This window comes from Methylobacterium sp. WL120 (assembly GCF_008039465.1).
In the GTDB taxonomy this organism is placed as follows: Bacteria; Pseudomonadota; Alphaproteobacteria; order Rhizobiales; family Beijerinckiaceae; genus Methylobacterium; species Methylobacterium cerastii.
In genome coordinates, this window is the sequence record NZ_VRUT01000010.1 from 1 (window position 1) to 55,904 (window position 55,904).

Below are 55,904 nucleotides of genomic sequence, written 5' to 3' on the forward strand. Positions count from 1 at the left end.
GGCGCGGGCCGGCGCGGCGGCCGACGGCGCGTCGAGCCGCCCGGTCAGGCGCTCCAGGGCCGTCTGCACGCCTTCGAGCGTCGTGGCGAGGCGCTGGTCGGAGGCCGCCTGCAGGGCCTGCATGTCGGCGAGGCCGGCGCGGAGCAGTCCGAACTCGCTCGTCTCGGCGGTCCCGCGCGTAGCACCGATGGAGTCGGCGACGGCGCTGCGGGTGGCGCGCGCCACGGCGGCCTCGATCGGCGCCTCGTCGCGCAAAGCGGAGACCTGCTCGAGCAGGTCGCCCATGGTCCGTTCCAGGCTCGCCAGCGACGGGTCGCCGCTGCGGGCGTCGAGCCGGTCGGCCAGCGACACGACCTGCTTCTCCAGGGCGTCGAGGCCGTCGTCGCCGGTGCGGGCGCCGACGCGGTCGACCTTGTCGGCGAGGTTGCGCAGCATCGCGTGGATCGATGCGACGTCGCCGCCCGGCATCGCCGGCTGGCGCAGGGATTCGCCCAGGCTTTCGCCGAGTCCTTCGAGCCGCCCGATCAGGTCGCCCACCGGTTGGGCGCTGACGCGGTCGACCTTGTCGGCGAGCGCGTCGATCCGCCCGAGGATCGCCTTCGAGCTGGCTGCGTCGGCGCCGCGCGCGCCGGCCTGCATCGCGTCGAGCTTCGAGGCGATCGCATCGATCTGGTTGACGAGGGCCGGCGAGGTGGGAGCGCTGGCGTTGAGCCCGCTGCGGATCTCCTCGAGGAGCGGACGCAGGGCGGTGTCGCTGCCTGCGCTCGCGGCCTTCTGAAGCTGGACGATCTGCGCGCTGATCGCCTGCACGCCGGCGGCGAGGCTCTGGATCCGCTCCGGCCCGGCGAGCGCCGCGATCAGGCGGCGGATCTCCTCCAGCTCGCCGAACAGGTTCTTCAGCGCGTCGTCGTCGACCGAGCTGCCGCGCCCGGCGGCGGCCGCGTCGAGGCGGGTCGCCAAGCGCTCGACCTCGCCGGCCACGCGGGTGTGGACGTTCTCGCTCACGTCGTCGGCGAGGCGCTCGACCTGCAGGCGTATCATCTCCATCGGCTCGGCGATGGCGGCCAAGTCGGCCGGCGCCCCGACGCGCTCGACGCCGCTGGCCAGCGAGATCACCGCCTGCTCCAGGGCGCCGAGGTCGCGGCGCGTGGCCAGATGGCCGATCGATTCGCGCAGGCGATGGGTCTCGCGCCGAAGCTCGGAGACCGCGGTCTCGGTCGCCGCGTGATCCTCGACGGTGGCGTCGAGGCGGCGGGCGAGGTCCTCGCGCATGGCGGCGACGACGCTGGCACCGGAGCCCGAGCCGGAAACGGAGCCTTCGCCGAGCTCGCGCTGGCGCAGGCGGATGTCCTGGACGGCGTCCTGGATCTCGGCCGCAGCCGGGCGGCCGCGCCGGCCCGGGGGCCGGGTGGCGGCAAGCTGCTCGCCCAGCGCCGACATGCGGCGCTCGATGTCGCCCAGGCGTTCGGCGACCTGCTGGACCGGGGCCGTGCTGGCGCCGATCGCCGCGCCGATGCGCGACTCGATGTCGGCGATCCGGCGCTGGGCCGCGTCCTCCACCGACAGGCGCTCCTCCGCCAGGGTGCGGTCGAGGCCGTCGATGCGGGCGAGCAGCGTCTGGATGGTCGCGCCGAAGGCGCCGTCCGAGGCGATTTCGGGGATGGCCCTGGCCGCAGGCTCGGCCCAAGCTGCCGCAGGCTCGGCCCAAGCTGCCGCAGGCTCTGTCCAAGCTGTTTCAGGCTTGCTCGAAGCGGGCGAGGCCGGTGCGGCCGGCTCGGACCGCGCGAGGTCGGCGGGGGCGTGGCGCGGAGCCTTCGCGGAGGATTTCGCCTTGGCGGCACCGGGCTTGGCCCCGGGCCGGCCCTTGTCCGGGACGACGGAGGCGATCCACGTCTCCAGCGGCACGCCGGCGCGGCGCGCCACGTCTCGGGCAGCGTCGAGCACGTCGGGATCGAAGGTGTCGAAGCTCGGCGTCGCGGTTCGGGTCATCATCGGGCCTGCGTTCGGCGGCATTCGGCACCGGTTCCGGACGACATGCGCGGACGCTTGTGACGTGTCCGGAACGTGGGCCTCGGATCGGTTGTCGTGGACCATTAACTTTCTTGGTAAACACCCGGTTAAGACGGAGGCCGCGTGTCGCTATGGTTGAAAGCTCCGCATCATACGGTGCCCCCTTGCCCTCGCGCGGCCGGATAGTTTATATGTGAACTATCGAGGGACCCACCGATCCGCGAGCGATCGGGCAGGGCCTCCGCCCAGCTGGAGGATGAAGAGATGCCGAGCTATCGCGCCCCGGTCGAGGACACCCTTTTCCTCCTCAACGACGTGCTCGGCTTCCACAACCACGCGAACCTCGCGGGCTTCGCGGACGCCACCCCGGACATGGTCGAGGCGGTGCTGAACGAGGGCGCCAAGCTCGCCGACACGGTGCTCGCCCCGCTCAACCGGGTCGGCGACCTCGAAGGCTGCACCCGCCAGGCGGACGGCTCGGTGACGACGCCGAAGGGCTTCAAGGCGGCCTACGACGCCTACGCCCAGGGCGGCTGGATGGGCCTGTCGGTGCCCGAGGAATACGGCGGCCAGGGCTTGCCGCACACGCTGAACACCGCGATCCAGGAATTCGCCTCCGGTGCCAACCTCGCCCTCGGGATGTATCCGGGCCTGACGCAGGGCGCGATGGCGGCGCTCCTGGTGCACGGCTCGGACGAGCAGAAGGCCACCTACCTGTCGAAGATGGTCGAGGGCGCCTGGACCGGCACCATGAACCTGACCGAGCCGCATTGCGGCACCGATCTCGGCCTCCTGAAGACCAAGGCCGTGCCGAACGGCGACGGCTCCTACGCGCTCACCGGCACCAAGATCTTCATCTCGGCGGGCGAGCACGACCTCTCGGAGAACATCGTCCACCTCGTCATCGCCCGGATCGAGGGCGCGCCGGCCGGCACCAAGGGCATCTCGCTCTTCGTGGTGCCGAAGTTCCTGGTGAACGCCGACGGCTCGGTCGGCGCGCGCAACGGCGTGTCCTGCGGCTCGATCGAGCACAAGATGGGCATCCACGGCAATTCTACCTGCGTGATGAACTACGACGGCGCCACCGGCTGGCTCGTCGGCCAGGAGAACCGCGGCCTCAACGCGATGTTCGTCATGATGAACGAGGCGCGCCTCGCCGTCGGCGTGCAGGGCCTCGGCCAGTCCGAGGTCGCCTACCAGAACGCGGTCGCCTACGCGAAGGATCGGATCCAGGGCCGCTCGCTCACCGGTGCGAAGGCGCCCGAGAAGGCCGCCGACCCGATCATCGTCCACCCGGACGTGCGCCGCACGCTGATGGGCATCCGCGCCTTCAACGAGTCGGCCCGCGCGCTGATGCTCTGGACCGCGCTGCAGTCGGACGTCTCGCACCGCTCCGAGGACGCGAAGGAGCGTCAGACCGCCGACGACCTGCTCGGCCTGCTCACCCCGGTGGTCAAGGGCGTGCTCACTGACCGGGGCTTCGCCAACGCGGTCGAAGCCCAGCAGATGTTCGGCGGCCACGGCTACATCGAGGAATGGGGCATGTCGCAGTTCGTGCGCGATGCCCGCATCGCGATGATCTACGAAGGGGCCAACGGCATCCAGGCGATGGACCTGATCGGCCGCAAGCTGCCCAAGGACGGCGGCCGCGCGATGATGGCCTTCCTCGGCGAGGTCCAGGCCTTCATCAAGGACAACGACGAGGACGAGGCGCTGAAGGCCTATACCGGGCCGCTCCAAGCCGGGCTGAACGACCTGCAGGGCGCCACCATGTGGTTCATGCAGAACGCGTTCTCGAAGCCGGACAACGCCGGCGCCGGCGCCACCGACTACATGCACCTCCTCGGCCTCGTCGCAATGGGCTACATGTGGGGCAGGATCGCCAAGGCGGCGAACGCGAAGCTGGCCGAGCTGCCGGCGCGCATGGACGCCAAGCTCGCCACCGGCCGCTTCTACATGGAGCGGGTGCTGCCCGAGACCGCGATGCGCCTGGTGCGCATCAAGGCCGGCGCGGACTCGACCATGGCGGTGCCGGCCGAGGCGTTCTAAGGCGCAAGCCCTCCCTCTCCACCCTCTCGCGCAGGCGGGATGGGGGTACGCGGTGCGGCTGCGCAAGTCGGAAAGATCAAGGGAAACGCCATGACCGAGGCCTTCATCTACGACCACGTCCGCACCCCCCGCGGCCGCGGCAAGCCGGACGGGTCGCTGCACGAGGTCACGGCCTTGCGGCTGGCCGAGACGGCGCTGCGCGCGCTCAAGGATCGCAACGGGCTCGACACCAGCCGCGTCGACGACGTGGTGCTCGGCTGCGTCGACCCGGTCGGCGAGGCCGGCGGTGACATCGCCCGCGCCGCCGCGCTCGTCGCCGACTACGGCACCCACGTGCCGGGCGTGCAGATCAACCGCTTCTGCGCCTCGGGCCTCGACGCGATCAACTTCGCCGCCGCCCAGGTGATGGCCGGTCAGCAGGACATGACGGTCGGCGGCGGCGTCGAATCGATGAGCCGCGTCGGCTTGGGCGCCTCGGGCGGCGCCTGGCCGGTCGACCCGGCGATCGCGATCAAGTCCTACTTCATGCCCCAGGGCGTCTCAGCCGACCTGATCGCCACCAAGTACGGGTTCAGCCGCGACGATTGCGACGCCTACGCGGTGCAGTCGCAGAAACGCTCGGGCAAGTCGTGGGCCGAGGGCCTGTTCAAGGGCTCGGTCGTGCCGGTGCGCGACGTGAACGGCATCACGCTGCTCGACCGCGACGAGCACATGCGGCCCGCGACCGACATGCAGTCGCTCGGCCAGCTGAAGGCCTCGTTCGTCCAGATGGGCCAGATGGGCGGGTTCGACGCGGTGGCGGTGGACGCACACCCGGACGTCGAGGCGGTGGACCACGTCCACCATGCCGGCAACTCGTCGGGCATCGTCGACGGCGCCGCCGCGGTGCTGATCGGCTCGCGGGAGGCCGGGCAGGGCGCGGGCCTGAAGCCGCGAGCCAGAATCCGCGCCTTCGCCAACATCGGCTCCGACCCGGCGCTGATGCTGACCGGCCCTGTCGACGTGACCAAGAAGGTGCTGGCACGCGCCGGCATGCAGCTGTCCGACATCGACCTGTTCGAGGTCAACGAGGCCTTCGCCGCGGTCGTGCTGCGCTTCCAGCAGGCGTTCGACCTCGATCCGGCCAAGGTCAACGTCAACGGCGGCGCCATCGCCATGGGCCATCCGCTCGGTGCCACCGGCGCGATGATCCTCGGCACCGTGCTCGACGAGCTGGAGCGCACCGGCAAGGAGCGCGCCCTGGTGACCCTGTGCATCGGCGCCGGCATGGGCACGGCGACCATCATCGAGCGGGTCTGACCCCGGGGGCCGGAACGGCCGGCGCGTTCCCTATTCCGGGCGAACGCTGCTAGAGCCGGCCCCGACCCGTGCCGGGAAACGGCAGGGACGACACGAACCTTTGGGAGAAACGATGACCCGCCTGCTCGCCACCCTGTGCCTGACGACCGCGCTCGCCCTTCCCATCGCCGCCCGCGCGGACGAGGCGGCCGACAAGGTCGCGGAAGCCAAGACGCTCGTCAGCAAGACGCTGATCAAGAACCTGAAGACCGGCTTCGACGCCGCGCTGGAGAAGACCGTCGCCGCGATGCCCGACGACAAGTCGGAGCCGGTCCGCAAGGAGCTGATGGCCGAGTTCGACAAGCAGAGCGGCATCATGATCGATGGCCTGTCGAAGGAATACGCGACGAAGTTCACGCTGCCGGAACTCAAGCACCTCAACGAGATCTACGAGGACAAGACCTACCTCAAGTTCCAGACCATCAACGCAGACCCGTCCTCGTCGGTGACGGCGATCTCGCAGGCCTCCGTCACCAAGCTGCTCAACATGCTGGCGATCGCGGCGGCGGGCGACAACACGCCGAAGCCCGGCGCGCCGATGCCGATGCCGACGCCGACGCCCGCCCCGGCCCCGACCCCGGCGCGCTGAGCCGGCGGCGGAGCGATCCGGGCATGTCCCTTCAAGCTGGCATGTGCCTTCACGCTGGCATGTCTCCTCAGCCCAGCTCAGGCGGCGCGCACGGATCGCTCCGACCCGGGAAAGCCCGCCACCTCCGGCAGACCTTCGAACAGGGGCTTGGCGAAGTGGTAGCCCTGGAACAACGTGATGCCGAGGTCGCGCAGGGCGTCGAGCTCGCCCTGCGTCTCGACGCCCTCGGCCAGAACCGAGACGCCGAGCGCGCGGGCGATGGCGACGAGGCCCGCCACGATGGCGCCGCGCCCGGCGTCGACGTCGATGCCGCGCAGCAGGTCCATGTCGATCTTGATCAGGTCGGGACGGAAGTTCGCCAGGAGGCTCAGCCCGGCATAGCCGGCGCCGAAATCGTCGAGCGCGGTGAGGAAGCCCTGACGCCGGTACTCGGCGACGATGCGCTTCACATGGGGGACGTCGCGGAAGCGCTCGTTCTCGGTGAACTCGAACATGATCCGGCGATGCTCGAAGCCGACCCGGCGCGCGGCCTCGAGCGAGGCGCGGATGCAGGCCGCCGGCTCGTAGACGGCGTTGGGCATGAAGTTGATCGACAGGCGCGTCGCGTCGTCCTTCGGGAACAGGCGGCCGGCGAGCTCGATCGCCTTGACCCGCGCGGCCTGGTCGAAACGGTAGCGCGTCTCGTCCGTCACCCGGTCGAGGATGGAGGCGGCCGACTGCCCCCCCGGCCCGCGGACCAGGGCCTCGTAGCCCCAGACCCGACCCTCGGTCGTGTCGACGATCGGCTGGAACGCCATGGTGAAGGCGAAATCGAGGGCCTCGCCGTCGCGGCAGGCCCGGCACTTGGCCTCCGCGGCCTTGGCACCCGTCGTCTTGCCGTCCACGACCTGGGCATCGCTTAACATGGGTTACTTCCCGTTACTTGAACCCCGCACTCCTTCTGAAGCGCAACACTCTCCACACTGTTAACGCGCCGAACTTAAGTCCTTCAGCCACCCGAGGATCAGCGATGAATCTCCAGAACTTCCGCTTCGAGACCGATGCCGACGGCGTGGCGTTGGCGACCTGGGACTGCCCCGGCCGCTCGATGAACGTCATCACCCAAGCGGTGATCGACGAGATCGAGGCCATCGTCGACGCGGTCGTCGCCGACCCGGCCGTGAAGGGCTGCGTCATCACCTCGGGCAAGGACAACTTCTCGGGCGGCGCCGACCTGACGATGCTGCAGGGGCTCGGGCTCGAATACGAGAAGCTCAAGCGCGAGCAGGGCGAGGAGCCCGCCATGCGCCACTTCTTCGAGGCCTCGCGCCGGCTCTCGCTGGTGTTCCGCAAGCTCGAGACCTGCGGCAAGCCCTTCGCGGCGGCGGTGAGCGGCATCTGCCTCGGCGGCGCGTTCGAGCTGGCCCTGTCGTGCCATCACCGCGTGGTCTCGGACGACCCGAAGACCCGCGTCGGCCTGCCCGAGATCAAGGTCGGCCTGTTTCCCGGCGGCGGCGGCACGCAGCGCGTCGCGCGGCTGATGCAGACGGGCGACGCACTGCAGATGCTGTTCAAGGGCGAGCAGATCCGCCCGGCCATGGCCAAGAGCATGGGCCTCGTCCACGAGGTCGCGGGCAAGGACGAGATCGTGGCCAAGGCCAAGGCCTGGATTCTGGCCGGCGGCTCGGCGGTGGCGCCCTGGGACGTGCCGAAGTTCAAGGCGCCCTCGGGCAAGGTCTACTCGGCCGCAGGCATGATGATCTGGCCGCCGGCGAACGCGATCTACCGGCGCGAGACCCACGACAACTACCCGGCGGCGAAGGCCATCCTGGCCTCGGTCTACGAGGGCCTCCAGCTGCCGATGGATCTCGGACTGAAGGTCGAGAGCCGCTACTTCGCGATGATCCTGCGCACCAAGGAGGCGGCGGCGATGATCCGCACGCTGTTCATCTCGATGGGCGAGCTGAACAAGGGCGCGCGCCGCCCGAAGGACGTCCCCGCCACGAGCATCAAGAAGGTCGGCGTGGTCGGCGCCGGCTTCATGGGCGCCGGCGTCGCCTACGTCACGGCCAACGCCGGTCTCGACGTGGTGCTCGTCGACCAGTCGAGCGAGGCGGCCGAGAAGGGCAAGGCCTACGCCCACGCGCTGATCACCGGGCAGATCAACAAGGGCCGCGCCAAGACCGCGGACCGCGACGCGCTGCTCGCCCGCATCACGGCGTCCGCCGACTACGCGGACCTGGCCGACTGCGACCTCGTCATCGAGGCGGTGTTCGAGGACCCGCGGGTGAAGGCCGAGGTGATCGCCAAGGTCGAGGCGGTGATCGGCCCCGACACGATCTTCGCCTCCAACACCTCGACGCTGCCGATCTCCGGCCTCGCCAAGGCGTCGTCCCGCCCCGAGCAGTTCGTCGGCATCCACTTCTTCTCGCCGGTCGAGAAGATGATGCTCGTCGAGATCATCAAGGGCGAGGCCACCGGCGACCGGGCGCTCGCCACGGCGCTCGACTACGTCCGCACCGTGAAGAAGACCCCGATCGTCGTGAACGACGCCCGCGGCTTCTTCGCCAACCGCTGCGTCGGCGCCTACATCCTCGAGGGGCACAAGATGCTCAACGAGGGCGTGCCGCCCGCGATGATCGAGAACGCCGGCAAGATGGCCGGCATGCCGGTCGGGCCCCTCTCGCTCAACGACGAGGTCGCCCTCGACCTCGGCCTCAAGATCGCCAAGGCGACGGAGGCGCAGCTCGGGCCCGACGCGGTCGACCCGGCGCAGAAGGCGCTGCTCGTCGAACTCGTCGAGACCCAGGGCCGCCTCGGGCGCAAGAACAAGAAGGGCTTCTACGACTACCCGGAGGGCGCGCCCAAGCGCCTGTGGCCCGGCCTCAAGGACCTGCAGCCCACCCACCTCGACCCCGACACCCTCGACATCGCCGAGCTGAAGCACCGCCTTCTGGTGGTCCAGGCGCTGGAGGCCGCGCGCACGGTGGGCGAGGGCGTCATCACCGACCCGCGCGAGGCCGACGTCGGCTCGATCCTCGGCTTCGGCTTCGCGCCCTTCACCGGCGGCGCGCTGTCCTACATCGACTTCATGGGCGCGAAGGACTTCGTGGCGCTCGCCGAGGGCCTGGAAGCCAAGCACGGCCCGCGCTTCGCCGTGCCGGACAACCTGCGCGCCCTGGCCGAGACCGGCGGCACGTTCTACGGCGAGGCGGCGAAGAAGGCGGCGTGAGGCGAGCCTCGCTCCTCGCTCCCCGGGAGGAGCGACGCGTCCGCTTCTCCCCCGTCATCCCGGGGCGCCGAAGGCGAGCCCGGGATCCCGAGCCCCCGCGCATGCCGTTGGGGGCGGAACGCATCCGCTCCTTCGCCCACGGACGGCGGTTCTGGATTCCGGACTCTGCTTCGCAGCCCCGGAATGACGGCTCCTGTTTCGGATAGGGGGCGGACATCCCGCCTCACCCCACCGCGGCGAGCCGCCGCCGCAGAACCTCGACGTCGGCGTGGTTGTTCGACAGCAGATCGGTGATGTCGCCGACGACGAGGGCCTTCACGTGGCGGCAGCGCACCCCGTGGCGGCCGGCCATGCAGGTGCAGCGCAGCATCAACCCGCTCGTGCGGTCCTCCAGCGAGACCTCGTAGCGGTTGCCGGTGCTGCCGCGCATCGCGAAGCGCAGGGCGTCGGGCTCCGCGGGCTTCAGGACGCGCAGGATGCGGCCGCTGATGGCGCCCGCGCCCGCCCGCGGCACCGCGGCGCTGCCGTCGATCCGCGTCGCCGGCAGCGACAGCACCCGCGACAGGTCGGGCACGTCCGCGGCCTCCGTCTGCCGGACGGCGGCGAGCGCGATCTCGGCGCAGGCGTAGGCGTCCTCGCCGGCGTCGTGGTGCTCGAAGCGGATGCCGAGGCGCCTTGCGACCTTGCCGAGCCCGCAGCCCTCCGGGTCCGGGAACACGCGCCGGGCGACCTGGACCGTGCAGAGGTAGCGCAAGGGAGGCGCCGGCAGCCCGCAGGCCTGGAGCGAGGCCCGCAGCACGCCGATGTCGAAGCTCGCGTTGTGGGCGAGGATCAGCCCGCCGGCGAGGTCGGGCAGGAACTCGGCGACCGCCTCGCCGAAGCCGGGCTTGTCGCGCACGTCGGCCGGGACGATCCCGTGGACGCGGATGTTGCCGGGCGCGAACCGCAGCTCCGGCGGCCGGATCAGCCGGGACGCGCGCCGGACCACGCGGCCCCCCTCGATCCAGGCGAGCCCTATCGCGCAGGCGCTGTCGCGCCGCTCGTTGGCGGTCTCGAAGTCGAGGGCGACGACGGTCATGAGCCCAGGGACGGCCGCGAGGATGTCATGCCCCAGGTCTATGACCCGGCGACTCGCGCTTCAAGCGGCTGCGACCATCGCGAGCCATTCGTCTTCCGAGACGACGCGCACCCCGTGCTTCTCGGCATCCTTCAGCTTCGAGCCGGCGCCGGGGCCGGCGACGACGAGGTCGGTCTTGGCCGAGACCGAGCCCGAGACCTTGGCGCCGAGGCGCTCGGCGGTGGCCTTGGCCTCGTTGCGGGTCATCTTCTCCAGAGTCCCGGTGAAGACCACCGTCTTGCCGGAGAACGCCGCGGTGCTCGCGGACGCCTCCATCGGGGCGACCTGGACCTCCTTGAGCAGCGCCGACACGGCGGCGTCGTTGTGCGGCTCGGAGAAGAACGCGATCAGCGAGTCGGTCGCCACCGGGCCGATCTCGCCGTCGTCGGCGAAGACCCGGTAGGCGTCGCCGGGGCGCTGCTCGGCGGCCCGCGCGATCGCCGCGCGCACCGCGTCCAGGCTGCCGTAATGCGCGAGCAGGCTCGCGCGCTGGCTGGTGCTGAACCGGATCTTGCCGGCCTCCGTCGGCGCGGCCTCGCCCTCGTCGGTATCGCCCGCCTCCGCCGGAAGGCCGGCCTCGAGCAGCCGGTCGCGGGTGGTCGGCCCGATGCGCGGCACCGCGGAGAATTCGATCCAGTCCGGCCCGGCCTGCGCGTCGGCTGCGGCCCGCAACGCCTGCTTCAGGGCGGAAAAATCCGAGAACCGCTTGGCCAGCGCCTTGGCGGTCGACTCGCCGATGTCGGGGATGCCCAGCGCGAACAGGAAGCGGTTCATCGGCAGGCGGCGGCGCTCGGTGACCGCGCCGAGCAGGTTGTGGATCGCCTTGTCCTCCTCCTCGCCCTTCTTCTTCGTCGGCTTCTTCGGCGCCAGCGCCCCCTCCGCCCGGCGCTCCGCCGACAGGGCCTCGCGGCGCGCGACGATCGCCGCCTTCAGCGGCTCGAACTCCAGGGTGAACAGGTCGGCGGGCTGGCGCACGAGGCCGGCCTCGAACAGCACCTCGATGTAGGTCTGTCCGAATCCTTCGAGGTCGAAGCCGTTGCGCGAGACAAAGTGCTTCAGGCGCTCGACGCCTTGCGCCGGGCAGATCAGCCCGCCGGTGCAGCGCCGCACCGCGTCGGGCTTGCCGGTGCGCGGGTTGATCTCGCGGACCGCCCTGCTGCCGCAGGCCGGGCAGGTCTCGGGGAAGACGAAGGGCCGGGCGTCGGCCGGGCGCTTGTCGAGTACCACGTCCATCACCTTGGGGATCACGTCGCCGGCCCGCAGCACCACAACGGTGTCGCCGACGCGGATGTCGCGGCCGTCGCGGATCGGCTCGCCGTCCCCGCCGACCCCCTTCACGTAGCCCTCGTTGTGCAGCGTCGCGTTCGAGACCACGACGCCACCCACCGTCACTGGGCGCAGCCGCGCGAGCGGGTTGAGCGAGCCGGTGCGGCCGACGTTGATGTCGATGCCCTCGACCACGGTGAACGCCTCCTGCGCGGCGAACTTGTGGGCCAGCGCCCAGCGCGGGCTGCGCGAGACGAAGCCGAGCCGCTTCTGCAGGGCGAGGTCGTCGACCTTGTAGACGACGCCGTCGATGTCGTAGCCGAGCGTCGGCCGGTCCGCCTCGATCGTCCGGTAATGCGCGATCATCCCGGCGGCGTCGGCAAAGGTGACGGTCAGCGGGTTCACCGGCAGGCCCCAGGCGCGAAACAGCGCCATTACCCCCGATTGCGTCCCCTCGAAGGGCGGCACCACCTCGCCCCAGGCGTAGGCGAAGAACTTGAGCGGTCGTGAGGCGGTGATCGACGGGTCGAGCTGGCGCAGGGAGCCGGCGGCGGCGTTGCGCGGGTTGGCGAAGAGCGGCTTTCCCGCAGCCTCCTGGCGGGCGTTGATCGCGGCGAAATCCGCGTGCGAGAGGTAGACCTCGCCGCGCACCTCGCAGATTGCCGGCCAGCCGCTGCCGGCGAGCGCCTGCGGGATGTCCTCGACCGTGCGGGCGTTGGCCGTGACGTTCTCGCCGGTCTCGCCGTCGCCGCGGGTGGCGGCGGTGACGAGGCGCCCGTCCTCGTAGCGCAGGGACAGCGACAGCCCGTCGATCTTCGGCTCGGCGGTGAAGGCGAGCGGCGCCTCCGGCCGGTTCAGGAACCGGCGCACGCGGGCCACGAACTCCTCGACCTCCTCGTCGGCGAAGGCGTTGCCGAGGGAGAGCATCGGGACGGCATGGCGCACCTTGGCGAATTTTTCGGACGGCTTCGCGCCGACCGCCGTGCTCGCCAACCCGGTGCCGGCGAGATCGGGAACTTGCGCTTCCAGCGTCTCCAGCTCCCGGCGCAGGGCATCGTAGGCGGCATCCGAGATCTCGGGCGCATCCTCCTGGTGGTAGAGCCGGTCGGCCTCGGCGATCTCCGCGGAGAGGGCGGCGTGGCGCGCCCGCGCCGCGTCCGCGGTGAGCGTCGGGCTCGGCGCATTGGATTTTCGCGCGTCGAACTTCTCGGCGTCGGACTTCTCAGCGTCGGACTTGGTCGTGGCGGAGTTGGGCTTCGGCATCGGGCTCAGGACTTCCGCATTGGGCGATCGGGCTTCTAACCGATTTCCCCCCGGCCGAGATCACTTCCCGATCGAGCCGAAGCGTCGCGATGCACAGGGATCGCGCGTGGCTCGCGCGGCCGGGGCAGGATCAGCTCCGGGCGCCGCACCAGCGCCGCGGCCCCGAGCAGGACCAGCCCGGCGAGGATCGCGACCAGCGACAGGGGCAGCACCGGCATCAGCGCGCCGGAGGCCGCGCCGCCGGCGACGGAGCCGAGGTTCATCACCGCCATGAATACCTCGAACTGCGTCGCCGCGCCGGCGCGTCCGCGGCTCGCCTGCATCAGCGCCGGCACCAGGGCGACGATCAGCAGGCCGGGCAGGACGTTGGTGAAGCCGAGGATCAGCGGCCCGGCCGACCCGGCCAGGCCCGCCGCGATCAGGGCGGCGGTGGCGAGGAACGCGGCGGCGCTCGCCAGGAACAGGGCGCGCAGCGCCGGCAGCGGCCCGGCGCGGTCGCACCACGACCCGATGGCCACGGCACCCACCGTCCCGCCCGCGAAGGCGAGGCCGGCCTGGAGCCGCGACAGGGCGGCGGCATCCCAGCCCTGCGCCTGCACGAGGTCGACGGAGAACGGCAGCTCGAACAGCGCGAGCGCGGCATCGACCGCGAAGCACAACGCGACGAGCCGCAGGGCGTGCGGCCGGCGCAGGCCAAGGCCCAGCCGGCGCAGGAACCGCCCGAACGGCACGTTCCGCCCGGCGTCGGCGCCGACGCGGCGCGCCGACGAGAGGAAGGCGTCGCCCGGCGCCTCGCGCACCAGCAGGATCGGCAGGCTGGCGAAAATCGCGGCCGCGAGCAGGCACAGGGCTCCGAACCGGAACCCGTAGGCCGCGAGCAGCCAGCCGAACAGGCCGGCGCCGAGGCTGGTGCCGGCGACGAACCCGGCCCGGGTGCAGGCGCTCATCCGCCCGAGCTCGCCCTGTGGGACATGGTCCATCACCATCCGGTCGCAGGCGGTGTCGAGCAGGGCGGCGAAGGTGCTGTGGGCGAGGAACACGAGGCCGAGCGCCCCGAGCGACCGTTCGCCGGGCACCAGCAGCAGCCCGGCCAGCGCCAGGTGGCAGCCGAGGATCGCGAGCACGCTCCAGGCGCGGCGCCGCCCCATCGCGAACCCGCTCGCGCGATCGACCAGCGGCCCCCACAGGATCGGCTGGACCGTCCAGGGCAGGCCGGCGACGGCGAAGTGGAGGCCGACCTCCGCGCTCGACACGCCCTGCGCCGCCAGATGGTTGGCGAGCGCGGTGAGGGAGAATCCGGCGACCAGGCCCTGGTAGAGATAGGTGGCGAAGAACACGCCGTAGCGCGCCCTGCGATCCTGCAGGGTCGGCAGCCGAACCGACGACCGACCTGACGACCACCGTGCGGCCGCACCGGCTTGCGGACCCGGCCGCACGGGCGGATCCTCGCCGCCGCTCATCGCCGAAGGTCTTTCATTGCACGCGCACCCGCTCCGCCCCGATCCTACGACGGAAGCCGGCCGAACGCGCGCGCCTTTCGCTCCCCCCGCAGAGAGGGGAGCGAACAGCAGGTTTCCGGCGAAGGCATCATGAGCGACGGTTGGATCGTCACCGGACCCGGCCCCACCGATACGATCCAGATCTGGAGCGTCGACCTCGCCCTGTCCACGGATCGGCTCGCGTGCTGCGATGCCTGGCTTTCGCCCGCGGAGGCCGCCCGCGCCGGCCGCTTCCTCCGGGCGGAGGATCGCGACCGGTCCCGCGTGAGCCACGCGGCGCTCCGCCTGATCCTCGCCCATGCGCTCGGCGTGGCGGCCGAGGCGCTCGCCTTCGCGCCGGGGCCGGCCGGCAAGCCGGAATTGGCCGGGGCACAGGCGGGCGCGCTGCACTTCAACCTGTCGCATTCGGGCACACGCGCCCTCGTCGGGGTCTCGCCCAAAGCCGCGATCGGGGTCGACGTCGAGGCGCTGCGCCCGGTTCCCGACGCGTTGCGCATCGCTCGTGCGCACTTCGCGCGCGCGGAAGCCGAGGCGCTGGCAGCCCTGCCGCCCGAAGAAGTCGATGCGGCCTTCACCGGATTGTGGACACGCAAGGAAGCGGTGGTGAAGGCGCTGGGGGCTGGCCTGTCCCTGCCGCTCGACCACCTCGCCCTGACCCTGCCGCCGGCGCCGCCGCGCCTCGTCGCGATCGTCGGCGACGACCCCGAGGCCTGGAGCCTCCACCACCTCGAACCCGGCCCCGGCACGGTCGGCACCGCAGCGATCCGGGCAGCCGGCGCCACCATCGCCCGCTGCGCGCTGCCGGAGGACTGGCCGGACCGCCACCCGCGCTGAGCGGGCGAAACGGCGACCCCGTGCGAGATGCCGCTTGCGGCCGACCCTGGCCCCGGTTATACCCCCGCTCGCTGGCGAAGCCGCCGGCCGTCGGAGTGTAGCGCAGTCTGGTAGCGCACCACGTTCGGGACGTGGGGGTCGCAGGTTCAAATCCTGCCACTCCGACCAAAGTTTCCTTTCGGAAACAGGTCTTCCCGGCTCAGAGAGCATCGGCACAGTCACAGGATTGCGCGAGAGTCGCGCAATCGGTTCGCCGCCGACCGGAAATGCCGGCACCTGTTCCACCTCAGCCTCTATCGCGAGATCGACACCGGCATCTCGATCGTCCGGAGGCGCGATGCGCTACGGGATCAAACGCCGCTCACCTGACCGGTATCTTTGGTCGAGCCGCGTGGAAGGCAATCGCGTGGCGGTCGTCATGGATTGACAGATCTCATATATTTAAAAATAAATATATTACGTCTTGGTTTTTGTATAATAAATCGACATTGAATTTATGTTTCGATTGATTTATTGATCAATTCGGATTTATTGATATAAAAAGTCAATGGATAGACGCGTGAAACGGCGAGATGCCGGTGCCAGATTAATGGCATCGACGTCTCGTTCGATCAGGCAAGCTGCAGCAACGGAAATCTTGACCCGCTAGTGCCGCGCCAGGCGGTGCAGAGCCTGGAGGAAGATGTCCACGTCCTCGCGGGTGTTGTAGAAGGCCAGCGAGGCGCGGATCGATTGGTCGACGCCGAAGCGTCGCAACGCCGGCAGGGCGCAGTGGTGGCCGGAACGCACGGCCACACCGTGGCGGTCGAGATGGTGGGCCACCGCCTCGTTCGCCTGGCCTTCGATCGTGAAGGACATCACGCTGGCCTTCTCGCGGGCGGTGCCGATCAGGCGCAGGCCCTTGATGTCGGCGAGACCCGCTTGCGCGTAGTCGAGCAGGTCGTGCTCGTAGGCGGCGATGGCCGGGAGGCCGACGCTCTCCAGGTAGTCGAGCGCCGCGCCGAGGCCGACGGCGCCGGCGATGTCGGGGGTGCCCGCCTCGAACTTCTCGGGCGCGCCCTTGTAGACCGTCCTGGTGAAGGTGACGTCCTCGATCATGTGGCCGCCGCCTTGCCACGGCGGCATCGCCTCGAGCAGGTGCTTTTTGCCGTAGAGGGCGCCGATGCCGGTCGGCCCGAAAACCTTGTGACCGGAGAACACCACGAAGTCGGCATCGAGCGACTGCACGTCGATCGGGATGTGTGGCGTCGACTGCGCGGCGTCCACGAGCACCGGCACGCCGTAGGCGTGGGCCAGCGCGATGATCTCGCGGACTGGGTTCACCGTGCCGAGCGCGTTGGCGACGTGGGTCACCGATACGATCTTGGTCCTCCCTGAGAGCAGGGCCGCGTATTGCTCGAAGATGATCTCGCCGCGATCGTTGACCGGGATCACGCGCAAGGTCGCGCCGGTGGCCTGGCTGAGCAGCTGCCAGGGCACGATGTTGGCATGATGCTCGATCGTCGAGACAATGATCTCGTCGCCCGGCCCGATGTTGGCACGTCCGTACGAGTTCGCCACGAGGTTGATCGCCTCGGTGGTGCCGCGCACGAAGACGATGTCGTCCTTCGATGAGGCGTTGAGGAAGCGGCGCACCTTCTCGCGGCCGCCCTCGAACAGGTCGGTGGAGCGGGCGGCCAGCGTGTGCGCCGCCCGGTGGATGTTCGAGTTGTGGCGGGCGTAGAACTCGGAGGTCGCGTCGATGACCGATTGCGGCTTGTGCGTGGTCGCCGCGTTGTCGAGCCAGACCAGCCGATGCCCGTTCACGCTCTGGTGAAGGGCCGGAAAGTCCTTGCGGACACGCTCGACGTCGAAGGGGGCGCCGACCAGGCTCGACGGGGTCGAGGTGACCCGCGGAACCGGGCCGTGATGCCGTGAAGGCTCGACGCGGGGCGCGGCCTGCGGCTTGGCGTGCGGCTTGGCGTTCCGCGGCGATCCCGTCAGGAAGTAATAGTCGCCCGACGTGAACGGCTGGTCGCCGCCATGCTCCACCGTCCGCACGGGGTCGCCGGAAGGGCGGCCCGTGCGTTGGAAGTTCTCCTGGGCGACGTCGACGCCGGCCTTCGACGGGTCGGCCGGCACGAGGCTCGGCGCGACGGCGCTGGCGAAGGCGTTCGCGCGCGGATGATCCGCCGCGACCCGCCGATGCAGGTCGGGTCCGCCGGGGAGGAAAGCGGCCACGTCCGGCAGGCTCGGCACGAAGAATTCCGGCAGGCCGTGCCGCGCGGATGGAACGCCGCGCTGCGACGCCAGCGGGTCCGCGAGCGGATGCACCGACGGGATCGTCGCCGTGTCGAGGAAGCCGGCGCCTGCGGGCGCGGGCGTCCCGCCGAACGGGTTCGCCGCGGAAGGCCCCGTCAGGCCCGGAATCCCGGCGGCAGGGCCGCCGACATTGCGCGCGCCGAGGCTGGCGGCGTCGGGCTGGAATCCTGATGCCGCCGAGGGGGGGCCGAGGCCGGCACCCGGCAGCGAGGGCTGTCCGGGGCCCTGGGGAAGGCTCTCCAGGCCCTGCGGCAGTTGCGGCGAGGCCGGCGGCGACGGGGCGGACGCCGCCTGCCCCTGGCCGTAGATCTCGCGGGCGAGGCGCCCGACGAGGTCGGCGTGGGCCAGGGACGCGGCGCTGTCGCCCGTGGGGATGCCGATGGCGGACGTGCTCAACGCGCCGGCCTCAGGCGTAGTCATGGTAGTTGCCGAGCAGCACGTTATCGAGGCGTGCGATCGCATCCTCGACCAGCACCGCGGCGGAGAAGTAGCGGGTCACAAGGTGCGAGGCGATGGAGTGGTCGTTGGTGCCCATGTAGCGCACCGACAGGCCCGGTTCGATCTCGCCGGTGACGCCGGACTTCTGCAGGCCGACGACGCCCTGCTCGCCTTCGCCGACGCGCAACAGCAGGATCGAGGTGGTCTGCGCGCCGGTGGCCGGGTCGACGTCGATCGGTAGCTTGTCGCTCGGCACCAGCGGCACGCCGCGCCAGGTGAGGAACGGGGCGCCGAACAGGTGCACCACGACCGGCGGCACGCCGCGGCGGGTGGCCTCGCGGCCGAAGGCGGCGATGGCGCGGGGGTGGGCGACGAAGAAGGCGGGCTTCTTCCAGACGAGGGTCAGCAACTCGTCGAGGTCGTCCGGGGTCGGCGGACCCGAGCGGGTCGGGATGCGCTGGCGCCCGCCCACCTCGTTGAGGAGGCCGAACTCGGAGTTGTTAAGCAGCTCCCACTCCTCGCGCTCCTTCACGGCATCCACCGTCAGGCGGATCTGCTCGCGGAGCTGGTCGATCTCGTTCGAGTAGAGATCGGTGACGCGGGTGTGGGTGTTGAGGATCGTCTGGATCGTCGAGAGATGGTACTCGCGCGGATCGATCTCGTAGTCGACGAAGGTCGTCGGCAGGCGCGGCGCGCCGGTGTGCACGGCCAGCAGCTCGATGCCCTGCTCGCCGTGGCTGTTGGTGTGGCCCTTCAGGCGGTCGCGCTCCTCGACATAGTGCGCGATGCGGTTCTTGACCGCGTCGTCGTCGAGCGCCGCGCGGTCGAGGGTCAGCAGCGTCACCGCCGAGAGCGCCTTGACGGCCGGTGCGGGCTGGCCGTCGCCGACGAGGGTTTCGTCGCCGAAGAAGTCGCCGCGGGTCGCCAGCCCCGAGCGCAGGCGGTTCTTGTACGGGCCCGACAGCGAGAGCTCGACGGTGCCGTCGGCGACGACGGTCAGGCTGCGGTCGCCGGCGCCGCCTTCCGAGATCGTCTCCCCGGCGTTGTGCCGGCTCTCGGTGAACTTGCCGGCGAGCGCGGACAGCTCGGCGTCGCCCAGGCGGCTGAACGCCGGCACGGCGCGGAGCGAGGCGGGACTGATCGTGCGGGCGTTGCCGTCCGTGGCGAGGTCGATGCGGCCGGGTTTGGCCAGCACCACGGCGCGCCGGTTCACGCGGTAGACGCCGCCGTCCACGTTGACGAAGGGCAGCAGCCGCAGGAGCCAGCGCGGGGTGTTCGCGAGGTTCTGGACCGAGGTGACGGTCGCGGTCGATAGATTGCGTGCTGCCGATGCGCCCACGCTCAGTCCTTGTCCGCTCATGTCCGGTCGTCCCCACTTTGTTTTTGAATTGTGTCGCGCCCTCTGAAGAACAGGCGCGATCGATCAGCCGCATTAACGCTGCGTTGAGAGCAAGCACGCTCGGCCAATAAATCGAATGATTTACATGCAGTTGCGAAACCTATGCAGCATCGTAATAGAATGACGGTCTAGCCTCGACTGCGACGCATCGTCAATAGAAGAATATTCCGAATTTGTGGAGCGCTGCAGTATCGCTTCCTGTCTATCGACCGTATGATGAGGACGATTTCTGGAAAAGGGCATCTCGAGAGAATGAAATTCTAGAAATTACGCTCCGAACGCGAGGTTCGACGGGAAATCCTCTTCAACGGCGTCCCGTGCGGCGGAGCCGGTCCGCGCGGCCTTGCGCCTCTTCCCGGGTCACGAGTGGCGTGGCCGGCCTTTGCGACCTTTGATTCCGCCGAGATCGGGCGGCAGCCTTCAACGGCGCCCAAGTCGAATCATCGTCGGGTCAGATCCCGTCTCCGAAGAACTGGTCCATGCTCTGCGCCGGCTCCTCGTTGCGCGGCAGCTTCGACACCACCCGGGCGGGCACGCCGGCGACGGTGGTGTGGGCCGGTACGTCGTGCAGCACGACCGCGGCGGCGGCGACCCGGGCGCCTTCGCCGACGCGGATGTTGCCGAGCACCTTGGCGCCGACGCTGAGCAGCACGCCGCGCTCGATCTTGGGATGGCGGTCGCCGCTTTCCTTGCCGTTGCCGCCGAGGGTCACGGATTGGAGGATCGAGACGTCGTCGGCGATCACCGTGGTCTCGCCGATCACCACGCCGGTGGCGTGATCGATGAACACGCCCGAACCGATCCGCGCCGCCGGATGGATGTCGGCGCCGAACACCTCCGAGATCCGGCTCTGCACGTGCAGCGCCAGCGTCGCCCGGCCCTGGTGCCAGAGCCAATGCGCGACGCGGTAGCCCTCCAGCGCCGCCAGCCCCTTGTAGAACAGGAACGGATCGAGATAGCGGCGGCAGGTCGGGTCGCGCTCGCGGATGGCGACGAGGTCGCGCACCGCGTGGGCGCCCGCATGCGGGTCGGCTTCGAATGCCGCCAGGCACAGGTCGCGCATCGCCAGCCGGGAGAGGTCGCCGTCGCCGAGCCGGTGCGCGAGCCGGTAGGCGAAGGCCTGCGCGATGCTGCGCTGGTCGAGTACCGTCGCCTGGATGATGCCGGCATAGAGCGGCTCCTCGACGAGCGCCGCCTCCGCCTCGCGACGGACCTCCTGCCAGACCGCGTCGACGGAGGTGCTGCGGCTCGTCGTCCGCAGCGGCGCCTGCGGCAGGGCGGAGCGCGCCTCCAAAATGGCGCCGAGACTCACGCGACGATCCTCGATTCGAAAGGCATCCTCACGCCGCCTGCTTCTTGAAGAGATCCGGCAGGTAGCGGTGCAGGGTCTCGTGGCCGTCGAACTTCACGTCCAGGGTGAGGCTCGCCGCCGGCGCCTCCGCATGCGTCTCGACTACGCGGCCCAGCGCATGGCGCCAGATGCCGAGCGCTTCCGCCACGTCGAGCCGTGCGAAGATGACCTGGTCGCCCTCGACGATGGAATCGGCCCGTTCGGTCCGATTCGCCGCCGGCCGGCGAGGCCGATCCGCGACCAAAGGGGCGGAAGAGTCCATGTCCTCCGTCGCGTCGAAATCGGAGAAGCTTTGCGTCGCGGAAGCCCTGTCCAGCAGCATGAATATTCCGTTAAGTGATTGTTTAGATTGAATAATTAGCGATGCGAACCTCGATTGCAAGCGTTGTTTCCGTTCCAGGGGCGCGATAGGCCGGAGGAGATGTCGGCATTTCCGGTCGGCCGGAACCCTCGCGGATGATGAAGTCCCTTGTCGAAAGCCGCCTATCGGCTGCGTGCCGCGGCGACACGGCCGTGCGCGCGGCGCCTCGGCGCGGCGTGCGGGCATGAGCGCCTTTCTCCCCGCGCTCGCCGGCGGCGCGCTCATCGGCCTCTCGGTCGCGATGCTGCTGCTGTTGAACGGCCGCATCGCCGGGATCAGCGGCCTGGTCGCCGGCCTCGGCACCGACAGGGGCGAGCGCCGGCGCGTGGACGCCGCCTTCGTCGCCGGGCTGCTCTTCGGGCCACCCGCCTTCGCGTGGCTCGCCGGGGCCTGGCCGGAGATGCGGATCGTCGCCTCCCTGCCGGTTCTCGTCGTCGCGGGCCTCCTCGTCGGGTTCGGCACCCGCCTCGGCTCGGGCTGCACCAGCGGCCACGGCGTCGCCGGGTTGGCGCGGCTGTCGCCGCGCTCGCTCGTCGCCGTGCTCACCTTCCTGGCGGCCGGCATGGCGACGGTGGCGCTGATGCGCACTTTGATGCCGACCTCGGGCGTGTCGTGGTGATCGGCCTCCGGCGCATCCTCGCGGGGCTCGCCGCGGGCCTGGTCTTCGGTCTCGGCCTGTCGCTCTCCGGCATGCTCGATCCGGTGCGGGTCCGCGGCTTCCTCGACGTGACCGGACCTTGGGATCCGAGCCTGATGTTCGTGCTCGGCGGCGCCGTCACGGTCTCGGCGCTCGGCTACCTGCTATCCCGCCGCCTGCCGCGGCCGGTCCTCGACGAACGCTTCCAAATTCCGACGAACCGCCGGATCGATCCGGCCCTCGTCGGCGGGTCCGCCCTGTTCGGGATCGGCTGGGGGCTGTCCGGTTTCTGTCCCGGCCCGGCCGTCGCGGCGCTGTCGATCGGCGGCCTGCCGGTCGTCGTGTTCGTGCTCGCGATGCTGGCCGGCATGGCCGGTCACGCCTGGACGACGCGAACGGACGCGGTGGTGCCGGAGCCGCTTTCGTCGTCGAAAGCGTTCCGGTGAACCGTTCGACCGCGGATGAGCACCGTCCGTTCGGCTTCTCAGCTCAAAAAAGCCGGGTCAGCGCGTAGCAGGCCGCCGAGATGCCGGCCGCAGCCGGCAGGGTGACGACCCAAGCGACGACGATGTTGCCGGCAAGTCCCCATCGCACCGCCGAGGTCCGCCGCGCCGCGCCGACCCCTATGATCGCGCCCGTGATCGTGTGCGTCGTCGAGACCGGCACGCCGAGCCACGTCGCCAGGAACAGCGTGATGGCCCCTCCGGTCTCGGCGCAGAAGCCCTGCGTCGGGTTCAGCCGGGTGATCCGCGATCCCATCGTGTGCACGATGCGCCAGCCGCCCGACAGCGTGCCCAGCGCCATCGCGGATTGACATGCGAGCACCACCCAGAGCGGCACGTGGAAGTCGCCCGTCAGCCGGCCCTGCGAGTAGAGCAGCACCGCGATGATGCCCATAGTCTTCTGCGCGTCGTTGCCGCCGTGCCCGAGCGAGTAGAGCGAGGCGGAGGCGAACTGCAGCACGCGAAAGGTCTTGTCGACGCCGAACGGCGTCGCCCGCACGCAGCTCCAGGACACGACGAGCACGAGCACGAGCGCCAGGACGAAGCCGATGAGCGGCGACAGCACGATGGCGGCGACTGTCTTGCCCAGGCCCGACCAGACCACGACGCCGAGGCCCGCCTTGCTGACGCCCGCCCCGACGAGTCCGCCGACGAGTGCGTGCGAGCTGCTCGACGGGATGCCGAACACCCAGGTGACGACGTTCCACACGATGGCGCCGACGAGGGCGCTGAGGATCACCTGCGGGTCGACGATCCCGGCGTCGACGATGCCGGTCCCCAGCGTCTCGGCCACGTGCAGGCCGAAGAACAGGAACGCGATGAAGTTGAAGAACGCCGCCCAGAGCACCGCATATTGCGGCCGCAGGACCCGCGTCGAGACGATGGTGGCGATGGAGTTGGCCGCATCGTGCAGCCCGTTGAGGAAGTCGAAGACCAGCGCCACCGCGATCAGGGCGACGAGGTAGGGGAGGGCGAGGGTGGTGACCTCCATGGCGGTCACACGTTCTCGATCACGATGCCGCTGATCTCGTTGGCGACGTCCTCGAAGCGGTCGACCACGTCCTCCAGGTGCCCGTAGATCTCCGCGCCGATCATGTAGGCCATCGCGTCGCCGTCCCCGCCGTCGCGGCGATGCGCCTGATAGAGCGCCTTCAGGCCCTGCTCCTCCAACGCATCCGAATGACCCTCGATCTGGGTGATCGCCTCGGTGAGCTGGTTGATGCGCCCGGCATGGCTTCCCACCGCGTTGAGCAGCGGCACGGCTTCGGCCGTGAGGCGGGCCGCCTCGATCACCGTCTCGCCCATGGCGCGCATCAGGGGAGTGAAGTCGCGCAGCTCGTAGAGTTGGACCGCCTTCACGGTCTTGTTCATCTGGTCGATGGCGTCGTCCATCGACTGGATCAGATCCTTGATGTCGCCGCGGTCGAACGGGGTGATGAAGCTGCGGCGCACCGCCAGCAGGACCTCGGCGGCGATGGCGTCCGCCTCCTGCTCTCGGTCGACGATCACCTGGCAGTAACGCGGAACCTCCGCACCGCCCTGCAGCACGCCCTGGAGGGCTTCCGCGCCGGCGACCAAGGTCTGGGAATGGCGCGCGAAAAGATCGAAGAAGCGGTCTTCCCGCGGCATCAGGGCGCGAAACCAGCCAAGCATCGAACGACCCCTCGGGTGACCGTGACGCTCGGCCGAACTGCCGTTGGCTGCGTGCGTGGCAGCAAAACCCGAGACCAAGCTGAGGCGTTCCAAGGCGCTTCGGAAAGTCGGCTAACTTCTGGGTCGGCCCTCCCATCGTCGCGGGCACGCCGGAGGCGATCGCGGCCGGCGCGACGATGCCGCCTCGGCGTGAATCCCGTCGCGACAACAGGCCAGGAGAACATCGCTATCCTCGCACCGCGAAACACGGTGACGATCCCCTTCGAACGGGCCGAAATTCGGCAATCGCTGCTCTTGATGCGGAACCTTGGTTTCGAGATACCAAGACCAGTCTTCGTCACCGAAATTCAATCGAAAAGCGTGCGCCGTGCCTGCATCGACCCGTCGCGTCTTCCTGTCCGGCGCCCTCGCCCTGAGCATCGGGCCGGCCCGCGCCGCCTCGGCGCCCCTGCGGGTCGTGGCCTCCTCGCTGCCGCATGCGGAAATCCTCGAGTTCGTCGTCGACAAGCTCGCCCCCGACCTGCCGCTGAAGGTCATCGAGATCTCGGGCGATCTGCGCCCGAACGCCCTGCTGCGTGACGGCGACGCCGACGCCAACTTCTTCCAGCACGTCCCCTTCCTACGCTCTGAGGAAGCCGCCATGGGGATGCGCTTCGCCGTCGTTGCGGCGGTGCATGTCGAGCCCCTGGGCTTGTACAGCCGCCGTGCCAAGGCGCTCGCGGACCTGCCGGCCGGCGGCGTCGTCTCCCTGTCGAACAACGTCTCCAACACCAGCCGCGGGCTGTCGCTGCTTCAGGCCAACGGCCTGATCCGCCTGCGGGCGAAGGCGGCGGACGTGAACGCCACCGTGGACGACATCGTCGAGAACCCGAAGAACTTCCGCTTCGTCGAGATCGCCCCGCCGCAACTGCCGCGCTCCCTCGACGACGTGGCGCTCGCCGTCATCAACGGCAACTACGCGCTTGAAGCGGGGCTCGAGCCTGCGCGGGATGCGCTGGCGCTCGAACGCGCCGAGGGCAACCCGTATGCGAACGTCCTCGTCACCACCGAGGGCTTGGCGAAGGATCCCCGCGTGCTGCGCCTCGGAACCCTGCTGACCTCGGCCGAGGTCGCGGATTTCATCGGCAAACGCTACCGCGGCTCGGTCGTCCCCGTCCGCCCGTCCTGACCGGCGCGGACGCGGCCATCACCCGCCCTTCGACAGCTCTATCCTGCCCTGTCCTCGCCGAAACGGGCGAGCGGAGTCCACGACCGATGCGCTTCCTGAAGACCCTCGCCATCGCCCTCCTGTCTGTCGGCACGATGGCCGCCCAGGCCGAGACCCTGAAGATCGGTACGGTGCCGGGCGCCTACAGCGATGCCGTCACCGCCGCCGCCAATGAGGCGAAGGCGCAGGGCATCGACGTGAAGGTGATCGAGTTCAGCGACTGGACGACGCCCAACGTCGCCCTCGATGCCGGCGACATCGACCTGAACTTCTTCCAGCATCGCCCCTTCCTAGAGAACGCGTCGAAGCAGAAGGGCTACCGGTTCGACATCGTCGGGCTCGGCATCCTGCAGAACATCGGCTTGTTCTCGCTCAAGCATAAGAGCCTCGACCAGGTCCCGGCGGGGGGCAAGGTCGCCATCGCCAACGATCCGGTGAACCAGGGCCGAGGCCTGCTGCTGCTGCAGGAGGCCGGCCTCATCAAGCTCAAGGACGACGTCGGCTTCCTCGGCACCGTCGACGACGTCGTCGAGAACCCGAAGAAGCTGAAATTCACCGAAGTCGAGGGGCCGCAGCTGGTGCGGATCACCGGCGACGTCGACCTCGCCCAGGGCTACCCGCATTTCATCGTCGCCGCCGGCGCCTTCGATCCGACGAGCGGGCTGATCTATTCCGGCATCGAGGACAAGCTGTTTGCCGTGAGCTTCGTCACCAAGGCCGCCCGCAAGGACGACCCGACGATCCGGAAATTCGTCCAGATCTTCCAGAACTCCAAGGCCGTGAAGCAGCAGATCAACACATCCTTCGCCGGCAGCGACAAGCTGTACCTGCTCGCGTGGCAGAACTGACGATGGTGAGCTTGGCCTTGGACAGCCTCGGGGCGATCGATTCGGCGAGGCCGAACCTGCTCGCGGCGGACGCGATCTCTGCCGTCCGGGACTCGGCGGCCCGGCGCGGCGCCGGCACCGTTCGGTTCGAGAACGTTTCGAAGACGTACCGCTCCGCGGGCGGCGAGGTCCGCGCGCTGGACGACGTCAGCCTCGACGTTCCGTCCGGGGCGATCTTCGGCATCATTGGCCGCTCGGGCGCCGGCAAGTCGACCCTGCTCCGAACCGTCAACCGGCTGGAGGAGCCGACCTCGGGCCGGGTTCTGGTCGACGGCGAGCCGATCGAGGCCCTGCGTACGGCCGGCCTCGTGGCCCTGCGCCGCCGCATCGGCATGATCTTCCAGCACTTCAACCTGCTGTCCGCCAAGACCGTCCGGCAGAACGTGGCCCTGCCGCTCAAGGTGGCCGGGATCAGGCCGGCGGAGGTCGCGCGCCGGGTGGACGAGGTGCTGCGCCTCGTCGGCCTGGAGGGCAAGGCCGACACCTATCCGTCGCGCCTCTCGGGCGGGCAGAAGCAGCGCGTCGGCGTCGCCCGCGCCCTGGTCAGCGACCCCGAAATCCTGCTCTGCGACGAGGCGACCTCGGCGCTGGACCCGGAGACCACCCTGTCGATCCTCGGCCTGCTGAGGGACATCAACCGGCGGCTCGGCCTGACCATCATCCTCATCACGCACGAGATGAGCGTGATCCGTGAGGTCTGCACCGACGTCGTGGTGCTGGAAGCCGGGCGGGTCGCCGAATCCGGGCCGGTCTGGCGGGTGTTCGGCGCGCCCGAGCACCCGGCGACGCGGGCGCTGCTCGCGCCGCTTACCCGCGACGTGCCCGACGATCTGGCGCAGCGGCTGCTGCCGCATCCCGTGCCGGGCACGCAGGCCGTGCTGCGGATCACCTATTCCGGACGGTCCGCGCCCGACCTGTCGGCCCTCGTCGCGGCGACGGGCGGCACGGTCCGGCTCCTGCAGGCGGGCGTCGAGCGCATCCAGGGGCACGCCGTCGGCCGCATGCTCATCGCCGCCGAGGGCACGGAGGCGGAGGCCCGACTGAGGGCCATCGGGGAAACCGTGGAGGGGATCGGCTATGTCGCCGCAGATGATTGACCGCCTCTGGCAGGCGGCGTTCGACACGATCTTCATGGTGGGCGTGTCGGCAGGGATCGCGGTGCTGGCGGGCATCCCGCTCGCGCTGTTCCTCGTCACCTCCGGGCCTAACGGCATCTTTCCGGCCCCGCGGGCGAACCGCCTCGTCGGCGTTGTCGTCAACGGTTTTCGCGCCGTGCCCTTCATCGTGCTGCTCGTCGCGCTGATCCCGTTCACCCGGCTCGTCGTCGGAACCACGATCGGCGTCTGGGCCGCCATCGTTCCGCTGGCGGTGAGCGCGACGCCGTTCTTCGCGCGGATCGCCGAGGTCTCGCTGCGAGAGGTCGATCCGGGACTGGTCGAGGCGGCCCAATCCATCGGCTGCCGACGCCGCCACATCCTGCTCCACGTGCTGCTGCCCGAGGCCCTGCCGGGGATCGTCGGCGGCTTCACCATCACCATCGTCTCGATGATCGGCGCCTCGGCCGTGGCCGGCGCAGTCGGCGCGGGCGGGCTCGGCGACGTGGCGATCCGCTACGGCTACCAGCGCTTCGACACGACCGTGATGTCGGTGGTGATCGCGATCCTGATCGTCCTCGTCTGCCTCGTGCAGTTCACGGGCGACAGCGTTGTGCGGAGGCTTCGGGCGCGATGACAGGCGCCGCCAAGCAGATCCGGCTCAACGCGTTCAACATGAACTGCGTCGGCCACATCAACCACGGCCTGTGGACCCATCCGCGCGACCGCTCGGCCGAGTACAACACCCTGCGCTACTGGACGGACCAGGCGAAGCTTCTGGAGCGCGGCTTGTTCGACGGGATGTTCATCGCCGACATCCTCGGCGTCTACGACATCTACGGCGGCGGCATCGACATGACGGCGCGGGAGGCCGTGCAGCTGCCGGTGAACGACCCGACGCTGATCGTTCCGGCCATGGCGGCGGTGACGGAGCACCTGGGCTTCGGCATCACGCTCAACGTCTTCGCCGAGGCGCCCTACACCTTCGCCCGGCGCCTCTCTACGCTGGACCACCTCACCGGCGGGCGGGTCGGCTGGAACGTCGTCACCGGCTACCTCGAGAGCGCCCATCGCGGCCGCGGCGAGGCGCTTCCGGCCCACGACCGGCGCTACGATTACGCCGACGAGTACCTGGAGGTGCTCTACAAGCTCTGGGAGGGAAGCTGGGACGACGCGGCGGTGCGCCGGGACCGCGAGGGCCGCGTGTTCAGCGATCCGGCGCTGATCCGGCCGGTCTCCCATCGCGGCGAGTTCCTGTCGGTCGACGGCTACCACCTGTGCGAGCCCTCGCCGCAGCGGACGCCCGTCCTCTACCAGGCCGGCGCCTCCGGCCGCGGCCGCGCCTTCGCGGGACGGCACGCCGAGTGCGTCTTCATCTCGGCGCGGGACAAGGCCTCGGCCCGGGAGGCCGTCCGCGCGATCCGCGCCGAGGCCGCCGCCGCGGGCCGCGACCCGCAGGACGTGAAGGTGTTCATCGGCATCGCCGCCATCCCCGGCCGCACCCGTGCCGAAGCGGAGGACAAGCGCGCCGAGTACATGCGCTACGCCAGCGCCGAGGCCGGGCTCGCGCACTTCTCCGCCTCCACCGGCATCGATTTTTCCCGCTACGGCCTCGACGAGGCGATTCCCTACGCCCCCGGCAACGCCATCCAGTCGGCCACCGCGGCCGCGGCCAAGCGCGGGCTGACCAAGCGCGACCTGCTCTCGGAAATGGGCCTCGGCGGCCGCTACGCGGTGTTGACCGGCAACGCCGTGGCCATCGCCGACGAGCTGCAATCCTGGGTCGAGGAAGGCGAGGTGGACGGGTTCAACCTCAGCCGCATCGTCGTGCCGGAAAGCTTTTCGGACTTCATCGATGTCGTGATCCCGGAGCTTCAGGACCGCGGCCTGTACAAGACCGGCTACGCGCCGGGCTCGTTTCGGAACAAGCTGTTCGGCCAGGGCGACCGCCTGCCCGCCCGCCACGCAGCGCAGGCCTACCGCAGCGCCGCCGCCGTCACGGGCTGACGGCCGGCGCGACGGTTCAGATGCCGACGCGGCCGAGGCCCGGCAGCTTGAGGCCGGGGCGGCGGATGTCGAGGCCCGCGACGGCGCCGAGGAGGTTGACCTCGAAGCCCTCGACCCAGCCGAGCGTCAGCCCGAGATAGCCACCGAGGTTGATCCGGAACCCGGTTCCCGACGGCGTGAGGCCGACCCAGCGGCCGTCGTAGGGGAAGTCCTTGCCGATCGCCGTCGCCGGCAGGCTGGCGCGCATCTCTGGTACGGCGCTCATCACCGCGGCCACGAAGGTGTTCGAGTTCGGCCCGGGCCAGAGGTGGTAGTCGCCGAGCTTGGCATAGCGGTAGGTGGCGATGGTCTCGCGGATGCGCGGCAGCATCTGCTCCGCATCGACCCCGTCGGCGGCGAAGACCAGCTCCGGCACGCTGCCGAACCAGCGCCCGTCCGGTACGAAGCGATCGACCCAGATCGGCATGCCCCAGGCGGTGTAGTCGAACCGCCGGTAGGCGCGGTCGCCCGCGCCCTTCACGACGATCCAGCTGTGGCTCGCGATGATGCCGCGCCAGCTCACCGTCCGCGCCGAGAACACCCGCACCACGGCCGCGGGGTTCTGCGCCGCCGGCGGCAGGAGGCCGGCGCTCGACCGGTCGGCGGTGCGCCAGTCGGCGACGTCGTTGCGCAGGTAGTAGAGGGCCGCCGACACCGCGATCGGGGCGAGGAATACGAGCACGAAGACGAGGAGGGCGATGCGGAGCACGCGGGTCGGGTCCGGGGCAGGGCGGGACGTTCGGATCTAGGGACGGCGCCGGGCGGTTGGCAGAGCGGTGCGGCGTCATCGCGCCTCGGTTGGTCGGCCGGACGGCATCACCCCACCGGCCTGGAATCCTCGCATGTGGTACCTTTACGGCGTCGTCCTGCTCGCCGGGATCGCCAACGCCATCCAGCCCGGACAGAACGCGGCCTTGGCCAAGGGCTTCTCGCAGCCGATCACCGCCGGCCTCGTCGTCGGGATCACCACGGCCACCACCGTGCTCGTCGTCGGCCTCGTCACCGGCCGTCTGTCCTGGCCGTCCTCCGGGGGGATGGCGTCGATCCCGTGGTGGGGCTGGTTCGGCGGCGTCTTCGGCGGCGGCATCGTGATCACGCAGCTGCTGATCGCCCGCGAGATCGGCGCCGGCGCCTTCCTCGGCTTGCTGGTGACGGCGGGCGTCGTCACCTCGGTGCTGCTGGATCACTTCGGCTGGGTCGGCTTCGCGGTGCATCCGGCGACGCCCTGGCGCATTCTCGGCGGCATCTTGATGGTCGGCGGCGTCGCCCTGGTCGCCCTGTTCTGAGGAATCGCCGGCGCGATCGGGTCAGCCCGCCTCGTCGGGTCGCGCGCCTCTAGCGAACGCCGCGCGGAACCCCGGCCTAGCCAGGGCGGCGAGGACGTCGCGCAGCGCATCGGTCCGCTCGCGGCCGAAGGCCGCCTCGAAGCGCGTTTGCGCGGCCTGCCAGAGCGGGATCGACTGTTCTAGCTTCGCGGCGCCGAGATCGGTGAGCGCCACGCGGCGGACGCGGCGGTCGGCCGCGTCGGGGACGAGGCGGAGATACCCGTCGCGAGCCAGCGGCTTCAGCGTATGGCCAAGGCCGGACAGGTCCATCACCATGGTCTCGGCGAGCTGTCCCATGGTCGGGGTGCCCAGCGCGCGGACCGTCACGAGCAGGCTGTGCTGCGTCGTGCGCAGGCCGCACGGCGCCAGCACCTCGTCGTAGAGCTGCCCGATGTTGCGCGTCGCCTTACGCAGGGCGGCGTTGCTGCACCGGCTCCGATGGGTGCCGGAGGCGACCTCCACATCGGTGCGGGCTCGCGCGCCCTTCGCCATCGTTCGCCTCGTGTCGGCCGGCTTGCCGAAGATGACCAGATACCATGACCGAAGATGCAGGCATATGCCTGCGTTTAACTGCGCTCCGACCGGGCCGCTGGGTCGGGCCGCGGTAACCGGCTCCGGATGCGGACGCCTCCGGAGCCTGGGATGGCTCAGCGCGGGCGGCGACCGGCGCCGCCGCCGAAGCGCCGGCCGACATAGGCGATGAGCTTCGGCACGATGAAGGCCGTGAGGAGCTTGCGGATCATGGGGGCTGTCCTGTTCGGTGGGTGTCAGCGCGAGGGACGCAGCAGCCAGCCGGCGGCGAAGGCCACGGCGGCGAAGGCGATGAGGGTGGTGGCGCGGTTCTCGTCGGCATAGCCGAGGGCCTGCCGGCCGTAGGTCTCGCCACGGCGACGCGCGTCGCGGGCGTAGCGGCTGCCGTCGTCGACGAGCGATTCGCCGCGGCGCCGGGCCTCGCGGGCGAGGTGCGTGCCGTCGTCGATCAGGTCCTCGGCCCGGTCTCGGGCGCGACCGTAGGCGTACTGCGCCCCGCCGGCCACTTGGTCGACGGCGCCGCGGACTTGACGGCCGGCGTCGCCGGTGAGGCCGCCGAGGGTGGTCTGGGCGCGGCCCTTGAGGTGGCGCTTGGCGCCACGGAATTCATCGCGGTTCATGGTCGGGCTCCGTCGGTGAGGGGTGAAAAGGGGGGCGGGACGGCGTCGTGGGCCGTCCCGCCACGTCGGGTCGGGCGCGTCGCGGGGACGCGCGCGGTGATCAGAACTTGCTCTTCACCTTGTCGGCGAGGTTCTGGGCGCCGTCCTTGGCGTCGCCGACGGTCTTCTGGGCTTCGCCCTTCAGCTCCTGCGCCTTGCCTTCGGCTACGAGCTTGTCGTTGCCGGTGACGTTGCCGACGCCCTGCTTGACGTTGCCGACGGCCTCGTTGGCCAGGCCCTTGATCTTGTCGGTGGTGCTGCTCATCGAACGTGCTCCTGTCTTGGGTCGATCGGAAAACCGGCCGATCCGACCGGCGGGATGCCGGCCCCGGCGTACCGGGGCCGAAGGGGCGAGGTGGGGATCAGGCGCGGCGGGTGGTGCCGTAGGCGACAGCCGGGCCGACGGCGCCGAAGCGGCCGCCGAGGAAGCCGGCGAGCGCGCCGAAGATCAGCGCCAGGGCGCCGTAGAACGCGCCCTGGGTGGCGGCGCTGCGGGTGGCCTCGGCGGCGACCTTGGCCTTCTGCTTGGCGTCGGCGACGGCGGCGTCGTACTGCTTCTCGTAGTCCTGGATCTGCGCCTTGGCCTGGTCGGCCGGAATGCCCTGGGCCTTGGCCAGCGCGTCGGCGGCGCGGTTCTCGGCCTGGGCCTTCTGGGCCGGGTCGCCCGAGAGCAGGGCGCGGACGGCGGAGGCGGCGGCGTCGCGGAGCGCCTGCGGGTCCTGGCCGGCCGCCTGCTGGCGGACGGTGTTCTCGATCCCGTCGAGCGGGTTCGAGATCTTGGACAGCGAGGGCGCAGCCGCCTGGGCCGCGGTCTGCACGGTGCCGCCGACGAGCGAGCCGGCGCCGCCCAGCGTGCTGGTCACCGCGCCGAACGCGCCGCCGACGATCCCGCCGACGGCGGAGGTGAGCAGGTAGAGCACGACGAGGGTGCTCACCGCCCACGACACCAGGCCGTGATAGCCGGCGGTGGCGGCGACCGGCTTGCCCGAAAGGCGGCCGGCGAGGAAGCCGCCGACGAGGGCGGCGACGATGCCGGACCCGACGAACCAGAGGCCGGCGCCCATCGACAGGGTCGAGGCGGCGGGGTTGTCGGCGGCGGGACCGCCGACGCTGGACAGGCCGATGCCGACGCCGACCATGTTCAGGATCACCTGGGCGACCAGCGCCAGGACGGCGCCGGCGAAGATCGCGCCCCAGGAGGCCTGGTGCAGGTGGACGGTCGAGACGGCGCTCGCCGAGGGTGCGGTGGGGATGGTGGAGGTTGTGGCCACGATGGACTCCGAAAGACTAGACGCGACGAGGACGGGTGTCAGCGGCGGGAATGGATGAGGAGGGCGAGGCCGTAGCCGACGGCGCCGGCGATCATCAGGGCGACGAAGGGGCTCTCCTCGACCTGGTGGCTCACGGCCCGACGGCCCTGGCGCAGGTAGTGGCCGCCGTTCTCGTAGGCGTCCTCGGCGTAGTCCGCGGCGTCGTCGGCGACGTTCCGGACGGCGTCCTTGGCTTGGCCGTAGAGGTTCTCGGCCGAGCCTTGCGCTTCGCGAAAGCGGCCTTCGACCGAGTCGTTGCGCGACCCGACGAGGTCGCCGACGGCGCCCTGTGCCCTGCCGACGAACTCTTTCGCTGTGCCGGTGACGCGATCCGTATCGACCATGATGTCCGTCCTGTTCTGAGAGGGTGTGGAGACGTGTGCGGCGCGTCGCCCGGGCTACGACATGCGCGTGGACCCGGGCTTCGCGTCGGACTTCGAAAAACGAGGTTCGGTGTGGCCCGCGCGGTTCTGCTCGCGTTCGGGCCGGACCTGCGGTTCTGGGTGCGTTGGTTTCGCTGGGCACGATCCCGTCCGATCGAACGCGCGGCGTGATCCGCACAGGTTCGAGGGGACGGTTTCGGCCCGCGCTGTTCTTGCTCCGGTGCCGTACTGTCGTTGCGCTTGGTGGGGTGCTCTTCCGGTGCTCTTTGACCGAGCTTGGCCTCAGCTTCGGGTCACCTTGGAGATGGTGGCGTCACCTCCGGAGGCAATGGTACGAAAGTACTGGTATTCTGATTTATTCATTTCGGGATCGTTGCCGGCAGGTTGTGCTCCCGCGCCCATACGATCACCTCGGAGCGCTTGTGCAGGCCGAGCTTGCGGTAGAGCGCGGCGGTGTGGTTGCGGACGGTGTTGCGCGACAGGTTCAGTCGCTTGGCGATGGTGTCGTCGCTCAACCCCGCGCAGACGAGGCCGAGCATCTGCCGCTCGCGCACGGTCAGGCTGAGGGTCGGGTCCTCGGCGGTCTCCGCCCCCGGATGACGCAGGCTCGCGAGCTTCTCGATCAGCCCGCGGCTGAACCAGGACGTGTCGGCCATCACCGCCTCGATCGCCTCGAACAGGTCGCGCTCGGAGCGCTTGCGGTCGGTGATGTCCTGCAGCACCGCCAGGACGAACGCCTCGTCGTTGATGGTGACGCGCTCGGCGGAGACGAGGCAATCGAGGTCGCCGGCGCTTTCCGCGTGCAGGCAGGTCTCGAGCCCGAGCACGAAGCCGGTACGCATCACGGCGCCTTCGAAGCGCAGGCGGGCCGCATCCTTCGTCCAGAGGCCGATCTCGTCGGGCGTGCGGCCCACCACGCGGTCCTGCCCGTAGCCGAAGACGCGGGTGAAGGCCTCGTTCACGCCGGTGATGGCGAAGCCCTCGGCCCGGCACAGCATGGTCGGCACGGGCGTCAGCTGGAACGCCTTGGCGAAGCGCTCCTCGCTCTGGCGGAGTGCCGTCTCGGCCTTCTTGCGCAGCTCCAGGTCGGCGAAACTGAACAGCATGCACGGCTCGTCGCCGAGCTCCATCGGCTGCCCGGCGACGATGACGAAGCGGGTGCCGCCATCCGGCAGCTCGAGGCAGGCCTCCATCTGCGGGATGGTGGCGCCTTCGTTGAGGCGGGAGATCGCGAGGTCGCGGCTGCGCGCCCCGGCCAGCACGTCGACCTCGTAGACGCTGCGGCCGATCACGGCGTCACGGGTGTAGCCGGTCATCTCGAGGAAGCCGACGTTCACCTTGACGTGGCGCAGGTCCGACAGCCGGCAGATCACGGCCGGCGCCGGGTTGGCGTTGAAGGTCTTCTCGAACCGCTCCTCCGCCTCGAATTGCGGGGTCACGTTCTGGAGGATCAGGGCGAGGCAGCTCGGCGTGCCGGAGGCGTCCGTCACCACAATGCTGCGGAGCGAGTGGACGAAGTCCACGTCCGGCTTGTCGGTGCGCTTCACGTCGACGATGACGTCGTGGAAGGTCTCGCCGCGCACCACGCGCTCGATCGGGTATTGCTCCGGCAGACGGTTGTTGCGGTAGCGCAGGGAGAACCGGGCGCGATACGCATCGACCGTCTCGCCGAGCTCGGCGAGGTTTTCGGCGCCGTGCATGGCGAGCGCCGCGTCGTTCGCCCAGACGATGCTCTGGTCGGGCTCGACGAGGATCACCCCTTCGGTCAGGCCGGCGATGATCTGCCGGAGTTCCGATCTGTCGACGCTCGCGGTCACGGGTGGGTGTGGTCCTGGGAAAGGATCGTTCCAGGGTGGACGATCCCGGCGGCAACCGTTGCGCGAGCAACTGGTTCCCACTTCCCGTCGATTTCACTGGTACGATCGTCCCGTCACCGTAGTCTTGATCGCTGGTGCAGTCGGCTCAGGACCGGAACGGCGTTCAAGTTAGGTGGACGCATGCGCTTGCAGGCCTCGCCGCTCGGCCGCATTCCGCTGCGATGAGAGGTGTGGCGTCCCCGGCAGGGTGGCGCGACTAGCGGAAATTCCGCAACGAAAACAATGATATGCAGGCGCCACTGACTCGGTCGTTGTAGGACCTGACGTGCTGAGGGTCAACGAAGGTCGGACCTAAACCTAGGGGTCACCCGCACGACACCTTGCTCCTGAGAGACCGCGTAAGGGTTTCCCCGTACCCCCTCCGCCCATCTCCCTCAGGCACAAACGCGCAAGACTACTCAGAGACCACCCAGCGCCACCGCAAGCGCGGTGCATCCCGCAACTGCCACCCCGAAGAGGGCACCTGCCGTTCGCCAAGCGACGGTCTGCGGCGGCCTGTTGTCGTTGGCGGTGATGCTAACCATGCGGCGACGTATGAAGCAGTCGAGCTGGAGGATAGCGGCCGAGGACGCATACGAGCGGCGGTGAGCGTAGGGTTGGGTGCGAACAGCGCACATGCAGCTCTCCCGGGCGGTCGCTGAGTGACCACTAGGAGAACGCACGGAGGTAGCTTGAGGTGCCGTATCACTCGTGGGTGACCGCAAGTTTCTCAGGGGTCACCCGCGCGACACCTCTCACCTGACACGCAGCGGCAGAGTTTCCCCCCGTACCCCCTCCGCCCATCTCCCTCGGCCGCGAGCGCCATGCCCCTCCCTACCGCCTCATGTCACCCGGGCGTGCCCGACGGTCTGGCGATCCGGGACCTCTGCCACTCCAGCGCGTTACGCAGCTATGAAGGCCACGGCGGCCCACACGAGGTTAGCCATGAAGAACCCCGCATTGAGCCTCTGGCTGTCTGGCGCCAATCGCGCGGCCGGCTGGTGGATGGGAACAGCTACGTCCATCGTTCGGCGGCAGCAGCAGTTGGCCCTTGCCGAGATGACGAAGGCCGCCACCGGGAAGAAGCCAGCACAGAAGCGCAAGGCCAAGCCCAAGCGGGGAGCGTGATCCTGCCTTGCTAGCGCGGTCGATAAGGCGTTTGCCGCCTACCTCAGGCCGCCTTGGCGGGCTCGGCGTCACTCAGCGACGGGACGTAGGCGCACTACTGACAAAAGCCCATCTCCGCCGCCCGCCGCTCGTTCCGTTGGGAGCAGTGCGGGCAAACCCTGAGGAGCAGCTTCAAGCCCGTCAGAAATCCGTGACCGCGACCTCGGAAAGTAACTTCGCCCTCTGGTAACACTGTCGCTGTGGCGCGTGTCGGCATGCAGTCTCCGGTAAGTACCAGGTTCTTATCATATGACAGAAACGCGGCGACAGCTACCTTACCATCATCCATCGACGGACGTTGATGGGTATTGACACGGGGCATCGGAGGACTCAGCTTATAGCGAGTGCCACCGAGGGCCACCGCTGTGACTACTTTCATCGCTTACTGCCGCGTCTCGACGGACAAGCAGGGCCGCTCCGGGCTCGGCCTTGAGGCCCAGCAAGCTGCCATCCAGACCCATCTTCGGCCGGGGGACGTGCTCCTCCAGCCTCCCTACGTCGAGGTCGAGAGCGGGAAGCGAGCGGACCGGCCTCAGCTCCAGGCCGCCATTGCGCGGTGCCGGAGGACGGGCGCGACACTTCTCATCGCCAAGTTGGACCGGCTGGCCCGGAACGTCGCCTTCATCGCGAACCTCATGGACGGAGGTGTCGAGTTCGAGGCGGTGGACTTCCCGAAGGCGAATAGGCTCACGGTCCACATCCTCGCCGCGGTCGCGGAGCACGAGGCCAAGATGATTTCGGAGCGCACCAAGGCTGCCCTCGCGGCGGCCAAGCGGCGCGGCACAAAGCTCGGCGGGGATCGGGGCTACCGGCCTACGGCTGCTCCCTCATCGGAGGACGCGGCCAAAGCAACGGCTGTGAGGCAGCGCAAGGCCGACCACGCGGCCTTCGGGGTGCTGCCCGTGCTGGAGCAGTTGCAGGCAGAGGGCGTCACGAGCCTTAACGCCCTGGCCAAACGGTTGAACGAGATGGGCCTCGCGACGCCGCGCGGGAAGCGGACCAAGGCGGCTGCGGTGGCAGCGCAATGGACGGCAACCGCCGTGAAGCGCACTCTGGCACGGGTGGCCTGAGGATGGACGCGCCCGAGAGACCATGGTCCGCGGCACGGGTGGCGGTCTCGGGGCTTCGCGCGGCAGCCGCAGGCGATGAGCTGCTTGCCAGCCACTATGCCAAGCTCGCGGCCTATATGGACCGGCAGGCCCCTTGCGCAGCCGGCGAGCTGTTCCGTACGCTGAGCCGGCATCATGCCATCCAGGCGCTTGCTAAGCGCGGCGAGGCGGCGGCCCTGGCTCAGGCGAACGGGCTGCTATGGGAGGAGTAGGAGGGGTTAGCCTTGTGGCTTGGCCCCGAGCACAGATCAGTGCAGCTCCGAATGGCCGCTGCCGTTGCTGGCATAAAGCGCCTCCTCTGGGAGGAACAGGCCATCGATAGTGAACGACGAGACCTCCCGCACCTCACCGTGAGCCAACCGCAGTCGCTCTACCTCGAACCGCGAGAGCAGGCCGGCGACTCTGTCTACACGCCATCCGGCAGGCATTGCATCCGACACGGCACGTAGGGCTTCCTCATCGCTCTCGGCGAAAGCCGCATAGAGCTTGATGTCATGGGTCTTGTCGGCGCCGGTATTCGGGGCCAGTACGCTCACACGGTATGGGATCATCACGGCCTCCGCGGCGGTTAGAGCATTGAGAGCAAGCTGCGCGAAGTGCCGATGCCCCGCCATAAATTATGTAAAGATTGCGCTGTTTATTTCTGCCTCGTCGCTGTGGTGTTTCGGGTCGGCACTGTACCGGCTTGGGCGGACCCTGATGCCGCCATTAGGGCCAACAACTGGGCAGACCTCCGGGGCGCACTGGCGAAGTGCTGGGCTGTTCCTGAGGGCACGGACGGCTCCCTCCTCGCCTACCGCTTCGGGCTCGACAAGACGGGGGCCATCCGGGGCACCCCGCGCATCATCGCTCGCCAGCTCAAGGGCGATGCGGAGGCACAGCGGCACTACCAGGAGGCGACGGACGCAGCCCTCGCCAAGTGCTTTCCCATCCCGGTCACACCGTCCTTTGGCGCGATCCTCGGGGAGAGCCCGGTCTACCTCCGGTTCGTGAACACGCCGCCAACCGGCACGTACCAGTTCAACAGCAACATCACCCTGTTCGCCCCGAAGTAGGCTGGGCTCCTACGCCCGCCCCTCAGCCTTCGCCATGCTCGCCGGGATGAAGGCGAGGACGACCGCGAGCATCACTCCGAACCAGCACCCAGCGGCCTTGACCGCGAAGTCCCCGAAGCGGCCGTGCCGGGTTAGCTCAAGGGTCTGCATCGCTTCCATCGCTCCGGCAATCAGGACCAGCATTCCCAAAATCTGCCAGCGGCGGCGCGGGTAACCGAAGGCGAACAGGAAGCTCACCGCCGCGTAGGCGCCGAACCGCTCAAGGGAGACCGGGGCATGGCTGATGGGCCGGAGGCCGATGGGCGCGAGAGTCGCGAAGACAACGCCCGCCAGGAGTAGCCAACCGAGGATGCGGGAGGTCTTCATCATGAGGGGTGAGTGCCCGGCTGCCTTGTCGAGACTGAGGCGGAGGCAACGGTTGGGCCATCGGATTGCGTCTTACTCAACAGCGATGCGCCGAGCCAGCTTCGCCATGCCCACTTCAACGATCTCAAGGTCCAAGGCCTCGGGATCGAACGGGCCGCCAGGTCTTCCCAAGCGACCCACTGCTCTGCGGCTTACCAGCCCCGGTATCCGTGCGGCCGGTCGCAATCCCGCTCATAGCCGTACCCGGCGTGGCGGAAGCCGTAGCCCGCGTTGCGATAGCCGTAGCCCTCTGAGCCACCCCCGTAGAAGCGGGCGGGAGGAGGAGCACGATAGGCCGGCGCTTCCTCGTAGTCGTACTCGCGGACCACTCGGGCCGGGCGGTAGGCGACCGCCGGGGGCGCCCCGTAGTTCGGCGCGGGGCGGCCATAGCCATAGCCGTATGACGGGGCCTCATGGGCCTCCGCGACCGCGGCGCCGAGCAGAGCACCCGCGGCGAGGCCTCCGATGACACCGGCAGCGATGGCGCCGCCACCCCGAGCTTCGGCCGCAGTCGTCCCGATGGCGCTCACCGCGACGAGCGCGGCGGCTGTGAGAGTTGCAAACTTCTTCATCGCCCATCCCCTGACACTTGAGGAGGCCGGCATCGTGCGCGGTGCCCGGTCTCTGTGACCCAGCCGGTGGTCTCTGGCTGTGAGGAAGAGATTGGCAGAGCGTGGCTGCACCGAAGCTGAAACAGACTGGCAGCAACCGTTCAGCTTGGGCGTGCGCAGAGCGGAGAGGGCCTACCGGGTGGCGGGCTTGGGATCGACTCGACTCCCTCAACCCCGCAGCAGCAGCGAGAGGTCCGCTCCGCGTGCCTGGAGGCGGCGTGCGGCATAGTCGAGGCCGCCCGTCATGTTTTCGTCGGCCAGCTCCAGCTCCTCCGCGTACCAGCGGACATGCGCGACTAGAGCCGCAGCCCCGTGCCGATCACCGCAGGGCGTTGCCAGCACTGTGTCGGCTGCGGCGTCTGGCGGAAGGCGGAGAGCCCACCACGCATCAAAGCCGAGCACGTCCCTGCCGGGAGCCGCCAGGTAGGCTAGCCACGCTGCCCGGTGCGCCTCGATGGCCGCCAAGATCGGCGCGGAGGAGACTGGCGCCACATCGCCCAGGACCAGCCTCATGTCCGACATGCGGACCCGCGCCAGGGTGACATCGGAGGGGGCCAGCCGGTGCCGGGTCGGGTGCGCTGAGACCGCATCGAGATACCATTCGAGGTGTGCCAGCATGGCGGCGGCCCCTTCACGACTCCCGCACGGCAAGCAGGAGACCTCATCGAAGGCTTCGTCTTCCGCCTCCTCCGCCGGCCATTTCAGCTTCATCCTCTCGGGCTGGTTGGAGGCCTGGAAGTACGCACTGCCCATGAGGAGGGTTGCCCAGGTGTTCCGATGAATCGCGAGGGCCATCCGCAAGGCTAGGGGCGAGTGGTTTGGTCCAGCCGGCGCATGAACCAGGACGGGGAGCGTGTTCGGGGTGGTGTGAGCGATAGGCTGCATCGGGTGATCCTTCGGGTTGGATGGTGGTCTACGAAGAGCGGCGTGGCGCGGGGCCGGCACCGTGCGTGCTGCTATTTGTGGGTGACCGCTCGGAGCATCGTGGAGGCGTCCCCGAGAGACCGTGCTAGTGCTCCTGCGGTCGCCGCGTGGGTCCGGTAAGTCCCGGCGCCGTCATCCTTGACCACCATCTCGGCCTTCACCCGCAGCCCGGCCCACCGCGTCGGCAGGACCCCGCTAGGCAGGCGCACCGGGCTGGTCGGCACGATGTCCACCGGGAGCGCGGACACGTCGTCGGCGCGGAGCGGGATCGGCAGGCGGCTCGACATCCCGAAGCCGGTGGCACGGAAGGCGGCCCACTCCAGCGCGGCGGCCAACGCGGACCAGGGGTCGGCCACGGCAGGCCCGGCCCAATCCAGGGTGGCGAGGGGGTCTTCCGCGATCCGGCGCCAGAGGGCGTCCTGGTTGGTGACCCATTGCATGCGGTCCGCGTAGGGAAGCCCGGCCCGGCCGAAGCAGGCGGCAAGGTGGAGGGCGAGCCACCGTGCGCCCCCGCTGTCCTCGGTGATCGGGAGCCCGACCCGGAACAGGACAAGGCCGCCCACGATGTCCCCGCTGGCGGCCCGGCGCGTGATCGGCAGTGCGCCCGCCCGGAGCAGCGCGGGGCATCGCTTGGGCAACCGCGAGGCCTCCAGGGCGACCGCATGGACCCGGCGGTTGACCTGATCCAGGTTGAGGAGGCGCGTGGCGCTCATTGGTCTGCCGGCCGGGCCCAGGCGGGGCCTGTCGTCTCGGTGCCGAACAGCTCGGGAAGCGCCCTCTCGATGAGGTGCCAAAGCTCATCCAAGACATTGTCCGCCCGGCGTTGAGCCTCGCCTTCCGCAGCGGAGTAGCCCCGGAGCGGCTGGCGGTGCGCCGCCTCGTCGTCGCCCAGGAGGAACATCTGCAACATGTGATCGACCGCAAGCGTGCCGATGCGGTCACGGGTCTCGACAGGAAGGCCCAGCCACGCGGCACGGGCCTCGCTCTGGCCGGGCACCCTGATGCCAGTAGCGAGCGTGAAGGCGGTGGTGGCGTCCATGTGCGCGGCATCGGTCGGCGGGGGATTAGCTCCATGCAGCATAGGGTTAGCTCCAGGTTGTGCCGGCAGGGCCACCCCGCCGACGCGGGTAGGGATCGCAGAGAACCCACTTTCAGGCAAGAGTTACCACCCATCAAAGAGGGATTGTTTTGCGGATTTGAAGCGCCATATATCGGTTGGTAGCAGGAAGCCTTCCTGCTCGAAGGAGCGCCATGGACCCTCAATCGCCTTCCCCCGTCATTGCCCGGATGCCGTTCCGCAGGACCCGAGCGCCGGCTACCGCCTTCGCCAAGGTCGTGGTGTGGTTGAGCCAAGCCACCAAGTTCGCCGCCACGGCGCTGAACGCGGATAAGCCGAATGACAGCCTCTTGCTGGAGGCCCTGGACGAATGGTGGATCGGCTTCGCCGGTCGGCCCGAGATTAGCCAAGACCACTGCCGCAGCGTCGTTCGGGTGACGTTCGACAAGCCCCGCGGCGAGGGACCAACAACCCGCGACTTCGATCCGGCTTTGTTGGCGTTCGCGATGCTGCTCTGCGCACCGGGCGGGCGTCTGGCGTTAGAGGAGCACGGCCCGGGCGGCGGGTACTACTACATCCGCCTCTACATCACCGGGGAACGTCCAGACGGTCAGCGGCGCCGGGTCTACCTTTTGCGTCTCGCGGCCGACACGCCGCCGGACCGGAAGACCAAGGAGCCGACGAACTTCCGCAGCGCTCTGCGCCAGGACCTCGGCACCTATCAGCAGGACCCGGACAACGAGCCGACGATGGCGCTCTACGGCACCTCGGAGGCAAAGCAGGACAGCGTTGACCGGTGGCGAGAGCTTGAGATGGAGCACCCGGGACTCCGGCCGGCTGGGATCGGCGCGGACGACTTCGCGACGCTCCTAAACCTCGCCCACTACCTCCTCCGTCAGCTTCCCCTTGGCCAGGATGCGGCGGCGTGAACCGTCGCGCTGCTACAGCGAGAGCTCGGGGCTTGCGACCCGGCACCGTCGCCCTCCGCGAGCGGACCACCTATCGGGCCGGTGGCTCTCTCCAGGTGTGCGCCGCTCCTGGATGCGGGCGGCCACCGGCTGCCTTGGCGGGGAAGGGCTTGTCCCTCGTGTACTGCCGCCGATGCTGCCAGAGGGCCAACCGGCACGGCTGCCATTGGAAGCGGACATACTCCGCCGCCGTCCTCGACCCGTACCGCAAGGCCGCCGAGCGTTTCCTCAAGGCCCACCCGAACGACATTTGGGTGTTAGCGGCCCTGCACGCCCTGGAATGCCTGATGGCGGACTCGGGGCCCGTGGAGCGGATCGTGGACGTGAACGAGCTGCTAGACCCACCGGCAAAGGCCCGTGCCGCCCTCGCTCGCCTGCGCCGGGCCGGGATCGCACCGAGGCGGCTCCTGGTGAACTACCTCGCCGTCTGCGCCGCCATCGCGGAAGACCCCGTTTCCCCAGGCAGTGAGGCAGCGGAGTACCGGCACGTCCAGGCGGCCAAGGCAGTCTTCCGGTTGGCGAGCGGCTCGCATGTGGTCTACGGGCCAGGGTCACGCTACGACCGCTACCCGCGTTCCGCCGGGTTGGCGCTGCGGCACCTCGGGCTGATGCTGGAGGAGGCGTGCGAGCATGTCCGCGAGGCGCACCTACTGGCCGTCCTCGACCTGAAATCGGCGCTCGCCCTCTCGACACAGGGAGGGCACGATGCTGCTACGGCCTGACTGGCGGAAGGATGCCGCCGATGTGGAGACGATAGGGGCGGTGGTCTCGCAAGCGATTGATACGGCGGAAGGCTCGGGGGACTCACATAATGCTCGTCATGAGCATATGTTTAACCCGTGGCTCACATGCAGTCATCTCATGGTGAAGGTGCTTGGCGATAACATCATCGGCCATTGGACCTACGTTGGCACGCCTCGCCTCCGGCGCATGCGAGAGAAAGACAAACAAAACCGGGATGCCATCGCGAGGGCCGTATTCGCCAACTTGGCGTACGCCGTCGCGCTTGGCATTGAGCCGCCCGAAGTAGGGGTCAGTTTGCGAGCGGCCAAGCAAAAGATCACGCGTTACGACCGCAGGGGCTTTGGCAATCTGCCGGGCGTTATCGATCTTTTGGCCAGCTATGGCGGCTCAATCCTCCTGCTACGTCGGTCTGATCGCAAGGGCATATCCAGCGCAATCTCTACCAACGAGGACTGGGCGGCTGATCTACGGAAGACGAAGATCGGCGTTCATCATTTCGGCCAGGAGCCGGGTCGCGAAACTATCTACCTCGGCAGAGTGGAACGCGATTTTGCCGGCCGCGAGGAAAGCCGAGAGCTGATCGACTACGCCGACACCGACGAGACCCACCGTTACCGGGCGGAGATGGAGGCGATCAACGCCTTCCTCGCTTCATCCGACATCAGCTTGCAGGATCACGAGGGCAAACCTTCACCGACCGGCCTCCCGTTCCTTCGTCGGCACTTCAACCTCCAGCCGGATGACCCCGAAGGAACCGAGCGCTTCGACCTCGGGGGTCGCCTATTCGGGGGCTGGTGGCAGACTCTTCCGAAGGACCAGCGCCATCGCATCCGCATCAAGGGCGAGCCCGTCGCGGACCTGGACTTCAACGCGATGTTCGTGCGGCTCGCGTATCTCCGCGGAGGTCTCACGCCTCCGGCCGGCGATCTCTACGCGGGCCTTCCTGGTCTCCCAGGGGAGCCGTGGCGGGCGGGGGTGAAGAAGGCGGTGCTGGCGATGCTGTTCCGGCGGACGCCCCTCACGCGTGTCCCACGGGGCACCAGCGGCGAGCTTCCTCCAGGCACCTCGGGGCCGCAACTCCGGGCCGCGATCCTCGCTGCGCATCCGGCTTTGGCGCCAGTCTTCGAGACGGGCATCGGGCTTAGCCTGATGTTCACCGAGTCCCAGGTGATCGTGAAGGCGCTCTTGGACCTCGCGGACCAGAAGGTACCGGCGCTGCCGATGCACGATGGTCTGATGGTCGCCCGCTCGAAGGCAGATAAGGTTGCGCGCATCATGAGCTACGCGGCCGAGGCCGTCACCGGTCATCGCCTGCCTATCTCATTGAAATCGCTCTACTAGTTACCTCCCACCTAAAGGGTACCAGGGGTCATTAGGTAGAGCCATTCGATCCTCCCGGCCGCAGCCACCGTTCACGATCAGGGCGGTTCCGCCGGGAGTACGAGGGCGAGGAGTCAAACCTTCCTCTCCTTCCGCAGAGGCCGACCGGGGGTCTGTCCCACCGCTCTCGCGCCCTTTGCCACCCTCGCCGCCATCCACTTAGCGGCCCCGGTCGTGATGCCTTGAGCGCCCACCCGCGCCGGCACCAGGACCTCGCAGACTGAGCGGGATCGGAGGCCACCAGCCCCCGTCCATCACCGCATCATCAACCAACCGAATGGCCCCCGCTGTCCGCACCCAGGACCGTGAAGGGGGAGCCGACTCCGCGCACCAACACAGGACACACCCATGGCACGAGCACCCTTTCGCCCCGTTGAGGAAACCGAGGCCCTCCGCCCAGTCGCATCCCCCGTCGATACCTTCGTCGCCCCGCAGGCCCCCTCCCGCGACTCCGGCCTCCAGGACCTCGCCCGCTCCCTGTCCACCCTCGGGGGCAACCTCGGGTCCTTCGTTGAGAAGAGGGACAAGGACGCGGAGGAGGCGGACAAGCTCCGAGGTGAAGCCGCCTTTCACACCAGCAATCAGCAGGGCTATGCCGAGGGGGTCTCCTCCGGGGTCATCCCGGCCCAGGCCAGTAAGACCTTCGTGGCCGCCTACAAGAAGGCCGAGGGGGAAAACGCGGGGAGCCAGCTAGAGCAGAAGTTCTCCGCCGCCTACGATGCCTTCGAGGGGAAGACCTCCACCGACCCGAAGGTCTACGACCAGTTCGTGGCGGGGTTCCTCAAGGACAACATCAAGACCAACGACCCCGAGATACTGGCGGGTCTCCTTCCCAAGGTCCACCAGCTCACCGCCAACTACCTCCAGCGCCACATCGGAGACACCTCGAAGGCTGTCATGGCGGATGCCGTGCGGCAGTCGGGGGCATTGAACGATCAGGCGATCCAAGACGCCAACTCCGCCGGCCTCGCCCGGAAGGAGGGCACCGACTACGAGGGGGCCTTCAAGACCCTGGAGGCTAACCGAGCGGCAGCCCTCAAGGTCGGGCAGAACGCCGAGGCCCACGACAAGACTGTGATCGACGGGGTGACCTCCTCTTCGGTTAACCTCCGCGATCCCAAGATACTCGACTTCCTCAAGCGGAAGGTCCCCGGCAAGGACTACACCTGGGAGGCCACCCCCTACGGGCGGGACGCCAAGCAGAAGGCCATCGACTCCCTGGAGACCATGGGCCGGAAGTCCATTGCGGACGACGAGCGAGCCCGCAAGGAAGCGAAGTCGGCGGAGAAGGACGAGGTCACCCGTACCCTCATCGGCGCCATCACCAAGGCCCCGAATGCACCCCTCCCGGAGGACCTCCTGGCCCGCGGCGAGAAGGTGGACCCCGACTTCCGGGTCAACGCCATCCGGTGGCGCGACACCATCGGCAAGGGCGGGCAGACCTCCGACAATGAAGCCATGCTCGCGGTCACCACCGACATCCTCAACGGGGGTGGTCTCCGGCGCGTGCAGCGAGCCATCGCGGACGGGGACTTCAAGAACCCCGAGGACATGACGAAGGCCTTCAAGCTGGCCGAGAGCCTGTCCCCGAAGGAGGGCTCCGGGCCGGGGGACGTGCTCAAGGGCGCCTCCGTCAAGACCGTCCTCGACACGATCAAGAGGCGCACGGCCTTGGAGAAGGATACCTCCAAAATCCTCTTCGATGACGGCTCCATGTCGCCCGAGGGTCTCCAGGCTCAGACGGACTTCAAGATCGCCATGTTGCAGTGGCGCACGGCCAACCCGAACGCGGGGCCCATTGAGCAGGAAAAGGCGACCCAAGAGATTGGCGCCGCGTACCTCAAGCGCATCCAGCAGGACGAGCCGATGGGTCCGACCGGCTACAACCGCGAGGGTCTGAGCGGACCCAACGCGTTCGGCTCCACGACCCTTCCGCCCAAGGAGTTGCCCGAGGAAGCCAAGGGGCCAGCACCAGCTCCGAAGGCCCCCGACACTCGCCCTCTGGTGCCCTCCCGCATCCCCGACCCGGACGGCTCGCTCGCGCAGTCTGGTGGGCTCGACAACCCCGCGGGCCCTGCCAAGACGATGCCGCCCGCTCCTCCGGCCTCGCCGCCCTCCACGGCCCCTGATGCCGCCTCTTGGTATCGCGAGCTGCCAGCAGAGACGCAGAAGGCCCTGGAGCTACGGGCGGCCCAGCAGAAGAAGCCCCTCCAGCAGATGATGGAGGAGGTCTACCAACGGGGCGTCCAGGGCGGGGCCATCGTGCCGTCGAAGGTCCCGGGGAAGCAGTCCATGGCGGCCCCGGACGGCACGCCTATCGAGACCGCCAGCGCCACCGCGGCCGGCACAGGGGGAGACATCGAGCGGGCCTTCAAGACGGCGCAGGATGCCCAGCCCGCGCCGAACACCGTTCGCTTAATACAAGAAGCGTTCACGCGGGCGCTGGCGGGCAAGGTCAAGCCGCAGGGCGGGTACTCGTCGGCGGCTCTCAAGGACGATCCGAAGGCCGCACGCATCCTCGACTTCGTCGCGGGGCCGGAGAGCGCCGGGAACTACAACGCCTACTTTGGGAACACGCGCTCCACCAAGGACCTCTCGGCCATGACCTTCGATCAGGTGATGGCGTGGTCGGGCAATCGGGGGACCGCGTCCTCCGCCACCGGGCGGTATCAGTTCATGAAACAGACGCTGGCGGGCTTGAAGACGGAGATGGGTCTCACGGGCGCCGAGCCCTTCACGCCCGCCTTGCAGGATCGGATGGCCCTCCAACTCCTCAACCGGCGGGGCTACTCCGAGTGGCAGGCTGGGCGGATCACCGACGCGGCCTTCGCCAACCGGCTCGCCCTGGAGTGGGCCAGCCTGCCGAACATCACGGCCCAGAACGGCAGGCCGGCGGGGGTCTCCGCGTACGCGGGCGACGGGCTCAACCGCAGCTCGGTCTCCCCGGCGGCGGTCCTCTCGGCCATCACTGGCCGGGTCGGCGGCATGTTCCGGCGCAAGGCCGACACCGAGCGGGCCAGCGACGGGCAGGACCTTTAGGTGGTGGCGGAGGAGAACAGCACTATGAGCAAGACCACCACCACCGAGGACAGTGGCGCCCCTTGGCCGCTCGAAGAGACGGCGGCCAACATCGGGCGGGCCTTCGCGAAAGCCGCAGCACAACGCCCGAAGCCGGCCGAACCGGTGCCTGCGGAGACCGCCCGGCTAGTGGATGAGGCGTTCGGACATGCGGAGGCCATCGCATTGAGTCCGAACGTCCTCCCCTTCGCGAAGCGGGCTCTGCCGCCGGGGTAACGCTAGAACCGTGGACGACGAGCACGAGGCGGGGACTCATCTCTCCGCCTCCACTTCAATGAACCGGTACTGATGGGAGGTGGGCTCCTTCGCCGCATCACGTCCAATCCAGGGAAGCGTTGTCGAGCTACTGTAAAGTCCAGTTTGCTCATATAGGATGGTCGCGCAGGCTCGCGGCGAGAGATGATGATGATTCGGAAGAGGCTGACCGAAATTACCAAATTTGATTTGGACTCCCTTATTGCACGTGGCGCCCAAGAAGACCGGACTTTAGAGTTTAAGCGGGCTCTGTCTGGTCGAGACGGAAACCCTGATCCCTGGATGGCAGGTTCGGGTAAAATCGGTCAAATCGCCAAGCGCGACCTCACGAAGGAAATCATTGCCTTCGCAAACACGGCCGGGGGCACACTGATCCTTGGCATGGACGAGGATGGCGAAAAGCGTGCCTCAGGACTTGTTCCCATTCCTGCCTGCCGCGACTTGGCCGACCGGCTGGGCGCCAGCATAGCCGCGAGCATCGACCCAGCCCTCACGTCCCTTGAAGCTGTTGGCGTCGAGCTTGATGGCCAGAACGGTGTTGTGGTGCTCAGAGTGCCAGCTTCACACAATGCGCCGCACCGAGACCGAGACGAGCGTGAGTGCTATCACAGAATCGGAGATAGGTCTGAGCCGATGTCGATGCGGCAGGTTCAAGACTTGTGTGTTTCAACCTCCAGAAGTACCGATCTGCTGATTGAAACTTTGAACAAGCAAAGCCGTCGCTTCGTCATTCGTCAGCCAGAGGGCCTGATGAAACTTGACGGAAACATGCATGTTTCGGTCATACTGTGCGGCATTAGAGCAGCGGCATACCCGCTCGAACGTATTGCCGTCGATGAGATAAACGAGCATCGCAGATACCAGATGGTCCTGCCAACGCTTCGGAGATTGACGGCACAAAACGCGACCATGCCGGTATTTAGCCCGTCCGACGTTCCGCAATGGCGGCCGATGCTGCGAGGGCTCCAATCGAAGGAGATACCTGAAGAATTTGAAGAGGTTGTGCAGGCGGTTCGTTATGACGGACTGCTAGAAATTACGGCCAAGTGGAAGCAAGCGGTTAGAGAGGGCATGGGTATCGAAGGGCTCGCGCTCCCTGTCCGCAAAGCTTATTGGGTGTTTGCGCATACGATAGTGCGAACTGAGATTTTTAGAGCACTGATTGGCCGCCCTGAGCTAGAGTTTGCTCTCGATTTCGAATGGCGCTTCCCCGGAGGAACTAAAATAGCGTACCCGACAGTGGACGGCTATTCCGGCCTTCGCATAGCTTCTGCATTGGAGCAGGATAATCGCGTAACGGATTTTGAGATGCCGACGCGTGATAAGATCACTGATCTATGGAGGAGACTTTGTAGCGACCTTGCACACTCCTTTGGGATCGAGGGCGTAGAGCCACCGGAACTCGACTTCGAAGCAGCGATCCAAGAGGGCTTGGCAAGGGCGCAAGCAAGTCAACCGTGATGCCATTTTCCTTGCGTCCCCGTCGTCGGGATGGTCCACATAGTCATCCCCGCCAGCCAACCCACCGGGCCATCGCGAACACCGCCACGGCCACCACGGGGAACAGCGCGAGGAAGGCCGCCGCGCCTTGGAGGTCCCGCCCTGCGGTCCCGTCCTCAACGATCACCCGCCGGGCGAGCGCGAGGGTGGGCGTGAAGGTGACCGCGAGGAACACCGCCGTGGCCATCGCTTTCCTCATCGTCCGGTGGGTCTCCTCAGACCGCGAAGCGGCAGGGGCATGGCGAGCGACCAGCGAGCACTACAATGGGCGAAGCCCGCTCATGGCTGCTCCCCGCGATCCACCTCTAACTGCTGCATCAGTTCAGCCAGCCGAGAGTCTAACGGCTCGTCAAGCACAGGGTCATACAAAGCGCGAAGCTCTCGACCAAGTCTTTTGCGTGTCGCTGCCGTGAGGACCGGGGCTGTGAACTTATCGACAGGCGCATCCGATTCGTCGCGTCGGTCACTGCTCATCGTGTTTTCCGCACCGCGACAGGTGCAAGGAACGCTGGAAGCTGAGGCGGGTTCGCAAGACGCCGATCACCAAACCGTGGGCGCCATCAACCTTGATTCGCTGCCCTCTCGCTAGGTGAACCGCTGAGCCGATACTGGGTCGCTCGCGGGGAAGGTCTCCTCAAGCCCATCATCGAGCAACCGCTCCTGGCGATCCCTCCCGATGCTGCTCGTGTCGTGGCCGGCAGGCACGGATGCCGTGGCCGGGTTGGTGCCCCTCTGCCCACCGTTCGACGCCAAGTGACTGCCCGACCGTGAGCGGCTGCTAGACCTGCCGAGATAGCCACCCTGCCAGAGCAGGTACCCGAGGCCGGCTACAGCAGTGCCGACGATAACGCCAAGTCCCATCTCACTTGACACAAGCTCGCCAAATCGATTGGGACGGCGCCCCTTTATGGCCCGCGTCTTGGCCCTGATAAATATGCGAGTCGCATCCCGGACCTCGTCCGCCGAGAGGGCCTTCTGAGCCGCGGGTAGCAGTTCGCGCTTGAGTCGGTGAAGGTGCTGGTCAACGAGGAAGGTCACATCCTCGAAGGTATCGAGCCAGCCTTCGGAGCCCTTCCGGCGATACCGTGTCAGCCCGTTAAGCTGCCGCATGAACTCCCTATGCCCGGCATACAGCTCGGCAGCGAGCTGGCTCGTCTCAGGCCGCTGCGCGAGGGGGCCATACAGGCTGTATTCGATGGCGGAGGCGTGTGCCTCCAGCTCGTCAATCAGCTCGCCGAGGAGCGTCTCGCGGCTTCGCACGACACCGGGTCCGTTCAAGGCCCTCGGTGCCTCATGGATGAGATGCTCGATGTTCGCGTGGTCGCGTCCGATGAGCTGCCAGACATCCATAAGCGGTACTCCCTAAGTTGTACCTCCTAACCGTCTCGCTCTCAGGCTGTTCCTCGGCGTGGTTCTTCGCGGCTGGACTTTACCGAATTGCGTCGGCGTTTACGGATGGCAGACACTTCCGGGGAGGGCCCGGCTGAATAAAGCGCATTACCGGCAGGACCGTTCGGAACTTCAAGCCGAATGCAGCATGCCCCTGAGATGGGCCGGCGACAGGATGAGGCCGTCACTCGTGGTGACCCAAGGCGTCCCGGTGCCTTCGTTGAGCGCCTTGAGGGCTTCATCCAGCGCCTCTCGGAGGCTGGGTAACTCCCTCGGCTCCGCGGCTTTGATGCTCACGTCGCTGGGCCATACCGTCAACGTAGCCGGGCCGGGGACGATTTGCTGATAGCGCATGATACTTCCGGCCGGCGAATTGCCGCCTCGGGATAACCGGCAATCAAAGCATTATAGAGCACGTCTCATGCCAGGAAGGCCCTCCGTGAGAGAGCGGGCTCAAAGCGTTAGCGGGTTCCCTCGAAGGGCTGCCTCCTCCAGTGCCGAAGGCTGGTAGGACGCCTCCCATCTCCAGACCCCTCAGCGCCTCGGGCACTTCGATCCTGGCCAGCTCCTCCGTCTTGGCGTGCAAACCGAAGCCACTCTGATACCTCCCCGCCCAACTCCGCTGCTACCAATATGCCCACGCCTAGCGCCGCCGTCGTCTGCCAACGACGAACACTACAAGCACGCTCACCAAAGCCGCGCCTACCAGCAGGGTAGAAGTTCGCGGCGGGGCAACATGCGATCCGCTGAACTCGGGAAGCCGTCGTTCTAGTCCTGTCGTCCCAAGCAGCCACGAAAGCGAGCGCCGTAGCTGCCTCGTAGCGTCGCGGTTAAACCATTGCCCATGTGTGAAGATGACCCGATCCGGGTTGAACGCGACGAGTCGCCAAGCTGCCTCCTTGGCGGCTCGATGGTTCGTGCGGAGGAGGAGCCGAAGGTAGAGCGGCGCCTTGCCGTCTGGCGCGACAATCCCGAGCAAGCGGGCGAGGGTCCGGGGGCCAACCGGTAGGAGGTCGCCCTCGAGGTTGATGACGAGGTCCGTGAGGAGGAGTGTCCGGCTCGGCCGATGGAAGAGACAGACCTCCTTGAACACAGGGCCCGTGACCAGCACTTGGTCAATCTCATCCGCCCAGACGCGAGGCGGCCGGTCCGTCAGCTCCGCATCGATCCGAACACCCGAGCGCCGAACCTGTCCCCGATCCGCGAGCCCCGGCACCGCCCAGGTAACTGCGTTCGGACAAGCCGCCTGCCAGTCGCGAAGGAACATCCAGTGGCCGACACTCGGGGCCACGAAGTGCTCGATGCGGCCCAGCGCCTCCAAAGCCCGCTGTAGACTCGGTCGGTACGGAATGGGCGAATGCAGAAGCAGCTCACCTCCTGCCAGCCGGAGCACCGTCATGCGGATGGGCAGCGGTATGCCGCCCGCGTGAACCGGCGCGGCGTCCACGATCCAGACACCATCGGCAACCTGCTTTGGTGTGTTGAGCGGCGGGTAGCTGATGTGGTCGGTCACGCCGTGCCCTCCTGTTCGCTCCCCGCCAGACTCAGGGAACCTCAGGGGCGGGCGTTCGGGTCCCACCTCAGCCCCCGCACCGCCTCGGGCGCCTCGATCCGGGCTATCTCCTCCGCCAGGGCCCTCAACCCGAAGCCGCTCCCGTAGCTTCGCCCAACGCCACCGCTGCCCGTGTGCCCAGTGAGCGCATCATGCACTTCCTCACCGAGCCGCGCATCACGGGCCATCCGCTTGAAGGTATGCCGGAAGCTATGGAAGACCTTCGTGCGGTCCTCGATGCCCGCCGTCTCTCGCAGGAACCGGGTGAACCACTTCGACCACGCACCGGCCGGCTGTGCTACGCGATCCACGTTCATGGCGGGCCATAGGGAAGCCGTAGGCCCCGCACCAGCGTCCACTAAGCTCTGGCGGTAGCTGAGAAGGCCGATGCCCTCCAAGGCAGGGTGAAGCGGCACCTTGCGGCGGGAGGAGGTCGTCTTGATGTTCCGGCCGCCCTCCGTTCCGATGGCGATGTGCCAGACCCCCGTCTCCTCATCCTGCGCGAGGTCGGCCACCCGGAGCTGCGCTAGCTCACCTTGCCGGGCCCCCGAGAGCAGGGCGAGGACGGGCAGCCAAAAGGCAGCCTCTCCGCCGCCGCCGATGGGCCGCTTGCCGCTGGTGAAGACCTCCGCCCCGAAGATGTGGGCGAGGTCGGCGCGGGAGAACGGCTGCCTTGCCTCCTCCGCCCGTTCCTCGACCACGAGCTTGGCGCCCTTACCGAAGGGATTGCGGAAGGCCGGCACTGCATCGAGCTTCCCGGCCGCCTCGGCGTGGCTCACGATGGCCGAGAGGATGTTGAGGGACTTGTTGATCGTTGAGGCGTGGGCCGCCGGGTAGGCCTTGAGGTCCCGCTTGAGCAGTTCGCGGAGCGGCAGGCGGCGGAGGTTCTCCGGGAGCCGGGTGGGCATGGTCGCCAGGGCATCGCGGAACGTCCTTGCCATCTCGCGGGTGAGAGAGCCGATGCGAATATCGCCCACCCACTCCGTGAGGCGCCGAACCGCGTGGTCGGCTTCGAGCAATGTCTTCGCGGCCGGCTTCCGGCTGCCCCGGGCCCCGCTCCCCGCCTTCCAAGCCTCATAGGCCTCGGACAGCTTTGGACCCTGGCCGGCACTCGGCGCAGGGGTGGGCACGACCTCGCCGCGTTGGCGCTCCAGCCTCAGACCGTAGCCGCGGACGTGGGCCTTGAGGACCGCTAGGCCGGCCTCGTGGTACTCCTCCGAGGCCGGGTCTATCGGTACGTTTTTCCCCCTAAGGTACGCGCGGGTTTCCGCATCCACCGCCGCCGGCTCAGACCGGGAGAGCGCAATGCGGTATCGCGCCAGCTCCTCCTGTAGCTCCAGCCCAAGGACGTGCGCGTAGTCCTCTCCGATCCCGCGCCGGCCGTGCGGAACAGCATCGAGGTCCGGCCACTGTCGCCGCTCCTCAGCTGTCTGATGGTGCCGCCGAGCATCCCCGTGAAGCCGCTCCGCCTCGTCGTCAGCAAGCAGGCTCGCGAGCACGTCCCGCTCGATTTCCTCTAGCAGCGGCATCAGGGAGCGATGCGGGGGAGGGGGCAGTGCTTCGCCACGCTGGGCTCGCTCCGCCGCCTCGAAGTCCGCCATGCAGTCCCGCAAGGCCCGCGCCCCCGCCTGCTTGGCGGCTGCCGGGAGCTTGGTCTTTAGGCTCTTCGTCCACGCCGTCTTGCCGGTCCACGGGGCGGGCATGAAGGGGCGCAAGGCCACGGGGATGGGCCGGCGGAAGTAGTAGGTGCAGTGGCGGTCGCGGACGAGATACGACATCAGGGCCATGGCGTTTGCATCACCGGAGTGTAGGACCGGCGTCTGCTAAGGCACTGATATCGGCAGAGTTTCAGGCCAATCAAGGCCTTAGATGGCTGTGGCGTCCCCGGCAGGGCTCGAACCTGCGACCCCAGGTTTCATACCACTTCGGCTTTCGCCGCCGCGGGCGGGTGCCCGCGTTCGTGGCCTGGACTATCCCTTCGCCGTAGGCGCCCGAAGGCGCCCTTAGGTGCCGCCCGTCTAGTCTCTACACCTTCCCGTGCATGGCACTGCGCGGGCTTGGCTCGGGATCGGCAGGGTTCCGGCGACCTGAATCGCCGGGACCGGAAGCGTTCCCCGAATTTGAGCGGATCCGCCGCGCGGTTTCCCGATGCGGCGCCCAATTTGCGTTTAGGAAACCTGTGCTCTGTCCAGCTGAGCTACGGAGACGTACCGATCGTTTGTACCATCGTCGCAGCGCGAGTCCACCCGGAACCCAAAGCGGCCATGGCGGCAGACCTGTTGCCGGCCTGCGCTGGGCGGAGCGGCCCGATCCGGGGCATGCTGTCCTTAGGGATTCGCGGTGTTCCGATTGGGGCGCGGGAGGCGGGGCGATGGGAAGGACGGGGCGGATGCTCGTGGGCGTGGCCTGCGCCACGATCCTCGGCGCCCGCTCCTGCGCCTCGGCGGCACCGCGATCCGGGGCTGGCGAATGCGTCGCGGGGGCGGCGCGGGCCGACGCCCTGTCCGCGGTCGAGCCCCGCGGCGAGCTCGTGCTTGCCTCCGGCGCCCGTGCGGTGCTCGGGTCCCTGCGCTGGCCCGACGACCCGGAGGTCGCCAAAGCCGCGGCCGACCGGCTGACGGCTCGGCGCGGCGGCACGCTCACCGTCGTCGCCCGCGGCGAGGCCGACCGCTGGGGACGCGTGCGGATCGACGCGGTGGCGGAGGATGACGGGATCGACCTCGCCGGCGACCTCGTCGGCGCGGGGTTGGGTTTGGTGGACGCCGGCGAGGGCGACGCCCTATGCCGCCCGGGACTGCTCGCGGTCGAGGAGACCGCGCGGCGTGCCGGGCTCGGGCTCTGGCGCCGTCCGCCGATCGAGGCCGGGGACGGTGCGGCCCTGCGGGCGGTGGCGGGCCGGTTCGCGGTGGTCCAGGGCACGATCCGCCACGTCGGCGAACGCCCGAGCCGGAGCTACCTCGACTTCGCGGGGCGGGGCGAGGACGGGCTCACGGTCACAGTGTCGAAACGCACTTGGCGCAGGATGCGCGAACATGGTTTGAGTGCGGATCGGCTCAAGGATGCGCGGGTGCGGGTGCGCGGGGTCGTCGAGATCCGTCGCGGGCCGACCCTCGAGGTCGCGGTGCCGGAGACGATCGAAGTGCTGGAGGCGCCGACGGCGGTCGCCGGCGTGGACGGGGAGCGGGCGCTGCGGCGCTGAACGGCATGATGGACGGCAGGACGCAGGGCAGAACGGAGATGCGGCGGGGCGGAGCGGCGGCGCGCCGGCCGCTGGCGCTCGCGCTGCTACTCGCGCTCTCGGCCTGCGCCGGCGAGCAGACCGGCTCGGTGCTGGTCCCTGCCGTCGTCGCCGTGCCCCCGGAGGCGCCGCGCACCACCGGCCGCCCGGCCAACGTCACCGATGCCGACCACACCAAGCTCGTCGCCTCCTTCGGCGGGGAATACCGTGCGCCCGCGATCCTGCGCCTGCTCACCGAGGTGACCGACCGCCTCGTCGCGGCGAGCGACCGGCCCGACCAGACCTACGTGGTGACGCTGCTCGATTCGCCCGTGGTCAACGCCTTCGCCCTGCCGAGCGGCCGCCTCTACGTCAC

Annotated in this window: 54 protein-coding genes, 1 tRNA gene and 1 pseudogene (1 of these 56 running past the window's edge); 26 read left to right on the forward strand and 30 right to left on the reverse strand. The window is 68.8% G+C overall.

Annotated elements, in window-relative coordinates; translation table 11 throughout:
• Positions 1–1,992, reverse strand: a pseudogene (locus FV229_RS03605) (hypothetical protein); the annotation flags it as partial.
• A 282-nt stretch (positions 1,993–2,274) separates the two neighbouring features.
• On the opposite strand from FV229_RS03605, the gene FV229_RS03610 reads away from it, so the two are divergent.
• From FV229_RS03610 to FV229_RS03620, 3 genes are all read left to right on the forward strand, one after another.
• Positions 2,275–4,059: an acyl-CoA dehydrogenase C-terminal domain-containing protein gene (locus tag FV229_RS03610; RefSeq protein ID WP_147750637.1), complete on the forward strand. Its 1,785-nt coding sequence runs from the start codon at positions 2,275–2,277 to the stop codon at positions 4,057–4,059.
• Positions 4,060–4,149: 90 nt separating this feature from the next.
• Positions 4,150–5,358: an acetyl-CoA C-acetyltransferase gene (locus tag FV229_RS03615; RefSeq protein ID WP_147750638.1), complete on the forward strand. Its 1,209-nt coding sequence runs from the start codon at positions 4,150–4,152 to the stop codon at positions 5,356–5,358.
• 112 nt (positions 5,359–5,470) lie between these two features.
• Entirely contained in the window at positions 5,471–5,986 is a 516-nt protein-coding gene (locus FV229_RS03620) for a hypothetical protein (protein ID WP_147750639.1), read from the forward strand.
• Positions 5,987–6,063: 77 nt separating this feature from the next.
• On the opposite strand, the gene FV229_RS03625 is transcribed toward FV229_RS03620, so the two are convergent.
• Positions 6,064–6,783, reverse strand: a complete 720-nt coding sequence (locus FV229_RS03625) for an EAL domain-containing protein (RefSeq protein WP_246685556.1) — start codon at positions 6,781–6,783, stop codon at positions 6,064–6,066.
• 212 nt (positions 6,784–6,995) lie between these two features.
• On the opposite strand from FV229_RS03625, the gene FV229_RS03630 reads away from it, so the two are divergent.
• A complete protein-coding gene (locus FV229_RS03630) occupies positions 6,996–9,197 on the forward strand; it encodes an FAD-dependent oxidoreductase (RefSeq protein ID WP_147750641.1) in 2,202 nt (733 codons plus the stop codon).
• Between the two features lie 223 nt (positions 9,198–9,420).
• On the opposite strand, the gene FV229_RS03635 is transcribed toward FV229_RS03630, so the two are convergent.
• Genes FV229_RS03635 through FV229_RS03645 form a run of 3 tightly spaced genes read right to left on the reverse strand, consistent with a single transcriptional unit; the run spans position 9,421 to position 14,303 of the window.
• On the reverse strand, positions 9,421–10,275 hold the full coding sequence (locus FV229_RS03635) for a 3'-5' exonuclease (RefSeq protein WP_147750642.1): 855 nt from the start codon (positions 10,273–10,275) through the stop codon (positions 9,421–9,423).
• A 60-nt stretch (positions 10,276–10,335) separates the two neighbouring features.
• Complete coding sequence (gene ligA / locus FV229_RS03640) at positions 10,336–12,843, reverse strand: NAD-dependent DNA ligase LigA (RefSeq protein WP_147750643.1); 2,508 nt, start codon at positions 12,841–12,843, stop codon at positions 10,336–10,338.
• A 35-nt stretch (positions 12,844–12,878) separates the two neighbouring features.
• Positions 12,879–14,303, reverse strand: coding sequence for an MFS transporter (locus tag FV229_RS03645; RefSeq protein ID WP_147750644.1), 1,425 nt, complete (start codon positions 14,301–14,303; stop codon positions 12,879–12,881).
• A gap of 129 nt (positions 14,304–14,432) precedes the next feature.
• On the opposite strand from FV229_RS03645, the gene FV229_RS03650 reads away from it, so the two are divergent.
• Both FV229_RS03650 and FV229_RS03655 read left to right on the forward strand, forming a co-directional pair.
• Complete coding sequence (locus tag FV229_RS03650; protein WP_147750645.1) at positions 14,433–15,176, forward strand: 4'-phosphopantetheinyl transferase superfamily protein; 744 nt, start codon at positions 14,433–14,435, stop codon at positions 15,174–15,176.
• Positions 15,177–15,267: 91 nt separating this feature from the next.
• A tRNA-Pro gene (locus FV229_RS03655) sits at positions 15,268–15,344 on the forward strand.
• A 477-nt stretch (positions 15,345–15,821) separates the two neighbouring features.
• On the opposite strand, the gene FV229_RS03660 is transcribed toward FV229_RS03655, so the two are convergent.
• From FV229_RS03660 to FV229_RS03675, 4 genes are all read right to left on the reverse strand, one after another.
• Positions 15,822–17,897 (reverse strand): family 2A encapsulin nanocompartment cargo protein cysteine desulfurase, encoded by a 2,076-nt coding sequence (locus FV229_RS03660; protein ID WP_147750646.1) that lies wholly within the window; start codon positions 17,895–17,897, stop codon positions 15,822–15,824.
• On the reverse strand, positions 17,884–19,275 hold the full coding sequence (locus tag FV229_RS28380) for a family 2B encapsulin nanocompartment shell protein (RefSeq protein ID WP_147750647.1): 1,392 nt from the start codon (positions 19,273–19,275) through the stop codon (positions 17,884–17,886). The genes FV229_RS03660 and FV229_RS28380 overlap by 14 nt, the downstream gene beginning before the upstream one ends.
• A gap of 490 nt (positions 19,276–19,765) precedes the next feature.
• On the reverse strand, positions 19,766–20,611 hold the full coding sequence (gene cysE / locus FV229_RS03670) for a serine O-acetyltransferase (RefSeq protein WP_147750682.1): 846 nt from the start codon (positions 20,609–20,611) through the stop codon (positions 19,766–19,768).
• A gap of 43 nt (positions 20,612–20,654) precedes the next feature.
• Entirely contained in the window at positions 20,655–20,852 is a 198-nt protein-coding gene (locus FV229_RS03675) for a hypothetical protein (protein WP_147750683.1), read from the reverse strand.
• Positions 20,853–21,210: 358 nt separating this feature from the next.
• Between FV229_RS03675 and FV229_RS03680 the strand changes: the two genes are divergently transcribed.
• Together FV229_RS03680 and FV229_RS03685 are read left to right on the forward strand one after the other, a co-directional pair.
• Entirely contained in the window at positions 21,211–21,645 is a 435-nt protein-coding gene (locus FV229_RS03680; protein ID WP_147750648.1) for a YeeE/YedE family protein, read from the forward strand.
• Complete coding sequence (locus FV229_RS03685; protein ID WP_246688032.1) at positions 21,639–22,109, forward strand: YeeE/YedE family protein; 471 nt, start codon at positions 21,639–21,641, stop codon at positions 22,107–22,109. The genes FV229_RS03680 and FV229_RS03685 overlap by 7 nt, the downstream gene beginning before the upstream one ends.
• Positions 22,110–22,152: 43 nt before the next feature.
• Here FV229_RS03685 and FV229_RS03690 read toward each other — a convergent pair whose 3' ends face one another.
• On the reverse strand, positions 22,153–23,157 hold the full coding sequence (locus FV229_RS03690) for an inorganic phosphate transporter (protein WP_147750684.1): 1,005 nt from the start codon (positions 23,155–23,157) through the stop codon (positions 22,153–22,155).
• Positions 23,158–23,162: 5 nt separating this feature from the next.
• Positions 23,163–23,819 (reverse strand): DUF47 domain-containing protein, encoded by a 657-nt coding sequence (locus FV229_RS03695; RefSeq protein ID WP_147750649.1) that lies wholly within the window; start codon positions 23,817–23,819, stop codon positions 23,163–23,165.
• A gap of 367 nt (positions 23,820–24,186) precedes the next feature.
• Here FV229_RS03695 and FV229_RS03700 point away from each other — a divergent pair, with 367 nt between their 5' ends.
• The 5 genes from FV229_RS03700 to FV229_RS03720 all read left to right on the forward strand — a co-directional run bounded on the left by FV229_RS03700 (position 24,187) and on the right by FV229_RS03720 (position 29,014).
• Positions 24,187–24,987 carry a MetQ/NlpA family ABC transporter substrate-binding protein gene (locus FV229_RS03700; protein ID WP_246688033.1) on the forward strand — a complete coding sequence of 267 codons (801 nt, stop codon included), beginning with the start codon at positions 24,187–24,189 and terminating at the stop codon, positions 24,985–24,987.
• Positions 24,988–25,073: 86 nt separating this feature from the next.
• The gene (locus tag FV229_RS03705) at positions 25,074–25,874 is read left to right on the forward strand and encodes a MetQ/NlpA family ABC transporter substrate-binding protein (protein ID WP_147750650.1); all 801 of its coding nucleotides are present in this window, start codon (positions 25,074–25,076) and stop codon (positions 25,872–25,874) included.
• 56 nt (positions 25,875–25,930) lie between these two features.
• Positions 25,931–27,010: an ATP-binding cassette domain-containing protein gene (locus FV229_RS03710; protein WP_246688038.1), complete on the forward strand. Its 1,080-nt coding sequence runs from the start codon at positions 25,931–25,933 to the stop codon at positions 27,008–27,010.
• The gene (locus FV229_RS03715; RefSeq protein WP_147750651.1) at positions 26,991–27,644 is read left to right on the forward strand and encodes a methionine ABC transporter permease; all 654 of its coding nucleotides are present in this window, start codon (positions 26,991–26,993) and stop codon (positions 27,642–27,644) included. The genes FV229_RS03710 and FV229_RS03715 overlap by 20 nt, the downstream gene beginning before the upstream one ends.
• The gene (locus FV229_RS03720) at positions 27,641–29,014 is read left to right on the forward strand and encodes an LLM class flavin-dependent oxidoreductase (RefSeq protein ID WP_147750652.1); all 1,374 of its coding nucleotides are present in this window, start codon (positions 27,641–27,643) and stop codon (positions 29,012–29,014) included. Before FV229_RS03715 ends, FV229_RS03720 begins: the two co-directional genes overlap by 4 nt.
• Before the next feature lie 16 nt (positions 29,015–29,030).
• Here the strand turns inward: FV229_RS03720 and FV229_RS03725 are convergent, their stop codons facing one another.
• The gene (locus tag FV229_RS03725; protein ID WP_147750653.1) at positions 29,031–29,762 is read right to left on the reverse strand and encodes a DUF3750 domain-containing protein; all 732 of its coding nucleotides are present in this window, start codon (positions 29,760–29,762) and stop codon (positions 29,031–29,033) included.
• A 133-nt stretch (positions 29,763–29,895) separates the two neighbouring features.
• Between FV229_RS03725 and FV229_RS03730 the strand changes: the two genes are divergently transcribed.
• Positions 29,896–30,339 (forward strand): DMT family transporter, encoded by a 444-nt coding sequence (locus tag FV229_RS03730; RefSeq protein ID WP_147750654.1) that lies wholly within the window; start codon positions 29,896–29,898, stop codon positions 30,337–30,339.
• Positions 30,340–30,360: 21 nt separating this feature from the next.
• Here FV229_RS03730 and FV229_RS03735 read toward each other — a convergent pair whose 3' ends face one another.
• From FV229_RS03735 to FV229_RS03760, 6 genes are all read right to left on the reverse strand, one after another.
• The gene (locus tag FV229_RS03735) at positions 30,361–30,870 is read right to left on the reverse strand and encodes a MarR family winged helix-turn-helix transcriptional regulator (RefSeq protein WP_147750655.1); all 510 of its coding nucleotides are present in this window, start codon (positions 30,868–30,870) and stop codon (positions 30,361–30,363) included.
• A gap of 275 nt (positions 30,871–31,145) precedes the next feature.
• Entirely contained in the window at positions 31,146–31,529 is a 384-nt protein-coding gene (locus FV229_RS03740) for a CsbD family protein (protein WP_147750656.1), read from the reverse strand.
• Positions 31,530–31,629: 100 nt separating this feature from the next.
• A complete protein-coding gene (locus tag FV229_RS03745; protein ID WP_147727116.1) occupies positions 31,630–31,833 on the reverse strand; it encodes a CsbD family protein in 204 nt (67 codons plus the stop codon).
• A 97-nt stretch (positions 31,834–31,930) separates the two neighbouring features.
• Positions 31,931–32,839 (reverse strand): PhnA-like protein, encoded by a 909-nt coding sequence (locus FV229_RS03750; protein WP_147750657.1) that lies wholly within the window; start codon positions 32,837–32,839, stop codon positions 31,931–31,933.
• A 38-nt stretch (positions 32,840–32,877) separates the two neighbouring features.
• Positions 32,878–33,222, reverse strand: coding sequence for a CsbD family protein (locus FV229_RS03755; protein WP_147750658.1), 345 nt, complete (start codon positions 33,220–33,222; stop codon positions 32,878–32,880).
• Positions 33,223–33,620: 398 nt separating this feature from the next.
• Positions 33,621–35,078 carry a PAS domain S-box protein gene (locus FV229_RS03760; RefSeq protein WP_147750659.1) on the reverse strand — a complete coding sequence of 486 codons (1,458 nt, stop codon included), beginning with the start codon at positions 35,076–35,078 and terminating at the stop codon, positions 33,621–33,623.
• Between the two features lie 984 nt (positions 35,079–36,062).
• Here FV229_RS03760 and FV229_RS03765 point away from each other — a divergent pair.
• The 3 genes from FV229_RS03765 to FV229_RS03775 all read left to right on the forward strand — a co-directional run bounded on the left by FV229_RS03765 (position 36,063) and on the right by FV229_RS03775 (position 37,605).
• Entirely contained in the window at positions 36,063–36,245 is a 183-nt protein-coding gene (locus FV229_RS03765; RefSeq protein ID WP_147750660.1) for a hypothetical protein, read from the forward strand.
• A gap of 404 nt (positions 36,246–36,649) precedes the next feature.
• A complete protein-coding gene (locus tag FV229_RS03770; protein WP_147750661.1) occupies positions 36,650–37,354 on the forward strand; it encodes a recombinase family protein in 705 nt (234 codons plus the stop codon).
• A gap of 2 nt (positions 37,355–37,356) precedes the next feature.
• On the forward strand, positions 37,357–37,605 hold the full coding sequence (locus FV229_RS03775; RefSeq protein ID WP_147750662.1) for a hypothetical protein: 249 nt from the start codon (positions 37,357–37,359) through the stop codon (positions 37,603–37,605).
• Positions 37,606–37,641: 36 nt separating this feature from the next.
• Here the strand turns inward: FV229_RS03775 and FV229_RS03780 are convergent, their stop codons facing one another.
• On the reverse strand, positions 37,642–37,944 hold the full coding sequence (locus tag FV229_RS03780; RefSeq protein ID WP_147750663.1) for a hypothetical protein: 303 nt from the start codon (positions 37,942–37,944) through the stop codon (positions 37,642–37,644).
• A 51-nt stretch (positions 37,945–37,995) separates the two neighbouring features.
• Here FV229_RS03780 and FV229_RS03785 point away from each other — a divergent pair, with 51 nt between their 5' ends.
• Positions 37,996–38,448, forward strand: a complete 453-nt coding sequence (locus FV229_RS03785) for a hypothetical protein (RefSeq protein ID WP_246688034.1) — start codon at positions 37,996–37,998, stop codon at positions 38,446–38,448.
• Positions 38,449–38,457: 9 nt separating this feature from the next.
• On the opposite strand, the gene FV229_RS03790 is transcribed toward FV229_RS03785, so the two are convergent.
• The 5 genes from FV229_RS03790 to FV229_RS03810 all read right to left on the reverse strand — a co-directional run bounded on the left by FV229_RS03790 (position 38,458) and on the right by FV229_RS03810 (position 41,427).
• Positions 38,458–38,817, reverse strand: a complete 360-nt coding sequence (locus FV229_RS03790; RefSeq protein WP_147750664.1) for a hypothetical protein — start codon at positions 38,815–38,817, stop codon at positions 38,458–38,460.
• A gap of 188 nt (positions 38,818–39,005) precedes the next feature.
• Positions 39,006–39,425, reverse strand: coding sequence for a hypothetical protein (locus tag FV229_RS03795; protein WP_210246581.1), 420 nt, complete (start codon positions 39,423–39,425; stop codon positions 39,006–39,008).
• A 207-nt stretch (positions 39,426–39,632) separates the two neighbouring features.
• Positions 39,633–40,259, reverse strand: a complete 627-nt coding sequence (locus FV229_RS03800) for a hypothetical protein (protein ID WP_147750665.1) — start codon at positions 40,257–40,259, stop codon at positions 39,633–39,635.
• A 161-nt stretch (positions 40,260–40,420) separates the two neighbouring features.
• Positions 40,421–41,101 (reverse strand): DNA-directed RNA polymerase, encoded by a 681-nt coding sequence (locus FV229_RS03805; RefSeq protein ID WP_147750666.1) that lies wholly within the window; start codon positions 41,099–41,101, stop codon positions 40,421–40,423.
• Entirely contained in the window at positions 41,098–41,427 is a 330-nt protein-coding gene (locus FV229_RS03810; protein ID WP_147750667.1) for a hypothetical protein, read from the reverse strand. Before FV229_RS03810 ends, FV229_RS03805 begins: the two co-directional genes overlap by 4 nt.
• A 212-nt stretch (positions 41,428–41,639) precedes the next feature.
• On the opposite strand from FV229_RS03810, the gene FV229_RS03815 reads away from it, so the two are divergent.
• The 6 genes from FV229_RS03815 (at position 41,640) to FV229_RS03840 (ending at position 49,331) form a co-directional block, all read left to right on the forward strand.
• Complete coding sequence (locus FV229_RS03815) at positions 41,640–42,374, forward strand: hypothetical protein (RefSeq protein ID WP_147750668.1); 735 nt, start codon at positions 41,640–41,642, stop codon at positions 42,372–42,374.
• A 149-nt stretch (positions 42,375–42,523) separates the two neighbouring features.
• Positions 42,524–43,135 carry a hypothetical protein gene (locus FV229_RS03820; RefSeq protein ID WP_147750669.1) on the forward strand — a complete coding sequence of 204 codons (612 nt, stop codon included), beginning with the start codon at positions 42,524–42,526 and terminating at the stop codon, positions 43,133–43,135.
• Positions 43,119–44,498 (forward strand): hypothetical protein, encoded by a 1,380-nt coding sequence (locus FV229_RS03825; protein ID WP_147750670.1) that lies wholly within the window; start codon positions 43,119–43,121, stop codon positions 44,496–44,498. The genes FV229_RS03820 and FV229_RS03825 overlap by 17 nt, the downstream gene beginning before the upstream one ends.
• A 684-nt stretch (positions 44,499–45,182) precedes the next feature.
• Entirely contained in the window at positions 45,183–47,576 is a 2,394-nt protein-coding gene (locus FV229_RS03830) for a glycoside hydrolase family 104 protein (RefSeq protein WP_147750671.1), read from the forward strand.
• Positions 47,577–47,600: 24 nt separating this feature from the next.
• A complete protein-coding gene (locus FV229_RS03835) occupies positions 47,601–47,831 on the forward strand; it encodes a hypothetical protein (RefSeq protein ID WP_147750672.1) in 231 nt (76 codons plus the stop codon).
• A gap of 183 nt (positions 47,832–48,014) precedes the next feature.
• Complete coding sequence (locus FV229_RS03840) at positions 48,015–49,331, forward strand: ATP-binding protein (RefSeq protein ID WP_147750673.1); 1,317 nt, start codon at positions 48,015–48,017, stop codon at positions 49,329–49,331.
• A gap of 43 nt (positions 49,332–49,374) precedes the next feature.
• Here FV229_RS03840 and FV229_RS03845 read toward each other — a convergent pair whose 3' ends face one another.
• From FV229_RS03845 to FV229_RS03870, 6 genes are all read right to left on the reverse strand, one after another.
• On the reverse strand, positions 49,375–49,569 hold the full coding sequence (locus tag FV229_RS03845) for a hypothetical protein (RefSeq protein WP_147750674.1): 195 nt from the start codon (positions 49,567–49,569) through the stop codon (positions 49,375–49,377).
• 80 nt (positions 49,570–49,649) lie between these two features.
• Positions 49,650–49,844, reverse strand: coding sequence for a NepR family anti-sigma factor (locus FV229_RS03850; protein ID WP_147750675.1), 195 nt, complete (start codon positions 49,842–49,844; stop codon positions 49,650–49,652).
• Between the two features lie 111 nt (positions 49,845–49,955).
• A complete protein-coding gene (locus tag FV229_RS03855; protein WP_147750689.1) occupies positions 49,956–50,720 on the reverse strand; it encodes a hemerythrin domain-containing protein in 765 nt (254 codons plus the stop codon).
• 171 nt (positions 50,721–50,891) lie between these two features.
• Positions 50,892–51,113 carry a hypothetical protein gene (locus FV229_RS03860; protein ID WP_147750676.1) on the reverse strand — a complete coding sequence of 74 codons (222 nt, stop codon included), beginning with the start codon at positions 51,111–51,113 and terminating at the stop codon, positions 50,892–50,894.
• Positions 51,114–51,402: 289 nt separating this feature from the next.
• A complete protein-coding gene (locus FV229_RS03865; protein ID WP_246688035.1) occupies positions 51,403–52,272 on the reverse strand; it encodes a DUF4336 domain-containing protein in 870 nt (289 codons plus the stop codon).
• Positions 52,273–52,313: 41 nt separating this feature from the next.
• Positions 52,314–54,098: a site-specific integrase gene (locus FV229_RS03870; RefSeq protein WP_147750677.1), complete on the reverse strand. Its 1,785-nt coding sequence runs from the start codon at positions 54,096–54,098 to the stop codon at positions 52,314–52,316.
• 602 nt (positions 54,099–54,700) lie between these two features.
• Between FV229_RS03870 and FV229_RS03875 the strand changes: the two genes are divergently transcribed.
• Both FV229_RS03875 and FV229_RS03880 read left to right on the forward strand, forming a co-directional pair.
• Complete coding sequence (locus FV229_RS03875) at positions 54,701–55,510, forward strand: pentapeptide repeat-containing protein (RefSeq protein WP_246688036.1); 810 nt, start codon at positions 54,701–54,703, stop codon at positions 55,508–55,510.
• Between the two features lie 38 nt (positions 55,511–55,548).
• Positions 55,549–55,904 carry the start of a M48 family metalloprotease gene (locus tag FV229_RS03880; RefSeq protein ID WP_246688037.1) on the forward strand. 1,102 nt of this gene lie beyond the right edge of the window, so only the first 356 of its 1,458 coding nucleotides appear in the window; its start codon is at positions 55,549–55,551; its stop codon lies beyond the right edge, outside the window.

Coding starts and splice junctions, on each gene's coding strand:
- FV229_RS03610 (WP_147750637.1), top strand. CDS start 2,275: ATGCCGAGCTATCGCGCCCCGGTCGAGGACACCCTTTTCCTCCTCAAC.
- FV229_RS03615 (WP_147750638.1), top strand. CDS start 4,150: ATGACCGAGGCCTTCATCTACGACCACGTCCGCACCCCCCGCGGCCGC.
- FV229_RS03620 (WP_147750639.1), top strand. CDS start 5,471: ATGACCCGCCTGCTCGCCACCCTGTGCCTGACGACCGCGCTCGCCCTT.
- FV229_RS03625 (WP_246685556.1), bottom strand. CDS start 6,783: ATGGCGTTCCAGCCGATCGTCGACACGACCGAGGGTCGGGTCTGGGGC.
- FV229_RS03630 (WP_147750641.1), top strand. CDS start 6,996: ATGAATCTCCAGAACTTCCGCTTCGAGACCGATGCCGACGGCGTGGCG.
- FV229_RS03635 (WP_147750642.1), bottom strand. CDS start 10,275: ATGACCGTCGTCGCCCTCGACTTCGAGACCGCCAACGAGCGGCGCGAC.
- ligA (WP_147750643.1), bottom strand. CDS start 12,843: ATGCCGAAGCCCAACTCCGCCACGACCAAGTCCGACGCTGAGAAGTCC.
- FV229_RS03645 (WP_147750644.1), bottom strand. CDS start 14,303: ATGAGCGGCGGCGAGGATCCGCCCGTGCGGCCGGGTCCGCAAGCCGGT.
- FV229_RS03650 (WP_147750645.1), top strand. CDS start 14,433: ATGAGCGACGGTTGGATCGTCACCGGACCCGGCCCCACCGATACGATC.
- FV229_RS03660 (WP_147750646.1), bottom strand. CDS start 17,897: ATGACTACGCCTGAGGCCGGCGCGTTGAGCACGTCCGCCATCGGCATC.
- FV229_RS28380 (WP_147750647.1), bottom strand. CDS start 19,275: ATGAGCGGACAAGGACTGAGCGTGGGCGCATCGGCAGCACGCAATCTA.
- FV229_RS03680 (WP_147750648.1), top strand. CDS start 21,211: ATGAGCGCCTTTCTCCCCGCGCTCGCCGGCGGCGCGCTCATCGGCCTC.
- FV229_RS03690 (WP_147750684.1), bottom strand. CDS start 23,157: ATGGAGGTCACCACCCTCGCCCTCCCCTACCTCGTCGCCCTGATCGCG.
- FV229_RS03695 (WP_147750649.1), bottom strand. CDS start 23,819: ATGCTTGGCTGGTTTCGCGCCCTGATGCCGCGGGAAGACCGCTTCTTC.
- FV229_RS03705 (WP_147750650.1), top strand. CDS start 25,074: ATGCGCTTCCTGAAGACCCTCGCCATCGCCCTCCTGTCTGTCGGCACG.
- FV229_RS03715 (WP_147750651.1), top strand. CDS start 26,991: ATGTCGCCGCAGATGATTGACCGCCTCTGGCAGGCGGCGTTCGACACG.
- FV229_RS03720 (WP_147750652.1), top strand. CDS start 27,641: ATGACAGGCGCCGCCAAGCAGATCCGGCTCAACGCGTTCAACATGAAC.
- FV229_RS03730 (WP_147750654.1), top strand. CDS start 29,896: ATGTGGTACCTTTACGGCGTCGTCCTGCTCGCCGGGATCGCCAACGCC.
- FV229_RS03735 (WP_147750655.1), bottom strand. CDS start 30,870: ATGGCGAAGGGCGCGCGAGCCCGCACCGATGTGGAGGTCGCCTCCGGC.
- FV229_RS03740 (WP_147750656.1), bottom strand. CDS start 31,529: ATGAACCGCGATGAATTCCGTGGCGCCAAGCGCCACCTCAAGGGCCGC.
- FV229_RS03745 (WP_147727116.1), bottom strand. CDS start 31,833: ATGAGCAGCACCACCGACAAGATCAAGGGCCTGGCCAACGAGGCCGTC.
- FV229_RS03755 (WP_147750658.1), bottom strand. CDS start 33,222: ATGGTCGATACGGATCGCGTCACCGGCACAGCGAAAGAGTTCGTCGGC.
- FV229_RS03765 (WP_147750660.1), top strand. CDS start 36,063: ATGAAGAACCCCGCATTGAGCCTCTGGCTGTCTGGCGCCAATCGCGCG.
- FV229_RS03775 (WP_147750662.1), top strand. CDS start 37,357: ATGGACGCGCCCGAGAGACCATGGTCCGCGGCACGGGTGGCGGTCTCG.
- FV229_RS03780 (WP_147750663.1), bottom strand. CDS start 37,944: ATGATCCCATACCGTGTGAGCGTACTGGCCCCGAATACCGGCGCCGAC.
- FV229_RS03785 (WP_246688034.1), top strand. CDS start 37,996: ATGCCCCGCCATAAATTATGTAAAGATTGCGCTGTTTATTTCTGCCTC.
- FV229_RS03790 (WP_147750664.1), bottom strand. CDS start 38,817: ATGATGAAGACCTCCCGCATCCTCGGTTGGCTACTCCTGGCGGGCGTT.
- FV229_RS03795 (WP_210246581.1), bottom strand. CDS start 39,425: ATGAAGAAGTTTGCAACTCTCACAGCCGCCGCGCTCGTCGCGGTGAGC.
- FV229_RS03800 (WP_147750665.1), bottom strand. CDS start 40,259: ATGGCCCTCGCGATTCATCGGAACACCTGGGCAACCCTCCTCATGGGC.
- FV229_RS03805 (WP_147750666.1), bottom strand. CDS start 41,101: ATGAGCGCCACGCGCCTCCTCAACCTGGATCAGGTCAACCGCCGGGTC.
- FV229_RS03810 (WP_147750667.1), bottom strand. CDS start 41,427: ATGGACGCCACCACCGCCTTCACGCTCGCTACTGGCATCAGGGTGCCC.
- FV229_RS03815 (WP_147750668.1), top strand. CDS start 41,640: ATGGACCCTCAATCGCCTTCCCCCGTCATTGCCCGGATGCCGTTCCGC.
- FV229_RS03825 (WP_147750670.1), top strand. CDS start 43,119: ATGCTGCTACGGCCTGACTGGCGGAAGGATGCCGCCGATGTGGAGACG.
- FV229_RS03835 (WP_147750672.1), top strand. CDS start 47,601: ATGAGCAAGACCACCACCACCGAGGACAGTGGCGCCCCTTGGCCGCTC.
- FV229_RS03840 (WP_147750673.1), top strand. CDS start 48,015: ATGATGATGATTCGGAAGAGGCTGACCGAAATTACCAAATTTGATTTG.
- FV229_RS03845 (WP_147750674.1), bottom strand. CDS start 49,569: ATGAGGAAAGCGATGGCCACGGCGGTGTTCCTCGCGGTCACCTTCACG.
- FV229_RS03850 (WP_147750675.1), bottom strand. CDS start 49,844: ATGAGCAGTGACCGACGCGACGAATCGGATGCGCCTGTCGATAAGTTC.
- FV229_RS03855 (WP_147750689.1), bottom strand. CDS start 50,720: ATGGATGTCTGGCAGCTCATCGGACGCGACCACGCGAACATCGAGCAT.
- FV229_RS03860 (WP_147750676.1), bottom strand. CDS start 51,113: ATGCGCTATCAGCAAATCGTCCCCGGCCCGGCTACGTTGACGGTATGG.
- FV229_RS03870 (WP_147750677.1), bottom strand. CDS start 54,098: ATGGCCCTGATGTCGTATCTCGTCCGCGACCGCCACTGCACCTACTAC.
- FV229_RS03875 (WP_246688036.1), top strand. CDS start 54,701: ATGCTCGTGGGCGTGGCCTGCGCCACGATCCTCGGCGCCCGCTCCTGC.